This window comes from Bacillus sp. XF8 (assembly GCF_017498755.1).
Classification (GTDB): Bacteria; Bacillota; Bacilli; order Bacillales; family Bacillaceae_G; genus Bacillus_A; species Bacillus_A bingmayongensis.
In genome coordinates this window covers 1-43,659 of record NZ_JAGDQK010000048.1, presented here as the reverse complement: position 1 = coordinate 43,659, position 43,659 = coordinate 1, and the positions used below count along the sequence as shown (strand labels likewise).

At 35.3% G+C, this 43,659-nt stretch carries 36 protein-coding genes and 4 pseudogenes; 25 read left to right on the top strand and 15 right to left on the bottom strand.

Translation table 11 applies throughout. The annotated features are described in order from the left end of the window. Positions 1–92: 92 nt before the first annotated feature. Positions 93–431, bottom strand: a complete 339-nt coding sequence (locus J4P91_RS25055; RefSeq protein ID WP_017152030.1) for a hypothetical protein — start codon at positions 429–431, stop codon at positions 93–95. 205 nt (positions 432–636) lie between these two features. Between J4P91_RS25055 and J4P91_RS25050 the strand changes: the two genes are divergently transcribed. The 5 genes from J4P91_RS25050 (at position 637) to J4P91_RS25030 (ending at position 5,566) form a co-directional block, all read left to right on the top strand. Next, positions 637–1,314 (top strand): class I SAM-dependent methyltransferase, encoded by a 678-nt coding sequence (locus J4P91_RS25050; protein WP_207996239.1) that lies wholly within the window; start codon positions 637–639, stop codon positions 1,312–1,314. Positions 1,315–1,414: 100 nt separating this feature from the next. Further along, positions 1,415–3,103 carry a formate--tetrahydrofolate ligase gene (locus J4P91_RS25045; protein WP_243764005.1) on the top strand — a complete coding sequence of 563 codons (1,689 nt, stop codon included), beginning with the start codon at positions 1,415–1,417 and terminating at the stop codon, positions 3,101–3,103. Positions 3,104–3,193: 90 nt separating this feature from the next. Further along, positions 3,194–3,721 carry a hypothetical protein gene (locus J4P91_RS25040; RefSeq protein WP_207996237.1) on the top strand — a complete coding sequence of 176 codons (528 nt, stop codon included), beginning with the start codon at positions 3,194–3,196 and terminating at the stop codon, positions 3,719–3,721. Positions 3,722–3,740: 19 nt separating this feature from the next. Continuing rightward, positions 3,741–4,910, top strand: a complete 1,170-nt coding sequence (locus J4P91_RS25035; protein ID WP_207996236.1) for a DEAD/DEAH box helicase — start codon at positions 3,741–3,743, stop codon at positions 4,908–4,910. 215 nt (positions 4,911–5,125) lie between these two features. Beyond that, positions 5,126–5,566 (top strand): SRPBCC family protein, encoded by a 441-nt coding sequence (locus tag J4P91_RS25030; protein WP_207996235.1) that lies wholly within the window; start codon positions 5,126–5,128, stop codon positions 5,564–5,566. A gap of 70 nt (positions 5,567–5,636) precedes the next feature. Here the strand turns inward: J4P91_RS25030 and J4P91_RS25025 are convergent, their stop codons facing one another. Continuing rightward, positions 5,637–6,251, bottom strand: coding sequence for a zinc dependent phospholipase C family protein (locus J4P91_RS25025; RefSeq protein WP_207996234.1), 615 nt, complete (start codon positions 6,249–6,251; stop codon positions 5,637–5,639). 11 nt (positions 6,252–6,262) lie between these two features. Next, complete coding sequence (locus tag J4P91_RS25020; RefSeq protein ID WP_207996233.1) at positions 6,263–7,240, bottom strand: quinone oxidoreductase family protein; 978 nt, start codon at positions 7,238–7,240, stop codon at positions 6,263–6,265. A gap of 203 nt (positions 7,241–7,443) precedes the next feature. On the opposite strand from J4P91_RS25020, the gene J4P91_RS25015 reads away from it, so the two are divergent. Continuing rightward, entirely contained in the window at positions 7,444–8,022 is a 579-nt protein-coding gene (locus tag J4P91_RS25015) for a sigma-70 family RNA polymerase sigma factor (RefSeq protein WP_207996232.1), read from the top strand. Beyond that, positions 8,019–8,708: a DUF3600 domain-containing protein gene (locus tag J4P91_RS25010; RefSeq protein WP_207996231.1), complete on the top strand. Its 690-nt coding sequence runs from the start codon at positions 8,019–8,021 to the stop codon at positions 8,706–8,708. Before J4P91_RS25015 ends, J4P91_RS25010 begins: the two co-directional genes overlap by 4 nt. 61 nt (positions 8,709–8,769) lie before the next feature. Here J4P91_RS25010 and J4P91_RS29805 read toward each other — a convergent pair. From J4P91_RS29805 to J4P91_RS24995, 4 genes and pseudogenes are all read right to left on the bottom strand, one after another. Then, positions 8,770–8,832 (bottom strand): annotated as a pseudogene (locus tag J4P91_RS29805) (ABC transporter); the annotation flags it as partial. Positions 8,833–9,211: 379 nt separating this feature from the next. Further along, on the bottom strand, positions 9,212–9,625 hold the full coding sequence (locus J4P91_RS25005) for a hypothetical protein (RefSeq protein WP_207996230.1): 414 nt from the start codon (positions 9,623–9,625) through the stop codon (positions 9,212–9,214). A 101-nt stretch (positions 9,626–9,726) separates the two neighbouring features. After that, complete coding sequence (locus J4P91_RS25000; protein WP_207996229.1) at positions 9,727–10,698, bottom strand: MBL fold metallo-hydrolase; 972 nt, start codon at positions 10,696–10,698, stop codon at positions 9,727–9,729. 89 nt (positions 10,699–10,787) lie between these two features. Then, positions 10,788–10,997: a DUF3925 family protein gene (locus J4P91_RS24995; RefSeq protein WP_017152019.1), complete on the bottom strand. Its 210-nt coding sequence runs from the start codon at positions 10,995–10,997 to the stop codon at positions 10,788–10,790. A 224-nt stretch (positions 10,998–11,221) separates the two neighbouring features. Between J4P91_RS24995 and J4P91_RS24990 the strand changes: the two genes are divergently transcribed. Both J4P91_RS24990 and J4P91_RS24985 read left to right on the top strand, forming a co-directional pair. Then, positions 11,222–11,701: a glutathione peroxidase gene (locus J4P91_RS24990; protein WP_207996228.1), complete on the top strand. Its 480-nt coding sequence runs from the start codon at positions 11,222–11,224 to the stop codon at positions 11,699–11,701. Between the two features lie 835 nt (positions 11,702–12,536). Beyond that, entirely contained in the window at positions 12,537–13,493 is a 957-nt protein-coding gene (locus tag J4P91_RS24985; RefSeq protein ID WP_207996227.1) for an alpha/beta hydrolase, read from the top strand. Positions 13,494–14,541: 1,048 nt separating this feature from the next. Here J4P91_RS24985 and J4P91_RS24980 read toward each other — a convergent pair. Beyond that, a complete protein-coding gene (locus J4P91_RS24980) occupies positions 14,542–15,579 on the bottom strand; it encodes a sunset domain-containing protein (RefSeq protein ID WP_207996226.1) in 1,038 nt (345 codons plus the stop codon). A 213-nt stretch (positions 15,580–15,792) separates the two neighbouring features. Here J4P91_RS24980 and J4P91_RS24975 point away from each other — a divergent pair, with 213 nt between their 5' ends. The 3 genes from J4P91_RS24975 (at position 15,793) to J4P91_RS24965 (ending at position 17,512) form a co-directional block, all read left to right on the top strand. Next, positions 15,793–15,945 carry a hypothetical protein gene (locus J4P91_RS24975; RefSeq protein ID WP_017152015.1) on the top strand — a complete coding sequence of 51 codons (153 nt, stop codon included), beginning with the start codon at positions 15,793–15,795 and terminating at the stop codon, positions 15,943–15,945. Positions 15,946–16,085: 140 nt separating this feature from the next. Next, positions 16,086–17,099, top strand: coding sequence for a CbrC family protein (locus J4P91_RS24970; RefSeq protein ID WP_207996225.1), 1,014 nt, complete (start codon positions 16,086–16,088; stop codon positions 17,097–17,099). Between the two features lie 26 nt (positions 17,100–17,125). Continuing rightward, positions 17,126–17,512: a (deoxy)nucleoside triphosphate pyrophosphohydrolase gene (locus J4P91_RS24965; RefSeq protein ID WP_207996224.1), complete on the top strand. Its 387-nt coding sequence runs from the start codon at positions 17,126–17,128 to the stop codon at positions 17,510–17,512. A gap of 172 nt (positions 17,513–17,684) precedes the next feature. Here the strand turns inward: J4P91_RS24965 and J4P91_RS24960 are convergent. The 3 genes and pseudogenes from J4P91_RS24960 to J4P91_RS24950 form a co-directional block, all read right to left on the bottom strand. Next, positions 17,685–18,151: pseudogene (locus tag J4P91_RS24960) on the bottom strand (site-specific integrase); the annotation flags it as partial. Between the two features lie 234 nt (positions 18,152–18,385). Beyond that, positions 18,386–19,480: a response regulator aspartate phosphatase gene (locus J4P91_RS24955; RefSeq protein ID WP_207996223.1), complete on the bottom strand. Its 1,095-nt coding sequence runs from the start codon at positions 19,478–19,480 to the stop codon at positions 18,386–18,388. A gap of 329 nt (positions 19,481–19,809) precedes the next feature. Beyond that, positions 19,810–20,361, bottom strand: a complete 552-nt coding sequence (locus tag J4P91_RS24950) for a hypothetical protein (RefSeq protein WP_207996222.1) — start codon at positions 20,359–20,361, stop codon at positions 19,810–19,812. Positions 20,362–20,470: 109 nt separating this feature from the next. Between J4P91_RS24950 and J4P91_RS24945 the strand changes: the two genes are divergently transcribed. The 5 genes from J4P91_RS24945 to J4P91_RS24925 all read left to right on the top strand — a co-directional run bounded on the left by J4P91_RS24945 (position 20,471) and on the right by J4P91_RS24925 (position 24,755). Continuing rightward, positions 20,471–21,118 (top strand): HD domain-containing protein, encoded by a 648-nt coding sequence (locus J4P91_RS24945; RefSeq protein WP_017152011.1) that lies wholly within the window; start codon positions 20,471–20,473, stop codon positions 21,116–21,118. Beyond that, positions 21,115–23,007, top strand: a complete 1,893-nt coding sequence (locus J4P91_RS24940; protein ID WP_207996221.1) for an ABC-F family ATP-binding cassette domain-containing protein — start codon at positions 21,115–21,117, stop codon at positions 23,005–23,007. Before J4P91_RS24945 ends, J4P91_RS24940 begins: the two co-directional genes overlap by 4 nt. Positions 23,008–23,082: 75 nt before the next feature. Next, on the top strand, positions 23,083–23,814 hold the full coding sequence (locus J4P91_RS24935; RefSeq protein ID WP_017152009.1) for a Bax inhibitor-1/YccA family protein: 732 nt from the start codon (positions 23,083–23,085) through the stop codon (positions 23,812–23,814). A gap of 160 nt (positions 23,815–23,974) precedes the next feature. Next, positions 23,975–24,229: a DUF4318 domain-containing protein gene (locus tag J4P91_RS24930; protein ID WP_017152008.1), complete on the top strand. Its 255-nt coding sequence runs from the start codon at positions 23,975–23,977 to the stop codon at positions 24,227–24,229. A gap of 187 nt (positions 24,230–24,416) precedes the next feature. Next, positions 24,417–24,755 carry a single-stranded DNA-binding protein gene (locus tag J4P91_RS24925; RefSeq protein WP_207996220.1) on the top strand — a complete coding sequence of 113 codons (339 nt, stop codon included), beginning with the start codon at positions 24,417–24,419 and terminating at the stop codon, positions 24,753–24,755. Positions 24,756–24,888: 133 nt separating this feature from the next. On the opposite strand, the gene J4P91_RS24920 is transcribed toward J4P91_RS24925, so the two are convergent. The 3 genes from J4P91_RS24920 to J4P91_RS24910 form a co-directional block, all read right to left on the bottom strand. Then, positions 24,889–25,479, bottom strand: coding sequence for a TetR/AcrR family transcriptional regulator (locus tag J4P91_RS24920; protein ID WP_207996219.1), 591 nt, complete (start codon positions 25,477–25,479; stop codon positions 24,889–24,891). A 65-nt stretch (positions 25,480–25,544) separates the two neighbouring features. Beyond that, complete coding sequence (locus tag J4P91_RS24915; protein WP_207996218.1) at positions 25,545–25,991, bottom strand: hypothetical protein; 447 nt, start codon at positions 25,989–25,991, stop codon at positions 25,545–25,547. Between the two features lie 22 nt (positions 25,992–26,013). Further along, a complete protein-coding gene (locus J4P91_RS24910) occupies positions 26,014–27,144 on the bottom strand; it encodes an FAD-dependent oxidoreductase (RefSeq protein ID WP_207996217.1) in 1,131 nt (376 codons plus the stop codon). 732 nt (positions 27,145–27,876) lie between these two features. Between J4P91_RS24910 and J4P91_RS24905 the strand changes: the two genes are divergently transcribed. The 4 genes from J4P91_RS24905 to J4P91_RS24890 all read left to right on the top strand — a co-directional run bounded on the left by J4P91_RS24905 (position 27,877) and on the right by J4P91_RS24890 (position 37,674). After that, on the top strand, positions 27,877–28,077 hold the full coding sequence (locus J4P91_RS24905; RefSeq protein ID WP_307802551.1) for a choline-binding protein A: 201 nt from the start codon (positions 27,877–27,879) through the stop codon (positions 28,075–28,077). A gap of 65 nt (positions 28,078–28,142) precedes the next feature. Then, positions 28,143–29,120, top strand: a complete 978-nt coding sequence (locus J4P91_RS24900) for a SagB/ThcOx family dehydrogenase (protein WP_207996216.1) — start codon at positions 28,143–28,145, stop codon at positions 29,118–29,120. Between the two features lie 33 nt (positions 29,121–29,153). Continuing rightward, entirely contained in the window at positions 29,154–36,164 is a 7,011-nt protein-coding gene (locus tag J4P91_RS24895; RefSeq protein ID WP_207996215.1) for a non-ribosomal peptide synthetase, read from the top strand. Positions 36,165–36,219: 55 nt separating this feature from the next. After that, on the top strand, positions 36,220–37,674 hold the full coding sequence (locus tag J4P91_RS24890) for a pyridoxal phosphate-dependent decarboxylase family protein (protein WP_207996214.1): 1,455 nt from the start codon (positions 36,220–36,222) through the stop codon (positions 37,672–37,674). 511 nt (positions 37,675–38,185) lie between these two features. Here J4P91_RS24890 and J4P91_RS29140 read toward each other — a convergent pair. Next, a pseudogene (locus J4P91_RS29140) lies at positions 38,186–38,656 on the bottom strand (hypothetical protein). A gap of 613 nt (positions 38,657–39,269) precedes the next feature. Between J4P91_RS29140 and J4P91_RS24885 the strand changes: the two are divergent. From J4P91_RS24885 to J4P91_RS24870, 4 genes and pseudogenes are all read left to right on the top strand, one after another. Continuing rightward, entirely contained in the window at positions 39,270–39,452 is a 183-nt protein-coding gene (locus J4P91_RS24885) for a YolD-like family protein (protein ID WP_207996213.1), read from the top strand. 628 nt (positions 39,453–40,080) lie between these two features. Beyond that, positions 40,081–41,505 carry an alanine/glycine:cation symporter family protein gene (locus J4P91_RS24880; protein WP_017149845.1) on the top strand — a complete coding sequence of 475 codons (1,425 nt, stop codon included), beginning with the start codon at positions 40,081–40,083 and terminating at the stop codon, positions 41,503–41,505. Between the two features lie 124 nt (positions 41,506–41,629). Further along, on the top strand, positions 41,630–42,610 hold the full coding sequence (locus J4P91_RS24875; protein WP_017149844.1) for a glutaminase: 981 nt from the start codon (positions 41,630–41,632) through the stop codon (positions 42,608–42,610). A 233-nt stretch (positions 42,611–42,843) separates the two neighbouring features. Beyond that, positions 42,844–43,659: pseudogene (locus tag J4P91_RS24870) on the top strand (ATP-binding protein); the annotation flags it as partial.

Sequence of the window (43,659 nt, the reverse complement as noted above, 5' to 3'; positions counted from 1 at the left end):
CTTCTAATGAAAACTTTGCCATAAAAAAACTACACCTCCAATTGTTAATTGTGTCTAACAATTGGGGTGCAGTTCAAATACTTGGTGTGTTTTTATAATGCTGATAAAGCAAGTGGATACAATAATGTAAATAAAACAGAAAAACTACCAAATCCAATGGCTGTATATCCAAGTGTTTTTGCTCCAAAATTAACAGCCAATAAGCCAATTAAAATGGAAAGGGAACCAAGGGTAACTGGATAAAAGGCAATCGAGAATAAAGAAAGAAATAGTGCTACATAACCGATAAGTGTACCAGTGTTTGTGCCTTCTATTTCATGTGCAATTTCTTTACGTCTATGTCTAATTGGAAGATGCCCTGGCGTGATTTCAGCTGCATATTCTTCGTTTTTTTCACCACTTTTAAAATGATGTGTTCGCTTTTTCGGCATGTACATCCCTCTCTTTCAATTGGGTGTATCTTTATTATTTTTCATAAAGAAAAGAACATGAGTATGAGTTATATCCAAGTGAAGCAAAATTTGGAGAATGCATGAGTCTGTTGCTATCTTATCCATCTCTCCATGAGAATAAACAGGAATATAGGAAAATGATGTAGAATGGAATGAATGAAAACAAGTGAAAGTAGGGGGAAACATGACAAAGTTTAATTGGCATAAATCCGCAGAAAAAAAATGGGACAACAATGCAGAATCTTGGAATCAAAATAGCGGGGAAATGTGGGATCATGGAAGTCGTAGTACAATCATCCCATTTTTTGAAAAGTATGTAGAAAATGGTGTGGCAGTTTTAGATGTCGGCTGCGGCGATGGATATGGTACATATAAATTAAGTCTAGCAGGATATAAGGCGTGCGGTGTAGATTTATCCGAGCAAATGATTCAAAAGGGAAAAGAACGCGGAGAAGGGCCTAATTTGTCCTTTGTAAAGGGAGATCTTTCTTCATTGCCTTTTGAAAATGAGCAATTTCCAGCAATATTAGCAGTGAACTCGTTAGAATGGACAGAACAGCCACTACAGGCGTTACATGAGATAAAGCGTGTTTTGAGGCCTGATGGATATGCGTGTATTGCTATTTTAGGGCCAACAGCAAAACCACGTGAAAATAGCTATCCTCGTTTATATGGAAAAGATGTCGTTTGTAATACGATGATGCCTTGGGAATTTGAAAAGCTTGCAGAGGAGCAAGGGTTTCAAATCGTGGATGGTATAGGCGTATATAAACGAGGAGTAAATGAAAAAATGCTTGGACAATTATCGGTAGAACTGCAACAAGCGCTAACATTTTTATGGGTATTTATGTTGAAAAAATAATACCTGAAGAAATGCGCAAAATTTAGGGGGTAAATAAGTGCAGAAAATACAAAAAACTGATACAATATGGGCAGAACCAATTAAAGGGGGACTAGGGTATATGACAACTACTACAACAGTTAAATCCGATATTGAAATTGCACAAGAAGCAAGTATGAAGAAAATTCAAGAGATTGCGGTTGAGTTGAACCTTTTAGAAGAAGAATTAGAGCCATATGGTCATTATAAAGGGAAATTATCTCTTGATATTTTTAAGCGCTTACAAACAAAGAAGGACGGAAAAGTTGTTTTAGTAACAGCGATTAACCCGACTCCAGCAGGAGAAGGTAAATCAACGGTAACAGTTGGTTTAGGTCAAGCTTTTAATAAAATTGGTAAAAAAGCAGTAATTGCACTTCGTGAGCCATCACTTGGACCAACAATGGGACTAAAGGGCGGTGCAGCAGGTGGAGGTTATTCACAAGTTGTGCCAATGGAAGACATCAACCTTCACTTTACGGGTGATATTCATGCCATTACAACTGCAAATAACGCATTAGCAGCGTTTATTGATAATCATATTCAACAAGGAAATACACTTAAAATTGATACACGTAAAATTGTTTGGAAGCGTTGTGTCGATTTAAATGACCGTGCACTGCGTAATGTAGTAATTGGTCTTGGCGGACCAGTTCAAGGTGTACCACGTGAAGACGGTTTTGATATTACAGTAGCATCTGAAATTATGGCTGTATTCTGCCTTGCGACAGATATTCAAGATTTAAAAGCACGTTTATCTCGCATTGTCGTTGCTTATAATATGGACAATGAGCCTGTAACAGTTAAAGATTTAGGTGTAGAAGGAGCGTTAACACTTCTATTAAAAGATGCGTTAAAACCAAACTTAGTACAAACATTAGAAAATACACCAGCAATCATTCATGGCGGACCATTCGCTAATATCGCTCACGGTTGTAACAGTGTTATTGCTACAACAATGGCAGCAAAATTAGGTGATTATGTTATTACGGAAGCTGGTTTCGGTGCGGACTTAGGTGCTGAGAAATTTTTAGATATTAAAGCGCGTGCAGCTGGTATTAAACCAGAAGCAGTCGTTATCGTTGCGACAATTCGTGCGCTTAAAATGCACGGCGGCGTAGCGAAAGATCAGTTAAAAGAAGAAAATGTAGATGCGTTAGCAAAAGGAATGGAAAACTTACAAAAACACGTTGAAACAATTCAAGCGTTCGGTGTTCCATTCGTAATCGCAATTAACAAATTTATTACAGATACAGATGCAGAAGTTGCATACTTACAAGAATGGTGCAACGAGCGTGGCTACGAAGTATCCTTAACAGAAGTTTGGGAAAAAGGTGGTCAAGGCGGTGTGGACCTTGCTGAGAAAGTATTAAAGGTAATTGAAAAAGGTGACAACAAATACGCACCACTTTATGATTTAGAATTGCCATTAGAAGAAAAAATCCGTACAATTGCTCAAAAGGTATACGGTGCAAAAGATATTGAATTTGCTCCGAAAGCACGTAAGCAATTGACTCAATTTGCAGGAGAGGGTTGGAGTAACCTCCCAGTATGTATGGCAAAAACACAATACTCTCTTTCTGATGATGCAACAAAATTAGGTCGACCATCTGACTTTATTGTTACAATCCGTGAACTGAAACCATCTATCGGTGCAGGATTTATTGTAGCGTTAACGGGAACAATGTTAACAATGCCAGGTCTTCCAAAACAACCAGCTGCACTTCAAATGGACGTAAATGAAGATGGGAAAGCAGTAGGTTTATTCTAAAAGGTTGTAATTCATCTCGTTTATCTGTAAACTATATATACATCAAGTGGCGCCTTTCCATCGAAAGGCGCCTGTTTTTTGGAGGAAATTATGTTTGATCCAACTGCTTTTGACAACTTAAAAGTAATCGTTGAAGGGGCTATCTATGATTTTGATTTACATGGCGATATTCTTGTAACGGATCGAAAAGATATGATGGACCTTGCATCGCTAAGTCGTATATACAATATTTCATTTCAATTAAATGAACCGTTTGAAACGCTAGTAGAAGCGACATTTTCATTATCTGTAGATGCGAAGAATTTATCGGGTGAGATTTTAGAAGTACCTCAGTTTATACCGGGGTGTGAAATGAAATTAGGGTTTACATTTCCACTGCAGCACCCAGAAACTGACTGTCAAGAAATTGAAAATTTGTTACAATCTATCTGGGGAAAAGAGCGAATGATTACGCAACAAATTTCATACGAATATAATAAGCAAGCGATTTCATATCATAATAAGGTAGAAGTTCTATTTCAAAAAGCGATTACAGAAGACCATGTTGATGATTTAATAGCTGTTATTTCTCACATGATAGAAACGGTGCGAGCAATACAACATTTTCTTCAAAAATAGAGATAAAGGAGAAAAACAAATGATAAAAGATATGCAACCATTTTTGCAACAAGCTTGGGAGAAGGCTGGTTTTAAAGAGTTTACTGAAATTCAAAAACAAGCAATTCCAACTATTTTAGAAGGACAAGACGTTATAGCTGAATCTCCAACTGGAACAGGGAAAACATTAGCGTACTTATTACCACTTTTACATAAAATTAATCCTGAAGTGAAACAACCACAAGTTGTAATTTTAGCTCCAACACGTGAACTTGTTATGCAAATTCATGAAGAAGTTCAAAAGTTTACAGCAGGAACTGATATTTCAGGTGCATCTTTAATTGGTGGTGCGGATATTAAGCGCCAAGTGGAAAAGTTGAAGAAACATCCGAAGGTAATTGTTGGTTCACCAGGACGTATTTTAGAATTAATTCGCATGAAAAAGTTAAAAATGCATGAAGTAAAGACAATTGTATTTGATGAGTTTGATCAAATTGTAAAACAAAAGATGATGGAATCGGTGTTTGATGTAATCAAATCAACAATGCGCGATCGTCAATTAGTATTCTTCTCTGCAACAATGACAAAAGACGCAGAAGAAGTAGCACGCGATTTTGCGGTCCAGCCACAGTTAGTTCGCATTAAACGTGCGGAAACAAAAAGTTTAGTTGAACATACGTATATCGTTTGTGAGCGTCGTGAAAAAAATGATTACGTTAGAAGAATTATGCATATTGGCAATGTAAAAGCAGTGGCATTCTTAAATGATCCATATCGTTTAGATGAAATTGCTGAAAAGCTAAAATATCGCAAAATGAAAGCAGCAGCACTTCATGCGGAAGCAACCAAACAAGAACGTGAAGCAACGATGCGAGCATTCCGTCAAGGGAAATTAGAAATTCTACTTGCAACTGATATTGCAGCACGCGGACTAGATATTGATGATTTAACACACGTAATTCACTTAGAATTACCAGATACATTAGACCAATATATTCACCGTTCAGGCCGTACAGGACGTATGGGGAAAGAGGGGACAGTTGTTTCCCTTGTTACTCCGCAAGAAGAGCGTAAACTACTTCAATTTGCGAAGAAGTTAGGCATTCAGTTTAAGAAACAAGAGATGTTTAAAGGAACATTTGTAGAATCGAAACCGAAAGCACCAAAGAAAAAGAAACCAGCATTTAATGGGAAAAGAAAGCCTAGATAATGTGAGGTTTCCATTAATAGTGGAATAATAAAAGTGAGAAGACGTGTCTGCATGTATAAAGCAGTTACGTCTTTTTATTATTTTTGTATACGATGCTGAAAGCCAAGATTTTTTAAAAGTAATGTCAAATACCGATGTTGTTATTTGAATGGAAAGAACGTTCGTTCTATAATATGAAAGAGTCATTCAATATATCGAAAGAGGGTTGATTTAGTATGGATACTCAAGTGATTACGAAATTTAAAATGTTCAAGCCGGCCAATGAGGTGTTTGAAGCCATAGTAGATCCTGAAAAAATGTCTAATTATTGGTTTTCATCAGGAACTGGAAGAATGGAACAAGGCAAGACGATAACTTGGAGATATGATGAATACAATGCGGAAGTCGTAATACATGTATTAGAGATTGAGGAAAATAGAAAAATCGTATTCTCATGGGGAGGATATGATGATGAAACGGTTGTTACGATTACACTAAGTGAGTTAGATAATACGAGTACAATGATTGAAGTAAATGAATCAGGTTTGAAAGAAAATGACCCCGAAATCGTAAACAAAATGATGGGACAAAAAGAAGGCTGGGTATATGTGTTAACTTGCTTAAAGGGTTATTTGGAAAATGGAATTAAAAATTTGAGAGCGTCATTGATTCATTAATGAAATAACTTCAGGCCTACAAGAACCTTTTGATTCTTGTAGGCCTGAAGCTGATTATCAACATTATCATTTAATAGTGCTTTTCTAAAAAGAAAACACCTTTTTCAATAGCAGTTTCTACATAACCGATGATTTGATCAAAGGTAAACACTTGTAATTCAGCATGCAGATCTTGGTGTGGATATACCATATCATCAAAAATAAGCTTTTTAAAAATTAGAACATTTTCTTCTGTTACTTCCTCAAGCTTTGGTATGCTTGCTTTTTGATTAAGAATAGAAAGGAATTGCTGCTCTTTATCGTAATGATGTAATAGTTTTGCATTCAATAATTTAAAATCATGATGATACAGGGATAAAATTGTTTGGTCATGCTCGATTCTATTTTTGAGCCAAGGAAGAAAAAAACCGTTTAGCCAGCTATCATCGGCAATAAGGTGTGTGTAATAACCTAAAATAAAAGGGGAATCCATAAATGATTCATATTTATGAAAAAATGAATCATAATCTATCCTTCTTGTATAGTTCTTAGTCGTACCCGCATAAAAATGGGAAGCTTCTTTTTCTTTTTTTGAACGAACTGCATCAGGAGCTACTCCCCCAAGTAAGAAAGATGTTTGATCTTGGATGGACAATTTCTCTGCAATACCATTTGCAATAATCAAATGCATAATTCGTGATCCCATGAATGACACCTCTATTTAATATCCAAAATGATTTTTCCAGTACTTTGTCTACTTTCGACCCATTCATGTGCTTTCCCTGCATGTTGAAGTGTAAAGCGTTGACCAATTGCAATTTGCAAGTTTCCATCACGTAAATACTGAAAAACTTGATTAGCAGTATGATGAAGTAAGTGAGGACGTTTCTTACGAGTTGTTCCAAAACTAAAGCCAAGAATTGAACGGCAACTTGCATGTAAATCTTTTGTTCGGAATGTGCCAATTTCGCCACTGGCATTACCAAAGTGGACAAGACGACCGTAGTAAGCTAAACATTCTAAGCTTTTTTCTGATACTGTACCTGAAATGGAATCCAAAATAACATCGGCGCCATTACTACAAGTAAGTTCATTTACCTTTTTACTAAAGTCCTCATCTTGATAACAAATAACATGATTAGCACCAGCATCTAAAGCAACTTTCTTTTTTGCTTCACTTCCGACTGTTCCAATAATTTTACCAGCGCCTAATATTTTTGCTAATTGAATAGCTGTCGTTCCAATTCCACCAGCTGCTGCATGAATAAGAACGGTTTCACCTTGCTGTAATCTTGCTACATTTTCAAGCAGGTTGTAACTCGTAAAAGATACAACAGGACAAGCGGCTGCGATTGTGAAGTCAACTTCATCAGGTAACACAAACGTAAGGTTTTCATTAGCGACAATATATTCAGCATACGATCCATTCAGAGGAAAGGCGATTACACGCTGTCCAGCGCGAATGTTTTTCACATCAGAACCTACTTGTTCTACAATACCTGCGGCGTCTATTCCAGGAATAAATGGGAGTGTTCCGCTTCCCTTTTTACCATAACGAGATTTAATATCAGCAAAATTGACGCTTGTAGCAATAACGCGAATTAACACCTGCTTTTCATTGAAAGTCGGCATATCTACTTCTGTATACTTCATTGTTTCAGGTCCACCGAATGCAGTTACAACAATAGCTTTCATATCGCTCCTCCTACAATAGATTCTACTTATTATTTTAAACACCCATCATAAAACGGAAAATTATATAATTGTTATGGTGGATTATAAGCTAACGTTATGAAGTAATTGAGTTTACATCAATTTATATAAAAAATATGTTAAAAAATCGAACGAAATGTTTTTTACTTGCCAATATATAGTGTAAGACAAAGGAGGGAAGATAAATGGACGAGGAAACAGACTATCACCATCTCATCGGGCGGACTTTATCAGGAAATCAAGCGTCATACAGTGAACTGTATGATAAAACGATTCAAGATGTTTATAAGACAGCCCACTTTTTGATAGAAGAAAAAACAGATGTAGATGATGTAGTTCAGGAAATATATATACAGCTGTATCAATCACTTGGCAAGTATGATAGGGATCGACCTTTTCGGCCTTGGTTAATGGGACTTGCTATAAGGCAAATTCATTCATATAGGAGAAAAAGGTGGATGCGTCTACGTATAGTAAAGAAAGCGGAAGAACAGAGGAAGCCCATTGAATTCGATTTTTCTGGTGATGTTGTGAATAAGCTTTCGAATCAAAATCTTATTGCTCTCATTTATAAATTACCTTACAAATTGAAGCAAGTCATTATACTACGTTATTTACATGATTATTCTCAAGAAGAAGTAGCGAATATTTTACATATTCCGGTTGGAACGGTTAAATCGAGGATTCATGCGGCATTAAAGAAATTACGTCAAAAAGAGCAAATTGAAGAAATCTTTTTAGGAGAGGTAGGGGATGCAAAGTGAGTTTGGATTATCGAGTAAAAGAGTCTATACAAGAAGAAGTGAAAGAGATTGTACCACCACCTGAACTGAAAGAAAAAGTAATGATGCAAATAGAAATGAAGCGTGGAGGGAAAACGATGAAAAAGCGTCTTATAACAGGGGTACTTGCAGCAGCACTGTTAATTCCAACGACTGGGTTTGCATATCAATCTATTATGGCTGATGGGGTTTATGGATCATTTGATAATGTGAAAAAACATGTAGCTAACGCAACATTAAAAGGATATATGCGGTTAGATGCTAAGCTGTCGCAAGCAAAAGGAGAAATGGGAGAAAAGGAATATAAAAAGTTTACAAAACTTTTAACTGTCATTACAGATGCGAAACTGGAATACGGAGATTCAAATGGTAATATTGACTATGATCAATTATCAGTAGTAAAAAAAGAAGAATTGCAAAAAGGATTGATGGAGATTCAGCCATATTTTGATAAATTAAACGGAGAAAAGTCCAGTAAAGAAATATTAACTTCTGAAGAATATAAGCAGTATATAGATGCTTTAATGACATATGAAAAAATACAAGCAAAAATTAAATCTAGCGGAGCTGTAACAGTAAATGAAGTTCCTGAAGCGTATAAAGCGGAATTTGTACAAGCGGATCAGTTTATGAATTATGTAAGTGAAAAGGTACAACAGATTAATTAAGCCTATGAAAAGAAGAGCCCTTGTTTACAAAAGGGCTCTTTTTTCTAGTGTAAGAAAATAATCATTTGAACTTTCTTACCGCATGAATTGCCACTCTTACGAGGAGAATCGCACTAATAAATAAAGGTAGCTAACTATGCTTAATAATTATATGTACTTTGAATGAGTAATTGATTGCTAGTAGAAAAAATTGAAAAAACATTACATCATTCCTCCGTAAATCATTGGATAACTGTATTATACAGGAAAATCATAATTCTTACGCGTGGAAACGAGTGATGGAGGAGTAAAGGGAGAGGATTACAAAACTCTCCCTTTATTTCTGTATATTTTATTTATCCCGCATTAACGGGCAGTAAGACCCCCACCTCAAGATTCAGAGGGAAACGAGGGAGATAGGTGGGGGAGAAACTGCCCGTAAAAGCCCGATTGGTTCAACTAATAATCAGTGGGGGATGAAGAAAACCCCCACTGATTAAAGTTTCACTTTATGCGAGACCATGTTAATTTTCTTGTCTTATGAAACTATCTAATAATGTGTAACCAGCTATTATATTTATTATTACGGGAAATGTTGTATTTAAAAGAGTGAGGATAGTTAAATAGGGAAAGAATTGTCCGATAGGTGAGAATAATAGAATAGGTGAAAAGCCAATCAATGTTGAAGGTAACGCAATACCTAGAAATTTATCTAGTTGAAATTTCCATACATGTTGTTTTTTGTTGTTACTGATAAGTTGAACGAAACGCAATACGCCACCGACGAAAAAGGGGAAAAACATAAAGAAAAATATTCGAGGGTACATATGAAAGGATAGTTCAGCTTGTTGATCTAGATGAAATTGAATCTTCCCTCCTGTAAATAGCAATATTACAATAAATAAAGTGAAACATAAATATTGAATAACTTTCCTCATTATGTCACCTCTTTTTTTGTCTACTTATTATAAAAAAACATATTCAAAAAAGGAGGATATATGCTTGAAATGTAGCATAGTATCCTCGTATGTTTTTCTATTTAGTTAGTAGTCGTTTTAGCCTTTTCTTGTTTCATAAGATAATCAATAATTCCCATCGCACTTATTTCCATATCCAGTTTTATTACATCGTAAATAGAATGAGTTAATGGTACGTCTTGCTGTGAAAGATGAGAAGATACTTTTTCAAGTAATAAAGCACACAGTTCATGACTTGCTGTTTCAAAATCCTGATTTCTTTCAAATACTTGTTTTCCTGCCTCAACAAAGATAGGGAGCCAATATTCAAGCTGTTTATACACTTCAGAAACATGGGAAGATGCACCGTAATGCCCAAAGTAGATGGAGTCAACTTTCATATTTTGAATACGGTCTTTTGCTGCAATCATCGCATCTGGTTGAAACTGTGATGGAGATGTGGTTGGTAAATATAGTTCAACGCCAAGTTCAGCTAGTTCTCGATAATAAATACCAATCGTGTCACCTGTGAAAATGCCATTTGTTAAAGAGTCATGGATGCTAATATGGTGTTTTGCATGTCCTGGTGTATCGTAAAATGTGAGTGTTCGATTTTCTGAAATTTGCAGTATGTCACCATCTTGTACAATATGGACGCGTTTTTCTGGAATAGGAAGGATTGGATTGAAGAGTTCATCAAAAGCATCACCATATACAGCTTTGGCACCTTGGATTAATTTTGTAGGATCAATCATATGACGAGCGCCACGTGGATGGACGAATAGAGTAGCATTTGGGCATTTTTCCATCATTAAACCGGCGCTACCGGCATGATCAAGATGAACATGTGTAACAATGATATTTTTAACATCTGCTAAGTCTATACGTAATTGTTGTAAGCCGTTTAGAATGTGCGGAAGAGAAGGGGCTGCACACGTTTCGATTAAAGTAATATCATCACCTAGTAAAACGTATGTACCTGTACGCTCATTATGTTGTAAATCGTAATCATCAATGATATATAACTGAGAGGATAATTGTTCTACCTTTTTCATATGAGTCACTCCTTATAGTCTTTATATTCTTTTATTATAAAATAAAAGGCAGAAAACGAAAAATCGTTTTCTGCCTTTATGTAATGTTGTTATTTACTTTGCTCTTTACTAATTGACATAATAAAGAATCCGACAAGACCACCAACTAGTGGAAGAGAAATCATTCCTGCAAGCGTAAAGTATTTGCTTAAAAATAGGCCATTTACATCCATAAACCATCCAGCAACAAATAATAACATCATGTATAGTACGAAATAAAACTCACGATTTGAAATCATTTCACGTTGTGCAGTTTTCATTATCAACACCATCCTTTTTTCATTATAATGGAATTGAAAATGTCACAATTTAGAAAGTAAACTGTCACATTTTGTTCACAATTTAATTGTAAAACTTTCCAAGAGAAATGTCTAGTAGTTTGTGTCGAATTTTTGAACGAAAATAAAGCGCTGTCATTAGACGGGGGAGATAAATACATATATGATGAGAATAAGTATGAAATGATAGAGAGGAGTAGATATATATGACAGTGTATGACTTTTCTGCAAAAACAATTACAGGGGAAGAAAAATCATTGCGAGAGTATGAGGGCAAAGTTCTTCTTATTGTAAATGTCGCAAGTAAATGTGGATTTACACCGCAATATAAAGGATTGCAGTCTATTTATGAAAAGTATAAAGAGCAAGGATTTGAAATAATCGGTTTCCCATGCAACCAATTTGGCGGACAAGAACCGGGGACAGAAGAAGATATTACAAGTTTTTGTGAATTAAACTATGGTGTATCTTTTCCGATGTTCGCTAAAATTGATGTAAAAGGTGATGGTGCACATCCACTATATAAATATATGACGGATCAGGCGCCAGGCATACTTGGCATGAAGGCAGTAAAGTGGAACTTTACGAAGTTTTTAATAGGGCGTGATGGAAAAGTGATAGATCGTTTTGCACCGCAGACGAAGCCGGAAGAGTTAGAGAAGGAGATTGAAAAACTTCTCAGTTAATAATCATGAATCACTATTTTGGTGTCTTCCGCTAAATAGCTCGTTCAACTTTTAGCACCTTTCTGAATACTAATGAAAATTTGTGTCCGAAATAAGAATCATTTTATTTTCGCAAAGATGGATAATTCGGAAGTATTTTTCCAAGGTTTAAGTTGGTATTACGAGAGTTATAGGGAAGAAAAAATATTTTACTGGATTCACAGACTATTATAGTAGTCTAAAAATAGCCGCTCCAATACAAAGGGAGCGTCTATTCTAATATTTTTATATATTCCTTTAAAGATATCTAAGTTACACAGTGTCTATGTGTTTTATCTCAGTAAGGAACATCGACAATAAATCTGAAAAACATGATAGGGAAATTTATAAAAGAAACGGTTCATAAAGTTTCACCAATTACAATCATTAAAGCTAGTTTTGTCCATCTTTGTAATATATACGTAAATCTATATTGCGGTATCTTCAATAGCATAAGTTTCAATGTATATACCTCTATTTCAATATCGAGTATTGGCTGCTATTATACTTTGTGAAATAGGTTATGTACCCCCATTTAAGAACAAGTCAGATTTAAAACTTATTACGAATTTTATTGGCTGTATGCTTCTAAATATTGTTTCTTATATGATTCAAAAACCATATAATTTTATCGTCATTTTTCATATTTCTCATTCCATATTTTTTTATAAAACTAAAGAAGTTTTATTTTTTTGAATATTCTGTTGACGATTATAACATATCCACTTTACAATTTAATTGTGATGATTTTATCACAATTAAACTACTTAGAATACACTTCACTTATTTGAAAACAATTACAAATAGGGGTGTTAAAATGAAGAACCGAGTAAATCAAGAGTTATTACCAGGATTAGAAATGTTTCAAGACCTCGATTTACGCCCAGAGAACTTGCAAGCAATCAGAGAAGGAATATCGCAAATGAGACCACCTACCGTTGTTGATGAATCCCTTTCATTAACAGATGAAGTCATTGTAGGACCTGATGCTAATCCATTACCATTAAGAATTTATCGTCCAAAATCAAATAATGAATCCTTACCTGTCCTGTTATGGATACATGGTGGCGGTTATATCTTAGGGTCTATAGATGATAATGATGATCCTTGTATGAGGTTTGCAAAAGAAGCTAACTGTGTGGTCGTTTCTGTAGACTACCGTTTAGCTCCTGAACATCCTTATCCAGCACCAATTGAGGATTGTTATGCAGCATTAAAATGGATCGCTGATAATGCGGAGCCATTAAACATTGATTCGAATCGAATTGGTGTTGCAGGAGCGAGCGCTGGCGGTGGACTAACAGCAGCATTGACATTATTAGCCCGAGATCGACAATATCCTTCTATTTGTTTCCAAATGCCACTCTATCCAATGATTGATGACCGAAATAATACACCTTCTACGAATGAAATTAAAGAAGGATTTGTTTGGAATCAAAAGACAAATGAAGCTGGCTGGAAAATGTATTTAGGAGAACTATATGGAACGGATAATATTCCTGCCTATGCAGCCCCTGCTCGAGCAGAGGATTATAGTAATTTGCCATACACCTACACATTTGTTGGTCAATTAGATCCATTCCGCAGTGAAACATTAACCTATGTAACCAAACTTGCGCAAGCTGGTGTTGATGTCGAATTTCATTTATATCCTGGGGCCTATCACTGGTTCGAAGGATTAAATCCAAATGCCGACGTATCTATTCACGCTGTGAATGAAATGATACAAGCAGTAAAGACTGGTTTCGAAAGAGTAGCTAAGGTAGAGGCTTAATCTCTTTACAAAAGAAACACTCACAAATAGTACACATTTGTGAGTGTTTTTACCTTTTAAACATGTATCAATTTGTTTTTAAGATACTTCCAGAATTGCTGATGCTATCATTTTTATCTCCTAACTAATATAATAATTCTTATCTCTATAATTAAATTTTGCTTTACAACTCAATATTAATGTAAAAATTATCCACTGTTACGCATTGTTTTATTGTGCTAACCTGCCCCGTTGCTTAAGTACATTTCTTCACAATCTTATTTATTAAAATAAATATCCAAGTTTTATTCAATTAAATGGCCCGATTGTTGAATAACATGACTGGAGTTTTTTAAACAACTTTATTGTTACTTAACATATTCATCATTTTCAATTTCCTTATATTCCTTAATAAGTGTATCTAATTCTGAATAATCAGCATTTACATTAAAGTAACATTCGAGAAAATATCTTAATTTGCTTCATTGTTTTTCATCAATCATTCTAATCGCTCCTTATTTTACGGCAAGGGAAATGATGTTAATACTCTAAACCCTAATTTGTAAGTAAGACAACGTTTTATAAACTTGTAAAAGAATATGAAGGGTCGGTAAAATAATACTGGCTTTTTTACTTAGGGGCGGGGGAGGTTTTTGGAATTTTGGTTTACCAGGCGTCTGAAAAATCCGCGCAAAATTTAAAACTTTGGGTCTAAATTATGAGATAATACGCTAGGCTTTACGACATTTTCATTCTTTTCTAGTTGTTTCATTTGAATTTCACTAAAGATAATTTTACTCATTTTCCGTACCGCACTTTTATCATTGTTTCCATTATAAAGAGGAATGGGTGCAAAAATACGCAAAAACCCCGAATCGTGGACTTTTTTAAGTGTCCACAATTCGGGGTACAGTTCAGTCTTTGTTTCTTGGTTTTTTTATCGATTAGTCAAATGCTCGCATCTAAAGAATTGTTGAACGGTTTTAAAGAAATTGATGTAAACCCCAAAATATACGTCTCAAATCTTGGAAATAGGGCTTACAAAATTTAAGATTCAATAATATATAGTCTACCTTTTAGATTTCACATAACCAGCTGCTTGAGCATCAGCTTCTGAACAGAACCAAACTATATTATCTTTTGTAGAATCATAATATTGACCGCCAGGAACATGGTATTTTTTAGAATTAGCATTTCCTTTAATTTGGCCTTTACAGGAAGTGTTTGTTTCTTTATCATCACTAGGGTCATTCTGGAAAGGGTGACCATTAGAGCCCCCACGATTGCTATTAGATGAGGATGCTACAGTATTTCTCTTTTGTGAAGCTTGCTCAGCAGCTTGACGTTGTTGTTCTTCTTGTTGTTTACGAGCTTGTTCTTCAGCTTGACGCTGTTGCTCTTCCTGCTGTATACGAGCTTGTTCCTCAGCTTGACGTTGTTGCTCTTCCTGTTGCTTACGAGCTTGTTCTTCAGCCTGTCGTTGTTGCTCTTCCTGTTGTTTACGAGCTTGTTCTTCAGCTTGACGTTGTTGTTCTTCTTGTTGTTTACGAGTTTGTTCCTCAACTTGACGCTGTTGCTTTTCCTCTTCCTGTTGTTTACGAACTTGTTCTTCAGCCTGAAGCTGTTGTTCTTCTTGTTGCTTTTGAGCCTGTTCTTCTTCTAGTTTATGAGTTTTTTCGTCTGCTTCTTTCTTTTCTGCATCTTTTTTATCTGTTTTTTCAACTGCAATTTTTTTATCTTTTGCTGTTGCTTTTTCAGTAGAAGGAGTTGCGATACTTACTAATACTCCAAAAGCTACAAATAAAACAGCAGTAATTAAAAATTGTTTCTTCGCCATACCAGTTTTTTTAATAACGGATAAGATTGCTAGAATAAGAAAGAAAATGAACATGATTAAACATACATTAGCGAAAAAGTTAATAATAGGATGATTTGTTTCCGCTGTGCTAGTTGCTGATGTTAAAAATGAAATAATAAAACAAATAACCGCAGGTCTACCATATCTCATTGCTTTACCATTTTTCTTAAAGAATGAAATGATACATAAAATTAGTAGAATAAGAGCTGCTAAAAATAAAATTGCACTAATATTACTCCAAAATGACATTTTGATACCTCCATTTGTAAAATTTTCTCTATTGATTATATAGGAATATATTAGAAATTACATAGATCTGGTTAAAATAAGAAAATTCTATTTCTTAAATTGATAGACCTAAAAACTATTTTTCTTTATATAAAGAAAAAAGGATATAATTCCTATTACATTTCTACAATAAATTCATAGATTACTAATAACTCGTCTGAAAGGAGGGTTCTAATGGACTTACAATTGTTGGTGACGTGTATTTTAGAAGAGAACGGAGCTTTCTTTTTAGTCACAAAAGTAGATGATGTTATCACATTAAAAATACCAATCGCAGCAAATTTAGCAGCTTTATTTTTAGCATTAGGTGTTCCAAGATGCGAGTAGTGTAATGTAGGATGGTAGATAGGTGAAATAACTTCTCACCTATCTACTAAATAAACATAATATTATTATGTAAATAAACAGATTTAAACAATTGAAATATTTTTAACAGATAAATTTTACTATCTAAGGAGGGGGAATATTTGATCCGCCAAGCAAAACAAGAAGAAATTGTAATAGTAAGAGGCTGGTTACAGGAAACAGCAATTTCTCTTAAGCAAAAAGGTATTCAGCAGTGGGGGCAATTTTTACGTTATGAAAATACAAAGATAATAGAGTTTGATTTTGAAAAAGGCTATCTATTTGTTTTTGAGAACGATAAAAATCAAGTTATTGCATCAATTTCTCTATGTGATAAAGAAAAGTGGGATGCAAATTTATGGAACGATGAAGTAGATGCGTATTATTTACATAGAATTGTAGTCTCGAAAGAAGGTAAGGGATTAAACATAGGTAGTCAGTTCATACAATGGGCAAAGAATAGAGCAAGAGATTCAGGAAAGAACTTAAGACTAGACTGCGTTTCTAGTAATGATTTCTTGCAAGAGTTTTATCAAAAGCAAGGGTTATCATTTAGAAGCTTTGTGAATGGATTTTCCTTGTATGAGTGGAGCGAAGTAGAAGAATCGCTTCCTAGTTTTAAATACAATAAAAACCCTTTGGGGTTATTAGTCATAAGAGAAGCGGATGGAATGTGTCCAGTATATCGTAGGAAAACAGGCTATGTGTACGATGGTCCTTTTTACACAACTTTTGATGAGGAAGAAACAGAAAATATATGTCCATGGTGTATAGCTAATGGCTTTGCTGCTCAAAAATTTGATGGAGAGTTTAATTATAGTGGGGAACATATGGATGTTCAAAATAAGGAGTATACAGATGAACTTTTTTATAGGACGCCTAGTTATTTTTCATGGCAAGGGGAGTATTGGCTAAGTCATTGCAATGATTACTGTGCAATTATTGATGAGGTAGGTTGGAAGGAAATCGCACATTTAGAACATGAATTAAACGATGACATTGAGAAAATCATAAATAAAAAAAAGATAACGAGAGAAGATTTTAAAGGAATGTTATATAAAAAGGGGCATTTTACGGGATATTTATTTCAATGTGTTCATTGTAGTAAACACCGATTATATGTTGATATGTCATAACCAATTGAATTAGGAGATGATGAAAGATGAAGAAAAAAATATCGGTTGTTGGCGCGGTTATTTTCAATGAGAATAATCAAATCTTATGTGCATTACGCTCACCTATAATGTCATTACCAAATTATTGGGAGTTTCCAGGCGGGAAGGTAAATGATGGAGAAAATCTACAAGAAGCATTAATTCGTGAGATTAAAGAAGAATTGGATTGTAGTATTACAGTAGGGGAGAAAGTAGAGGAAGTTGAGCATGAATATGAGAAGATTATTGTTCATTTAACTACCTATAAAGCCGTAATTGTATCTGGAATGCCTAGAGCTTTAGAACATGCGGACTTGAAGTGGATGAGTGTAAATAATATTAAAGAGCTTACATGGGCACCAGCAGATGTACCAACTGTAGAGAAATTAGTATAGGGATATTACATATAAGGAAATGAAAAGTACCATCTCTTATTTGATAAGAGGCGGCACTTTTGTATGTTTTAGAATTGCTCATTCTTTTCCCAAGATTCAACGAGATAACTACACAACCCTTATATATCAAGGGTTGTGCGGTGTGAAAATCGTAAATGACCACATTGGGAAATTATGGTTCTTTTTTAATGATATTTTCGAAGGCTTCGGCGGCATGGTGCTGCATATTCTGAGTGATATGACTATATTTGTCTAAAGTCATTTGGATGGAAGAGTGACCTAAACGATCTTGTACAACTTTTGGATGTTCGCCAGCTTCAAGCATTAATGTAGCATGAGTATGTCTTAAATCATGAATACGGATTCGTGGCACATTTGCTTTTTTATAGTGCATTTTAAGGAATTGGTGAGGGGCATCAAGGTGTAATGGAGTACGTGGTGAGCTACCTGAAAAGATAAAGGAAGTTTTTTTAAAGGAAGGCCCCAACGGAAAAATTCTTTCTTTTTATACTTATGGTATGATTTCAGTTCTTGTATAACAAAAGTTGAAATACTTATACTTCTGTTTGAGGATTTGGGTTTAGGCGAGTCACAAGAAAGTCCGGTTTCGGTTTTTATTAGAGCCTTAGTAACCAATAGTAAAAGTAAGACATTTTATATTACAGTAAGTTCAACTTATGTTTCTGTAAAGTAAATAAGAAAACGCTCCTTAAAATTGGAGCGTTTTCTTATTTTGTGGACAAATCAACCTCCACCATCACCATGTTCCATTAGTGTCATTATAGGACTTTGAGTTTTTTCTGTCGGGATATATATTCCTAAAACTAATGTAAACGCTGCTAAAATCCCCATTAATTTAATCGTTGTTTTTCTTCATTTCAATGCCCCCTTATCAAGAGCTTTTTGTCGCGTCTTCGAGCCTGAATAAAAATATTTACTAGCTTTCGAATGCAAGTTCTCTTGATAGAATTTAATTGCTAAAGCTTCTTGATATTCTTGTATATACTCATATAATTCTTCTCTTTCAAAATAGGAAATTCCTTCATGTACAATTTTTTCTAGTTGTTCTGCATTTATATTGTTATTTAATGCTTTTAAGATTGCGAAATGGTGTTGATATGCTTCATTTGATAATTCTGTACAAATTTCAATGCCTTTTTCAATAAGTTCTGCAGCAACGTCTTTTTCGTTTAATTTATAATGTTCTTTTGCTTTAACATAAATAGCTCTATAATGTTTTGGAGATTTTTCAATAACTTCTGAAAGATAACGGAGTGCTAGGTCAGAAAGATTCTGGTTTGCATACATCCAACCTAAGTTATGTCGAACCATAATAATAAATTTTTCTTCCCCGTTTTTTTGGAACTGATCCATAGCTGATGTGAAATGCTCCTCTGCTAATTCCCACTCCCTTAAATTTATGCACGCTAGCCCTAAAATATTATTACAAAAAGCGATATTCATTTCGCAACCCGAATGCTTTTCAAATATCTCTTTTGCTGTAATAATTTGTTTGTAAGAAAGCAAAGCTTGTTGATTTTTATGGTAAGAGTACCCAAGTTGATAATAAAACTCTGCTTTCTCTAATTCATCTGAAGCATAGCTAAGTAATCGCTCAGCTTGTTCATAGTGTTCTTTCGCAAAAATATAGTTTCCGATTGCTTCCAAATGTAGAGCCTTAAAAAAATGATAGTAATAAGTTAAAGGGCTATCCTCTGGTATTTCAAAAGATTCTATTTTATCAAAATCAATCTTTTGGATGCCTAAATTGTTAATTAGGTAATTATATCTAAATTCCAGTAGGTGATAATAGAATGATAGGTCACTATTTTCTTTAATAAGGTTAAGTGAATTTTTAAGTTCTTCTTTTAAACTTTTTGCACTTGAGATATGTCTAGCACGAATTTCTTTATACCAATTTTTTAATAGATTAGAAATTTTCTCGTTTCCTAGTACTGAAACATTCATAAATACTCCCCCCTCATTTTATATAGCTACTTTAATATATAATAACAAAAAATGGATTGAAAAGTTGTTAAAGTTATATTTTTCAATATTTTTAGAAAAATATTAAATTATTTTGTTAGTTACTTCTAAAATAAAACAGAAGTTATCTAATATAGCCCAATGAAAATGCTATTTCTTTTGATCACATTTTATATAAAAAAGGGTGGAAATATATAAACATCCGTACCTTTGTTAAAAGAAATCTAAGTACAAATTAAAAGTGCCAAATGCTTGTATAACAGGCATTTATGGCACTTTTATAGTTTTAATGTGTTATGAAATGAACAGCCTTAAAACTGTTCATTCTTCTCCCAAGACTCTACAATATAATGAGCAATTGTAGGATTAAATCCTTTTCCAACTAAAAACATAATCGCAGCAACCTCTGTCATTGCATGTTTGTGAGAGGTATGTTTTGCTTCATTCATACCGTACTCTACCCATGGTTTTACGAAATCTAATACAGGTTTCTTTAAAGGTAAAAATTGTGTGCCAACAACTTGTTGAATTTGCTCTTGCGTTGGTTCAGTTGGAATTACTGTGGTAGGAGCTGGTGGTAAGATTTGTGGTTGGATTGGATCTAATGTTGGCGCCGGTGGTGAAACACGCGGATGTTGAAACATTTGTGGTTGCTGATATTGAGATTGCTGAGTTAAATACTGATTCTGTTGGTATGGAGTTTCGTGAGTTTGTTGTGATAAGTATGAATTTTGTTGATATTGCAATTTCTGTTGCTGTGGTTCCTGTTTTTGATCTTCAGTCCGCGGCTCTTGATATCGTTGTTCTTCATTTTGAGGATAGTATGGTTGCGCTGGATAAGGCTGTTGATTATTATAGAACATATTTATTTCCTCCTTCATAATCGTACGTACAAAACAGTCTATGGGCAGACAAGAAAATATGTGATGAAAAAATGAGAGCGTGTTACAATAAGGAATTGGGTGAAGATAAATGAAAAAACAAGAACAAATACAAAAAACAGTCGGCTTTGTAAAAAATATTTTAGAAAAAGATGCCAGTGGACATGATTGGTATCACATTGAACGTGTACATAAATTAGCGATTTCTTTGTCTGAAAAAGAAGGTGGGGATCGTTTTGTAATTGAGATGGCAGCTTTACTTCACGATGTAGCGGATGAGAAGTTAAATGAAAGTGAAGAAGCTGGTATGAAAAAAGTTTCTGATTGGTTAGAAGGATTAGATGTTACTGAAGAAGAAAAGGAACATATCCTTCATATTATTGCAAATATGTCTTATAAAGGTGGACATGGTGGTAATGTAGAAACATTGGAAGGGAAAATTGTTCAAGATGCAGATCGTTTAGATGCACTTGGTGCCATTGGTATTGCTCGCACGTTTGCTTACGGCGGTGCAAAAGGGCGTTTAATGTATGACCCGAATATTCCACCGCGTGAAGAAATGACGAAAGAAGAGTATCGAAAAAATAGTGACCCATCGTTAAATCATTTTTATGAAAAACTTTTAAAGTTGAAAGATTTAATGAATACAGATGCTGCGAAGCGAGAGGCTGAAGTTCGTCATCGCTATATGGAAGAGTTTATAGAACAATTTATGAAAGAGTGGAATGCACAAATATGAAAATGTTAACAGTAGAAAACGTATCAAAATCATATGGGGATAAACCGTTATTTGATGGATTATCATTTAGTATTGCAGAGGGACAACGTGCAGGCATTATTGGTGTAAACGGTACAGGGAAATCTACATTATTAAAAATTATTGCCGGGGTAGAGATTCCCGATACAGGTGATATGACACATACGCGTGGCTATACAATTAGCTATTTATCACAGCAACCGGATTTTAATGAAAATCTAACAGTGCTTGAGCAAGTATTCCACGGTGATACGCCGCTAATTCGTCTTCTTCGTGAATACGAACAAGCGTTATTAAACATAGAAAAAGACCCAAGTAATGAAAAAGTACAAGAACAATTATTTGCTGTGCAGCAACGTATGGATGCGATGAATGCATGGGAAGCAAATGCGAATGCGAAGTCGCTCTTAACGAAACTCGGAATTACAGATTTCACAGCAACTGTTGGGAACTTATCTGGTGGACAAAAGAAACGTATTGCAATGGCGCAATGCTTTATTGAAATGCCAGATTTATTAATTTTAGATGAGCCAACGAACCACCTTGACCATGAAACAGTAGAATGGTTGGAGGAGTACTTAGCACGTTATACAGGGGCTGTGTTACTCGTAACGCACGATCGTTACTTCTTAGATCGTGTTACAAATCGTATTTTTGAACTAGATAATGGTAATCTGTATAGCTATGAAGGAAACTATAGTACATTTTTAGAAGCGAAGGCACTTCGTGAGGAACAAGAATTAGCGCAAGAATCAAAGCGCCAAAACTTATATCGCCGTGAACTTGCTTGGATTCGCCGCGGTGCGAAAGCTCGTTCTACGAAACAAAAAGCACGTATTCAGCGTTTTGAAGAGCTGAAAGAACAAGAAGGTCCAGCAGCGAAGCAATCTGTTGATATTTCACTTAGCGGAAGTCGCTTAGGAAAGAAAGTGCTTGAATTAAAAGATGTAACGAAGAAATTCGGTGAAAAAACGGTATTACATAATTTTAATCATATTGTGAAACCAGGCGATCGAATTGGTATTATTGGGGCCAATGGTAGCGGGAAATCTTCGCTATTAAATATGCTTGCAGGCAAACTATTTCCTGACAGTGGTGAAATTGAAATTGGGCAAACTGTGAAAATTGCTTATTATACGCAGGAAAATGAAGAGATGAATTTAAATCAGCGTATGATTGAATACATTAAAGAAATTGCAGAAGTAATTCATACAACAGATGGAAAAGTCATTGGAGTATCCCAAATGCTTGAGCGTTTCTTATTCCCACCGCATTCACATGGAACGCCACTTGGTAAACTATCTGGTGGTGAAAGAAGACGTCTGTATTTATTACGTCTTTTAATGGGAGAGCCAAATGTACTTTTATTAGACGAGCCGACCAACGATTTAGATACACAAACGTTAACAGTACTAGAAGACTATTTAGAAGATTTCCCAGGCGTCGTGCTTACGGTATCGCATGATCGCTATTTCTTAGATAAAGTAGTAGATGAATTATTTATCTTTACTGGTGGCGGAGAAGTTCGTGAATTCTTAGGAAGCTATAGTGATTACCTAGATATACAAAAGGCGCAAGAACTACTAGAAAAAGTAGAAGTACAGAAGGAAAAGAAAGTTGAAGAAGCTCCAAAGCAACAACGTAAACGTAAACTTTCATATCACGAACAGCGTGAATGGGAAACCATTGAAGATACGATTGCAGGGCTTGAAGAGAAGCTTGAAACAATTGGGGAAGAACTTGCAAATGTCGGTTCTGATTTTACAAAAGCTCAAGAACTTTCGGAAGCACAGCAGCAAACGGAAGAAGAGCTAGAAAAAGCGATGGAACGCTGGAGCGAACTATCTGACATCGTTGAAGGTTTAAAATAAAAACAAGCTGCATATATTGAAATGTAAAGAGAAAAACTTTACACTATTAGTAGAATCTATTTTAGGAGGGAAAAAATGAGAACATCTAATCCAATGTTGAACAAAGAGGCATTTCGTAAAGAGGGAGCAAGTGCATCTACGATGACAATTGGCGGAGCAGTAGGCAAAACATTCATTATGCTTATTTTGCTTCTTGCGACGTCTGTCTATTCATACATACAGATGATGCAAGGTACAATGAAAATGCCTGTTTTAATTGGCTCTTTAATTGTCGCTGCAATCATCGCGTTTGCGTCTATGTTCTTTCCACGTATCTCGCCAATTACTGCACCGATTTATGCGGCAGTAGAAGGTGTTGTATTAGGAAGCATCTCAGCGTTTTATACAATGCGTTTTGGTGATTCTATCGTTTTAAATGCTGTATTACTAACAGTTTCAATTTTATTTGCAATGTTAGTTTTATATGCAACTCGCGTAGTAAAAGTAACTGATAAATTCCGCACAGGTGTAATGGCCGCAACGTTTGGAATTATGATTATGTACTTAATCGTATTCCTATTAAACATGTTTGGTGTTACTGTGCCGTATATTCATCAAGGTGGAACAATTGGTATTATCATTAGTGCAGTTGTTATTGTTGTTGCTGCATTAAATTTATTACTAGACTTCGATTTAATCGAAAGCGGTGCACGCAGCGGAGCTCCAAAATACATGGAGTGGTACGGTGCAATGGGTTTAATGTTGACTCTAGTATGGTTATACTTAGAAATTCTTCGTTTCGTTTCTTACTTTACGAAAAATGACTAATTGAAAGAAATCCTGCATGTTTGAAACATGCAGGATTTCTTTGTGTTTTTTAGATTTAAGGTAATTGATGTTTTTAGACCAAGAAGAGTTTATGATTATGGTATAATATGGATGGTTAATGTGGTGATAATTGTTAATTTGTGGTGAAGGGGGAGAGCTTATGATGAAAGAAAAGAAAGGGCTATTAAAAAAACTATTAGGAAAAAGCTTTTTTATTGAATTAGATGAAGCTTTGACTTATCCATCTGTTGAAACCATTTGTGCTGCTATTGAGACATATGCTACTGACTCTAAGGAAAAACTTAAATTTGAAAGTAAAGTAAAGCCGATTACTTTTTATCTAGAAAATACATTGTATCAAGTGGATATACGGATGGCTCGTGGAGGATATTATATATCTTGCAGTGAGGTATAAGTGAAGTAGTGAAGTAGTGAAGTGTAAACATTTTAAGAAATGCTGCATGATTGAATCATGCAGCATTTCTTTTTTTATTTTATTAGATTTAAAGCTATGATTTCTTTTTAGAAATATACCATTTTACGGTTTTTACCTATTTTTTATTTTTCTCTACAATGAAGAAAAAATGTGAGGTGGTATAAATATGATGAATCGAGTTGTATTAATCGGAAGGTTGACAAAAGATCCGGAACTATACTATACAAAGCAAGGAATTGCCTATGCACGTATATGCGTCGCGGTAAATAGAGGATTTCGAAATAGCTTAGGGGAACAGCAAGCTGACTACATTTACTGCGTCGTCTGGAGAAAATCCGCTGAAAATGTGTCAGAGTATTGTCAGAAGGGATCGCTTGTTGGGATTACGGGTCGTATTCATACGAGTAATTACGATAATGAGCAGGGAGAGAGGGTGTATAAAACAGAAGTTGTGATTGAAAGGATTACGTTTTTGGAGCGGAAGAGAGAGGAGGCATCACAGTAAAACAAGAAAATATAAGTAAAAAGAACTGCATATATAATACAGTTCTTTTTACTTATGCTGATCATTTAGAACGTAAATGTAAATTTTGTACCAGAAGAAGGTTTTTCTTGTAGGGTAAAATCCCAGATAACTATTATTCTTTATTAATTCCTTCCCATACGACATCCAATTGCTTGTTAAGCATTTCTTTAATATTAGTTTCATGGGGATGCATTAACGATTGAGACATTAGCGTATAAAAATAGACACTCATAATAGTGGAAGTAATCGTACTTGTGTCCCAGTTACTTTTTAGTTTCTCCGTCCGTTTTGCTTGCTCAATAATGGAATGCAAACTTCCTTGTAGTTTTTGAATACTTTTCAGCTCGTTTTCAACTAAATAATTTGATTTAATAATTTCAAATACTGCATGCTTCATGAGCTCGCCATGTTCAGTAAATCTAGATAATAAATCACCTAACATAAGCTGAATTTGTTCTTTTGGATGCTCGACATTCTGATAAGTTTGTAGGCTTTCATTCCATAATTCAATTTGAGAATCCCCTAAAAATAACAAAATATGTTCTTTTTTCGCAAAGTAGTTAAAAAAAGTTCCTTTTGCAATCCCACATGCAGCAGTGATATCTTGAACAGTTACGTTTTCATATCCACGTTCTTTAAATAATTCTATTGCTTGTAGGAAAATGAGTTCTTTTAATTCTTTTTTTCTAGTTTCTCTTAGCATATAATCTACTCCTAACAAATACAATTATAGCTATTTATTGATTAACCTCAAAATAAATCTTGTTCTTATTGTTTTAAAAAATTTACCACGATCATTGGCGTCTGAAAATCATGTTGTATTTGAACCCCTTGGGTAGTATTTTGATTTGTATCTTTTGCTACTGTAATTGTATCATTATCATTTACCCATATTAATAAAGTTTCTTTTGATTTGTTAGATAAAAGTTCCATTTTAGTATTTACAGAATCTCTAGTTTGTTTATTTAAAGATATCTCTTTAGAAGTACCCTTTTTAATTGACTTAATCATTTGTCCGATAAACACCGTATCATTGATTTCTGTTTTTAGCTTATTATTCTCTTTTACATCAAGCAGTTTGACGGTAGTTATTTCTTCAGTTTTAAACGTAATTAATGGCACTTTTCCTTTTTCTTTAGTGGATGCTGAAGAAGAACACCCTATCATACAGAAAAGTAATAGAGTTGAAAAAAGTAAATATGTATATGTTTTCATTTTCTTCACCACATTTTATTTTTTAAACTTCAAATTTATATAAATCATGTGCTTGTTTTTCAGAAATCCATCTAGGTGTATGTTTCATTACTTGATCTCTTAGCACAGTTAAAGCTTTACTTTCCAGTTGTGCTAGCTTACCAACTGTCCAGGCCTGATTAGAAATCTTCTCAACTCTGTTTCTTCTTTTTTTGTCATACTCCATAAATGCTTGGTGATAGTCGCTATTTTTTTGAATACATTCTGCGAGAATTCTAGCATCTTCAATTGCTTGACAAGCTCCCTGTCCTAAATTAGGAGTAAGTGCATGTGCTGCATCCCCTATAAGCACAACACGTTTGTCAAAAAACTGCTTCATGGGAACAATATCCATGATATCGCGGTGAATCATTTTGTGTTGCTTAGCGTGTTTCAAAATGTTTGGGATAGGATCATGATAATTTTTAAAGTGGTTATACAAATCATCAATTGTGTATGCGGCAAATCTTGCGTCATTAGCTTGTGAGTTTATTAAAGCATACCAATATACTTGATTGTTAGGCAGTGGAACAATACCGAACCGTCCTTTTGTACCCCAAGTTTCAATGAAATCGTTCGCTAAGGAAAGATTTTTAGAGGAGATTACGCCACGCCAACACGTATATCCCGAAAAACGATAATCACTATGCGATAGCTGCTTTCGAATAAGAGAATGAATCCCGTCTGCTGCAATCGCTATGTTGCCTTTAATCTTACTTCCATCACGAAAACGTATTTGTACAGTATCTTCATTATTTTGTTCAACCTGTATACATTCTTTTCCCCATTCAACTGTGTCAGGATGCAGAGAGGATAACAGCAATTGATGTAAATCCTTTCTATGAATGGAATACATTTTTGGATAAGAAGTTGGAATCATTAATTTGTTAAGAGTTTTCCCTTTTTCAGATAATAAATGAAAGCCATCACTTTCGTTTCCAACTCGCTTTATTTGATCAGAAATACCGTATGGTTCCAGTGCTTGTATAGCATTGGGGGCAATAATAATACCTGCGCCAGCAACAGTGGGCTCGTTATTTTTATCAAATACTTTTACATCTAAACCCATTTTTTGAAAGGCAATCGCTGCGGAAAGACCAGCAATGCCACCACCAATAATGATAATGTTATGCATTCATTTTCCCCTCCATTAATTCTTTTAATGATTAAGTAATTCATAAAGAGAGAAGCAATAAAGTATTAAGAACTTGGATCAAAACGTAAAATTTCAAAACTGCTTGAGTGGACATCTTCTCGTAGACTTATTTTTTTAGTCACTGTGTTGCTTGTAAAAGAATGTCCTTTTCAATTCTTTTTGCATCATTCTCTTAATGTATTATCATTTAATGACCTTGTTCATTTTATGACTATGGTCATTAAATGATAAATCAATGTTAATATTTTAAAAATTTCTTGTCAATCAATCTTTTTTTATTGATAGGGATTCACCACACATGCCCATCAAGCTAAGTTTGTGTTTTCTATGAATTATGGATATAAATTTATCTTAGGTTGATAGTGATGTATGGTGACCTCTTATAGAGGATGTGAAATTACAAACGAATATTCTGACATTTTATTCTCAACATATTCTCACTTTTTCTCACTGACATTTGGGGATTTATATATTATTCTTATTATTGCGAGTTTTCGAAAAATAAATATGAGAAGGGGAATGGTTTATTGTATGAGATGTTCTTTATCTGTATTATGTACGTCAACTATTTTGTTGACGTCTATCAATGGAATAGCTGTAGCTGAAACTACAACAAATTTTAGTAAACTTGTAAAGCAATCAGTTTAAGCTGCTCCAACAGATGGGTGGTATCAAGATAATGGAAAGTGGTATTACTATAGGAATGGACTTGTGCAAAAAGATTGGCAATCTATTAATAATGCTTGTTACTATTTTGATTCATCAAGCATTATGCTAGTTGGTTGGCAATCCATTAAAGGGACTTGGTATTATTTCACACCTACAGCTGGTAGTGAACAAGGCCGAATGGTAACAGGATGGAAACTTATTAATGATAAATGGTATGAATTTCAACAATTATGTACTATATAAAGGTTGTTTTTTGTGGATTGGAAGATTGTATTTTTAAAATAAATTAACCTTTTATGGAGGGGAATATGAGCGAGCAAATTTATTATTGGTCTCCTATTAAGCATTGGGAGAAGTTGCATAATGAAGTTTTGATAGGGGGAACGAGATATACAGGAGTTATGTCTGAGTGGTTTCCTGAGTTTTATTTTCTTGCCCAAAAGGGGGTGACGATCAGTCAGCTATTAGAGCGCTTTTCGTTAGGGAATGAAGGAGAGGCACAAAAAATAGTAGAACTTATGATAAAGAATCGGGTGTTAGTAAGTAACATATTACATCCAAGAGAAGTATTCTCCACACAAGAAAAAATTTTTCCGAATCCATATAGCGATCAGATTCGCTTCTCTAAAGATGATCTAGATAAGTATATCAGTGAACAATTAAATCGAATGCATCCTGCTGCGCGGTCAACCGGAATTCAACTTGAAACAAAAGATGAGCTTCCCGCCATGATCAGGGAGCGTAGATCTTGCCGCCAATTTGATATGAAAAATCCCGTACCTTTTTCAGAATTCGCGCAACTGTTTTCTACTTTCAAACAGAGGAAAGAAGAAAAAATCTACTACCATTACGCCAGTGCGGGTGGAGTTTATCCCATTGATATTTTCGTCTATATAAAACCGAAACGTGTAGAAGGTATGAAAGCTGGTTTTTATTATTATAGCCCATCAGAGAATAGTCTTTTGCTTGTAAACAACATTGACCAAGTAATCAAGAGTGATCATGAGATGATTAACCAGGAATTATTTACCCAGTCTGCCTTTTCGATTTATCTAGTCTATAATGCGCGCGCTTCCATGCCTAAATATGGTTCAGATGGATATTTATTTGCTTGCATTGAATCAGGCATCATCACTGCTACGTTAAATATGGTGGCTGAGACATTAAACTTGGGAGTTTGTTCCGTTGGGCATATGAAATTTGAGGATATTCATCGCTTTTTAAGTTTGGATAACCATCAAGTATTTCTCCACGGGATTGAAGTTGGGTTAAAAATCAGTGAATAGATGGAAATTAATGTTAGGGGGCTAAAGATAAAAATGCACATCAAAGATCGGAGTTCGATTCATGAGTATAAAGTGGCAGAATCGTTTTGGAAGGAGCAATTATCTTACGATGTACCTGATTTTTCGTTATTTAATAGCGGTTATCAAATGAATAAAGACAATCCATGCGACCATGTTCAAGTCATAATGGATGCAGAGCTTAGTCAAAGTTTACAAAAAGTAAGTAAGTCACAGGATGTATTTTTATTTAGCTGGTTACAGGCTGCTTTAAGGGTTTGCTTGTTGCATTATACAGACCAAGAAAGGATCACAATCGGGGTTCCTGTAATCGGAAAAGATCACGAACAAAGGGAGAATTTGAATGATTTGCTTCCTATAGGAACTGAAATCCATCTCCATTACTCCTTTAAGCAAGTAGTGGAGCAGGTCCAACAAACGACTTTACTTGGTTATGAAAATCAGCGTTATCCACTCTCTGAATTATTAGCGAAGCTCTATTCAAATCCATTTCAAATCATTTTGGGGATGGAAGGATTACATAATAAGAGTTCAATAGAAGAATGCTCAGAGAATGAATTAGCCATCTGGATACAAAGAAAATGGAATGAAAAGCATAATGAATTTGAATTTCAAATTGCTTGCAAGTCTCATTCTCTTTTTCCTTTACAACAGTTTGTCAAATCTTATCTTTATGTTTTAAAGCAAGTGTTGAGAAATCCTGATCTGGCTGTGAAAGATATCAGTATCATTTCGGAAGAAGAAAAAGAGTTGCTAGAAGGATTTAATCAAGTTCAGATGGGCATAGACTTGTCTCAAACATTTCAGGATTTGTTTGAGGAGCAAGTGTTGAAAACCCCAGATCAAATTGCTGTTATTTGTAATAATCAATCTTTGACATATAGAGAATTGAATAAGAAAGCAAATCAATTGGCTTCTGTTCTTCAAAGTAAGGGTGTGTCCAAAGAAAGTATTATTGGGGTTATGGTAGATCGATCATTGGAAATGATCATTGGCATGTTGGGGATTTTAAAAGCTGGTGGGGCTTATCTACCAATCGATCCTCACTATCCCAGTGAACGAATTGAATATATGTTACAAGATAGTCAAGCAAAATGGTTACTGAGCAAGCGAACAGAGAAAGAATTGCCGCAATTTGCCGGTGAGGTGTTGTATCTTGATGAGGAACATCTCTTCCAAGGTGAAGAAAGCAATCTAGATCGAGAAAGTGAACCTAATGATTTGGCTTATGTTATTTACACATCAGGATCAACAGGAAATCCAAAAGGCGTAATGGTGGAACAGAGATCCCTCGTCCATTTCTTAAGCATTATGAGAGAAAAGCTAAAAGATAATCAGTCGTTCTTGTTTCTTGCTAGTGTTTCTTTTGATATATCTCTGTTAGAAATATGTATCCCTTTAACTCAAGGCTCGAAGGTAGTCATTGCTACAGAGGGACAGTTTGCAACAAAAGAATTGGCTCATTTGGTCAAAGAACATAAGGTGGATTTATGGGAATCGACCCCATCGCGAATGGAATTGATTCTGAGTGATCCAGAAGGGGCAGAGTTTCTAAGAGATTTAAAGGCCATTTTGTTAGCAGGAGAAGCATTTTCGATTGATTTGATTGAAAAAATTCGAAGCATCAGCGAAGCGCAAATTTTAAATATCTATGGTCCGACAGAAACAACCATTTGTGCAGCAGTAAAAGATTTGAGTACTGCCAAAGAAGTGACGATCGGGAAACCTAATCCCAATTATCGTTCTTATGTATTGAATAAATATAGTCAAATGAAACCTTGGGGAATGCCGGGAGAGCTCTGTATTGCCGGAGTGGCGGTAGCTCGGGGTTATCTTGGTAAATCTAAATTGACAGATGAAAAATTTGTCCCGAATCATTTTGTGACGGGAGAAATGATGTATCGTACTGGTGATCTCGTCCGATGGTTACCTAATGGAGAACTTGAATATCTCGGTCGAATGGATCATCAGGTGAAAATACGGGGATATCGGATTGAAATAGGGGAAATCGAGGCTCAGCTAAAGAGACATCCAGAGATAAGCCGAGCTATTGTTGTTGATCAGGTAGATGGAAATAGAAATTTGTTAGCTGCTTACTATCAATCGGATAAGAAGATCCCTTTTGAAAAGCTCAGAAAATATCTAAGCAATAAATTGCCTGAGTTTATGATTCCCGAAAAAATGATTCAGGTAAAAGAGATTCCACTGAATCCAAATGGAAAAGTGGATCGAAAAAGGTTGTTGGATTTAACTCAAACAGATCAAATATCCATCCCATATGTCGCCCCACGAAATCAAATCGAACAGAAATTGGTGCAAGCATGGGAAAAAGTGATGGAGATTGAGCGGATCGGTATTCATGATAACTTTTTTGTCTTAGGAGGAGAGTCGATTAAGACACTACAGATTATCAATTTATTAGGAAAAGACCATCTGAAAGTAAGTACAAGGGATATTTTTAACCATCCCACGATTGCTCAACTTAGTTCTTGTGTAGAAGTGGAGCAGAAAGAAGAAAGCCTAGATAAAACACCAACCCGTGTTAAAGATTTGTCCAAGCCATTTTCCTTAACAGAAGTTCAAACAGCTTACATGTTAGGGCGTAATCCGCAGTTTGAATTAAGCGGCATTTCACCTCAAACGTATTTTGAATATGAAACAAAATTGGATATCAATCGGCTTTCGCAAAGTTTCCAAAAGGTAATTCAGCGCCATCCTATGTTACGAGCTGTGATCTTGCCAGAGGGAAAACAGCAAATCTTACAAGACGTTCCTGATTATCAGATTGAAATAGAAAATCTCATTGGTTTAGATGATGGGAAACAAAATGTTCGATTGCAAGAAGAACGTTCTCGAATGACCAACCATGTATTTCCTTTGGGGCAATGGCCTTTGTTTGAATTAAAAGCCTTTCTTTTAAAAAAAGACACTTATTTGTTATGTTTTCGATATGATGCTTTATTGATGGACGGGGCAAGCATGAACATCGTTGGACATGATTTGTTGCATTATTATCACAAACCAGATCAAAGATTGGAATCTCTTTCTTTTGATTTTCAAGATTACATGTTCATCTATGATGAAATGGAACAAAGCAAAGAATATAAAAAAGCAAAAGATTATTGGACAAGTAAGCTGCCTGACTTTCCATTTGCGCCTTCTCTGCTGTTAAAAAAGGATCCAGCAGAGATTGCTACCCCTAACTTTCAATCACTTACTAAGATCTTGGACAAAGACAAATGGACGAAGTTACGGAAGCTAGCACAAGAGAAAGAAGTAACTCCTTCCGCACTTCTTTGTACGATATATGGAGAAGTGTTGGCATATTGGAGTAATCAACATCGATTGGCAATGAATCTGACTGTATTTAACCGTTATCCTGTTCATGAAGAAGTAGAGCAGATTGTGGGAGATTTCACTTCACTCATCTTGTTGGACGTGAATGTGAATCCAGAAGAATCTTTCTTTACCAGAGTGGAGCAAACTCAATCGACTTTATTAGATGGACTTGAACATCGTCATTATGATGGAGTTAACTTTATTCGAGATTTTACTCGATATCACCAAATGAGACCAAAAGCAGTCATGCCAATTGTTTTCACCTCGATGCTAGCAGGCGCGGGTGCTTTTGCTTGGGAGCAGCTTGGCTCTCTCCACCATATTCACGCTCGGACTCCACAAGTGTATTTGGATAATGTGGTAATTGAAAAAAATGGAGAGTTATTGATTAGCTGGAACTATGTAGAAGAATTGTTTGATGTTGATGTGATGGAAGCAATGTTTTCTCAATTTGTCGATCTGTTGGAACAATTGGTGAAACAAAGAGACGTAACCTCTTTGCAAGTGAAAAAATCGGATCAGACTTTAATTGAGCAGTATAATCAGACAACAGAAAAAATACCTTCGACTACCCTGTATCAATTGTTTGCAGACCAAGTACAACGTATACCAGATCAAGTGGCAGTGGTCTTTGAACAAGAGTGGTTAACTTACTTGGACCTTCATCAACGCTCCAATCAAGTTGCTCACTATTTGCAAGAACAAGGGATTGGTCTAGGTGACAAAGTTGGTATTTTGGCACAGAGACGGGTTGATACGATTGTTAATATGATGGGGATATTAAAAGCGGGTGCTGCTTATGTACCTATCGATCCCGATCATCCACCAGATCGACAAACATATATCTTAGAAAATAGCTCATGCAAACTTTTGTTGGAACCTGGTCTTTATGAAGAGAAACATCTGTCATTATATGCAACCGAAGATCTGCCTACCATTGCTGGTCCGGAAGATCTTGCCTATATTATCTATACTTCAGGAAGTACCGGAAAACCAAAAGGAGTGATCATTACTCACCAAGCGGTTGCAAATACCATTCAAGATATCAATCAAAAATATCAGGTGAATGAAGACGATCGCATTATTGGTATCTCCTCCATGTGTTTTGACCTGTCTGTATACGATATTTTTGGAGCGTTAAGTACAGGTGCAATGTTGGTAATGATTCGTGATCCGAGAGACATGCAAGAGCTGATCCGTACGGTCGAACGCAGAGGAATTACGATCTGGAATACAGTACCTGCAATCATGGATTTGGCATTGGATCAGGTAGGTTCTCATTTTGAAAATTCTTCCTTGCGTTTGGTCTTACATAGTGGGGATTGGATTCCACTCCCTTTACCAGAAAAAATAAAACGACATTTCCCGATCGCGGAAGTAATTTCACTGGGAGGGGCAACAGAAGCATCAATTTGGTCGATTTATTATCCAGTCAAACAGGTGGAAGCACACTGGAACAGCATTCCATATGGGATGCCTTTGGCAAACCAAACGTATTATGTGTTGAACTACGATAAGAAAATGTGCCCAGTTGGTGTGATCGGTGATTTATATATTGGGGGAGTGGGTCTTGCTCAAGGATATTTGAATGATGAACAGAAAACGAACGAAGTGTTTGTGTCACATCCAGACCTTGGTCTTATTTACAAGACAGGGGATTGTGGCAGGATGCATCCCGAGGGATATATTGAATTTTTAGGACGCCAAGATTACCAAGTCAAAATTCAAGGATATCGAGTGGAGTTAGAAGAGATCGCCCATTGCCTTCTCACTTACAACCAAGTAGACCAAGCTGTAGTGATTGACCAGACAGATGAGAATGGGATAAAATTTTTAGTCGCATATGTGGTAACTGAGCAAGATATCAGTACAAAAGAACTACGAAAACATTTGCGAGACCACTTGCCAGAGTACATGATCCCTTCTTATTTTGTTTATTTGGAGCGACTACCCTTGACCCCTAATGGAAAATTAGATCGAAAGGCGCTTCCTGCTCCAGAGAAACAAAAAAATGATGTGTATATTGCTCCAAAAACTGAAATGGAAAAAATATTGACCAGTGTATGGCAAGAAGTGCTCAAAGTAGACCAAATCGGAGTAAATGATCATTTCTTTGCTTTGGGTGGCGATTCGATTAAGGCCATTCAAGTTTCTGTAAGACTTTATAGACAAGGATTTCAGTTAGAGCCAAAAAATCTATTTGCCTTCCCTATATTAGGTGACATGGTTCATTTTGTTAAGAGGCTAGACCATCCTTTACACTCACAAACAGACGATATAAACAAAAAGAAAGAAAATAAAGTTACATCACTGAATGTTAGAGATAAACAGCTTAATCAACATACGCTTAACAGAATACAAGAAAAAATGCCGGATATAAAAATAGAACGAATCTATCCATTGGCACCCTTCCAACAAGTTATTTATGAACATGCTGTAGCTGAACCTGATACCAATGCTTATTTTGAACAAACGATTTGGACACTTGAGGGGCAACTGGATGTAGATCTCTTTATTCAGTGTTTTCAACAATTAGTTAATCGTCATGATTCTCTAAGAACGATCATTGTGCAAGGTGAACAAGAACAACCTTGGCAAGCTGTGTTACATGATGTTCAAATGATTTCAGAGGTACAAAGCTTGATTGAGATGACGAGACAAGAGCAGCAGGAATGCTTGGACCAGTGGATGAGTGAAAATTTAGATCGAGGATTCAAAAATGATGAACTCATGACCCGTCTTTGTGTATTTCAACTAGGCAATGCCGAGTATAAGGTAGTTTGGAGTGCCCATCATCTATTGTGTGATGGTTGGAGTGTCAGTATTTTGTTAGACGAATTATTCCAACTTTATGAAGCGGAAAATGCGGGAACTACAGTGGAATTACCTCCAGCAAAGCCTTTTCAAGCATTCATTGACTGGACTTTAGCGCAAGACCATGAGAAAGCACGCCATTTTTGGCGCCATTATTTATCAGGGTATAATCGGAAAATCAGCATTCCCAAAAAGAAAGTACCAACTCATAGTAAAGGGTTAAGCTTCACATTTATGGATTTAACGTTAGATGAGGATCTGACCAATCAGTTACAGACATTTGTAACCAAACACCATGTAACCATGAATTCGGCTTTACTAGCTGTATGGGGTATATTGCTTGGCAAATACAATGGAACGAAAGAAGTAGTATTACCCAATCTGGTATCGGTCAGACCTCCCAAAGTGGAAGGGATTGAAAATATGTTTGGTCTGTTCACAAATGTTTTGCCTATCCGAGTAGCCTGGGAAGAAACGCAATCTTTTGTGGATCTCCTGCAAAAAGTTCAACAAGAAACATTGAAATGTAATGAGTATGCTTACTATTCATTTGTTGAGATTCAAAAACAAAGTGAGTTGAACGATCAGTTGACCGACCATCTTTGGGTGTTTGAAAACTATCCAACTAACCCATCCATTTTCTCTTCAAATGAGAACAGAAATTTTGCCATCACAGATTACCAAGTCGTTGATGAGCCGCATGTGAAGTACGGAATTATGTGCTTCCCTGAAGAGAAACTTACAATGAAGTTTGGATATGATCAAAATAGCTATGAAGCGGAGCAAGTACAGGGAATATTGAATCACCTCCATACGTTAATTAAAACGATTGTTCATAATCCAACACAGACGATCGGCGATTACAAATTATAAAAAATGAAAAGGCGAGCAACAACTCGCCTTTTAAAATAGAATAGGAGTGAAACAAGTGACGGAAAACCTGCAGTTATCAGCCGAAGAGATGCGTCAGTTAGGATATCAAGCGGTTGATATGATCATTGATCATATGAATCATTTGAAAAGCAAACCAGTATCTGAAACGATTGATAGTGATATTCTCAGAAACAAGCTGACTGAATCAATCCCAGAAAACGGATCCGATCCGAAAGAGCTCCTTCATTTTCTTAATAGGAACGTGTTTAATCAGATTACCCATGTGGATCATCCTCATTTTATGGCTTTTGTGCCGGGTCCCAATAATTATGTTGGGGTAGTAGCAGATTTTTTAGCAAGTGGATTTAATGTATTTCCAACAGCTTGGATAGTAGGCGCAGGTGCTGAGCAAATCGAATTAACGACAATCAATTGGTTAAAATCGATGTTAGGATTCCCTGATTCGGCTGAAGGGCTATTTGTAAGCGGAGGTTCCATGGCTAATTTAACCGCGCTTAATGTAGCTAGACAGGTCAAGCTTAATAATGACATAGATAATGCGGTTGTTTATTTTTCCGACCAGACTCATTTTTCTGTGGATCGGGCACTAAAAGTATTGGGTTTCAAACACCATCAAATTTGCCGAATCGAAACGGATGAACATTTACGAATTTCAGTCAGTGCTTTGAAAAAGCAAATAAAAGAAGATCGAACAAAAGGGAAAAACCCATTCTGTGTCATTGCTAATGCTGGAACAACTAATTGCGGAGCGGTTGATTCCCTCAATGAGTTGGCTGATCTTTGTAATGACGAAGATGTATGGCTACATGCGGATGGAGCCTATGGTGCCCCGGCAATTCTCAGTGAAAAAGGAAGTGCTTTGCTTCAAGGAATTCATCGTGTCGATTCCTTGACGTTGGACCCTCATAAATGGCTTTTTCAGCCTTATGATGTAGGCTGTGTACTCATTAGAAACAGCCAATACTTAAGCAAAACATTTCGTATGATCCCAGAGTATATCAAGGATACGGAAACCTATATAGAAGAAGAAATCAATTTTGGAGAATGTGGAATTGAACTTTCGCGCAGATTTAGGGCGTTAAAGGTGTGGCTGTCTTTTAAAGTGTTTGGAGTCGCAGCTTTTCGCCAAGCAATTGATCATGGCATCATGTTGGCTGAACAAGTTGAAGCGTTCTTAGGGAAAGCGAAAGATTGGGAGGTGGTAACACCTGCCCAGTTAGGAATTGTTACTTTTCGTTATATCCCTTGTGAATTAGCATCAACAGATACAATCAATGAAATAAACAAAAAACTGGTGGAAGAAATTACTCACAGAGGATTTGCCATGTTAAGTACGACCGAATTGAAAGAGAAAGTGGTTATTCGACTTTGTTCTATCAACCCAAGGACGACAACAGAAGAAATGCTTCAAATCATGATGAAAATCAAAGCATTGGCAGAGGAAGTAAGCACATCTTACAAACATCTTATCTCAGTTCCGCAACTTTGATATGCTGGGAAATAAGTGGTTTTTAACGATGAAACATAAGATTGAGGAGTCACGCATCATTTGGGGGAATTGTTTGTTTATCCTTGTTTGATTTGTTTTTTCATATGAATGCAAAAGGGTTCGCTAGGGAAAACGCCCCACGAACCCTGTTTTTTTATATTAATCTTGGTGCCTAACATAGCTTTTAGAAATTCACCTAAATGTTGATGGATGTGTGGCGAGACCCCTAAAACTACGGGTAGCGTTAGTACAACAACATTACAATTAGTTGTTGCAGTAAATGGGGTCATTTGTAGTACAAAAAAAGGATAGATAGAGCATATTTTATTCTGCTCTTCTATCCTTTTTAATTTACCCCTTATAATGTCTGACATTAAATGAAAACTTAGTGTTATTAGGGGGTTAAAGAAATATATTGACTTTTAATAAAATTATATTTCCACTGCTTTTTTATAATTTGTAATGCCACATATCGCATTTCTGTTACGTCAATTACAGGAACCAAAAGTAATTACTTATTTTTCATTTTCACTAAAATTTTTGATATTGCTATCCATAAATTTATAAACATTAAAGTTCCGAAAATATCAGCAACAACTACATAATGTCCTATAAATAGGTTTTCAAAGTGAAATAATGGAGTGTTATAAATGGCTATTAATAAAGATATAATCATCGAAAATAGAAAAATTTTTTTCTTAGTTATCATATAACTGCAAAACAAGAACGTATAATAAGCCCAAAATTGTGCATCATACCAGGCATGAGATAGTCGAATACCTGCTTTTGTATGCAGAGTTGTTAAAACCAGTACGAATAATACAAGTAATGCAATTAATGGAGCAAATTTAACGAATTGTAAAAGGTTTAAAATGCGCTTGTTTGAATTTGGATGGTTTACTCCATATTCAAATATCTATTTCGTTATATTATGAATAAAACATATAAAAGCCACATTAATAATTGACATAAAAAACATCATTATTATCCCTTCTTTTCCAATGTATTAATCAACTAAAAAGTTAATTGATAGTTTATTTAAACTTATTTTTATTAAACTCTTTTTTTGTAATTTTCAAGTTTGCTCAAGTGGAATGGTTCATTTTTTTCGAGTATTTCGGGGAGTGACCATTGTCATCAACCTAAGAAAACAGGTCACCCCAAAAACGATAAATACGCTTTTTCGTTACAAGAAAGCCTAAAAATTTCGTTCTGGGGGTGTAATAAAACCTTAGCTTGATAGCGATGGGGTGGTACCCCTAATGAGGTAAAATTCGGCTTTTTTCTTATCCGTATTTGCTTAGTGTATAACGGTTAATAATTGTTTCTTCATTATGTCCAAGATTTAGAAATTCACGACGATTATCTTGAAGTTTTTTCACCAAAATGAATTTTTAAATATTTTAAAAAATATTTTATAAAAAACTGTACTTTTTGGTAAGATTCTGTACTTTTGGTTATAAATTAAAAATACGTTTCTATTAGTTTAGGGTTGAAAGCGCTTCAAAGTATGGTTTTTGAATTTTTTACTTAGCCTAGATTCTTTTACTTACAGGCTATTTATATAGATTAGTAGTGAGAAAGGAGATAAATTCATGTTCTTAAGAAAATTAGCAAAAAATCACTTAATCACTATTGATTACTATCAGAGTGGATTTTTGAAAACATGTAAGGGGCGAGTTTGCAACCTTGATTTACACCAACAAACACTTCTTTTAATAAATGAACAGCAAAAGATCTTCTCTATATGTTTATCTGATATTAAGGAAATCTATTAATGATTTTCTTTATCTATAGAGGAAAATAGAATTAAAGATTCCTGAAATACTGTAAAATTGGCAATATAATATTATATAAACAAAGTATTTAAATGAAGGTTTTGTAGCAAAAATTTGCAGACAAGTGAGGGGCAGTACATCTACTGATATCATGTGTTGATTTAGAAGGGAATACCAGGGCAGACAAGTGCTTTTCTAAGAAGTGTTAATTATAAACTAAAGAGACTATGTTCTAAAACAAATATTAAAGTGCTTATAATCGTTTTGTTTTTTGATAATTCGGTTTATATCCCTGTGCAAATAATAAAAAGAGACAAAAAGGATTTATATAAGTCCAATTTAAAAATCCAGTATACGGAACAAGTATGATGGTGCAGCCACATTTCTGGATAAAAACTATTTTTTTGCGGGAGGAGCTAGAGCATCCAAGTATACAAGCATCAGATCCTTCAAGATGTCAGCTGTACAGTTACATATTATGAATATTCGTATAAACGAGGAAATACCATTTTCATAGAAAATTTTTGTCTTTGTTGCATGTGTATATGAAACGAGGTTAGTTATGTCAGAAAATAAAGGTGATTTTATATAGATTAGGGGATATGAAATTTTGATATGAGGTGATGATATGGAACAATTCTTGTTGGATTTAGTCGGATCAACGAATGCTTTTTTATGGTCTAAATTGCTAATTATTATGCTTGTTTTTTGCGGAATTTATTTCACATTTAAATCGAAATTTGTACAGTTTCGAATGCTAAAAGAAATGGTCCGTGTGTTAATGGAAGGGAAGAATAGTTCTAAAGACCAAATTTCTCCGTTTCAAGCGTTCTGTATTGGTATGGCCGCACGCGTTGGAACAGGAAATATCACAGGAATTGCGATTGCAATTGCACTAGGCGGTCCTGGAGCGGTATTTTGGATGTGGATTATTTCTATTATTAGCTCAGCATCCAGCTTTGTTGAAAGTACATTAGCACAAATATATAAAGTAAAAGATAAAGATGGTTTCCGCGGTGGTCCATCCTATTATATGGAAAAAGGGCTAAACAAACGTTGGATGGGAGTAATATTCTCTATTTTAATTACGATTACTTTCGGTCTTGTATTCAATTCTGTACAATCAAATACCGTTACAATTGCTTTTGAGAACTCTTTCGGTACAGATCGTTTAACTGTAGGGATTATCATGGCAATTGCTTTCGCAGTGATTATCTTTGGCGGTGTGCAGCGTATTGCAAAAATGGCTGAATACAAGGTGATGTTTCTAGCAGTCTTATACATTGGAGTTGCATTATTTGTTGTAGTTACGAACATAACAAAAATGCCGGAAGTTCTTTCTCTTATTGTTCAAAACGCATTTGGCTTTAAACAAATAGCAGGCGGTTCAATTGGCGCAGCACTCATGAATGGAGTTAAACGTGGTTTATTCTCAAATGAGGCTGGTATGGGAAGTGCGCCAAACGTTGCTGCAACGGCAACAACAAGCCATCCGGTGAAACAAGGACTTATACAAGCATTTGGTGTATTAACGGATACACTGATTATTTGTACAAGCACAGCATTTATTATTTTACTTTCTGATGCATACAAACAACCAGAGCTAAATGGAATTGCACTTACACAAGCAGCATTAAGTGAACATATCGGCTCTTGGGCATCGGGCTGTCTTGCTATCTTTGTTTTCCTATTTGGATTCGGTGCGTTAATTGGGAACTATTATTACGGAGAAACAAATATTCGATTCTTACATAAAAGTAAAGTATGGTTGATGGTATACCGAATAAGTGTGTTAGCCATGATCGTATTCGGTTCGGTTGCAAAGATCCAACTTGTATGGGATTTAGCGGATTTATTTATGGGCTTTATGGTTATTATAAATTTAATTGCTATTACATTACTATCAAAAATAGCCTTTGCTGCGTTGCAGGATTACATGAAACAGAAAAAAGCTGGTAAAGATCCTATTTTTTATAAAGAAAGCATTAAAGGGCTTGAAAACATTGAATGTTGGGAGCATTATCAGGACACTTCAAAAAAGAAAAGTATGTAACAAGAAAGATATTCAGACTGTAATATGTCTGAATATCTTTCTTGGTTCTAGTGCAAATATTATTGATTATAATAAAGAAAAAATAATTCTATACAAAGTTAATAGTACGGAGGAATATGGTTAAATGATAAAGGAGTCTAGCGTTCAAGTTGAGAGTCAAGAAAAAGCTTACTTAGATCAATGGGTAGCTCATTATCGATCCTATGCTGCTAAGGGACAAAGCGCCAGTTATATTCCCGCTTTGGGGAAGATAAATTTATCGCAATTAGGTATTTGTATAGTAGAGCCAGATGGAACAATGATAAAGTCAGGGGATTGGGAGGTACCTTTTACCTTACAAAGTATATCAAAAGTAATCGGCTTTATAGCCGCTTGTTTAAGCCGCGGTATTTCTTATGTATTAGAGCGAGTTGATGTAGAACCAACTGGAGATGCCTTCAATTCGATTATTCGTTTAGAGATGCATAAACCAGGAAAACCTTTTAATCCTATGATTAATGCTGGAGCGATTACGGTAGCTTCGCTTCTGCCAGGAACATCGGTGCAAGAAAAATTAGAATCTCTATACGCATTAATCGAAAAAATGATAGAGAAGCGTCCCGCCATTAATGAAAAAGTGTTTCAATCAGAATGGCAAACAGCTCATCGCAATAGAGCTTTAGCATACTATTTAAAGGAGAATGGTTTTTTAGAATCAGATGTGGAGGAGGCACTAGAAGTTTACTTAAAACAATGTTCGATAGAAATAAATACAGAGGATATTGCCTTAATAGGGCTTATACTAGCACATGATGGATATCATCCTATTCGTAAAGAACAAGTTCTCCCTAAAGAGGTCGCTAGATTAACAAAAGCCTTAATGCTTACTTGTGGAATGTACAATGCTTCTGGCAAATTTGCTGCTTTCATTGGGTTGCCAGCTAAAAGTGGGGTGTCCGGAGGGATTATGGCACTTGTCCCCTCAAAATCCAGGGGGGATCTACCGTTTCAAGATGGATGTGGTATTGGTATTTATGGACCAGCCATTGATGAATATGGGAATAGTTTACCAGGGGTTATGTTATTAGAACATATTGCAAAAGAATGGGATTTAAGTATATTCTAAAAAGGATCATAGATGTTTTTGTGTCAGAGCGAATACAAAAATGTTCAGACCGTATAATGTGTCTGAACATTTTTGGGTTACAAAGTATCTTCCTAAAGTAGAAGAATGTAAAGAATACTCACAATGTTTAATGCTTTCGTTTATATCTTATTTATCGTTTTTTGTAAAAAATAGAGTAAGTGTTGTATTAATGTTAATAGATTTGTATACTGACTGTTAGGCGAAAGTGAGAAGTGATTATTTTGAATCTTAGTAATTTAGTAAGAAAAGACATCTATATTCTGGTTTTGATGATATTTACAGTACCCTTAGTAGGTGAAATAAAGTCATTTCCCTTAAATGAAACATTTAGAATGAGCTTTGGTGCACCAACATTTTTCTTTTTTTTGTTATTATTTCGACGAATACCAGCATTTTTGCCGGGTTTTTTAACAGCAATAGTGGTTGTAGCATTTCGTATCTTAATGGACGTCATCACAAATGAAAATATGGATTGGATAGCTGCTTTCCATATCCACTATCCTAGTTTTTTCTTTTATTTTACTTATTCTTGTCTGTTTTACTTAGCGAAAGTCGAACGTTTTCATCATCAACCACTGATGATTGGGTTTGTCGGTTGCATTATTGAAATATTATCAGACTGTGTGGAATTAATGATTCAATATTTCGTATTAAAAACAACTATCACACCAGAGGCAATAAATGAGATAATCGTTATCGCATTTTCCCATAGTTTTATCGTTCTAAGTTTTTTCAATATGATGAAACTGTATGAAGCGCAGTCAAGGGAGAGACACATAAAAAAACAAAATGAACACATGCTTATGCTTATCTCTAATTTATATGAAGATGCTGTTCATTTAAAAAAAACGTTGCAAGATGCTGAAAATATAACAAAAAAATCCTATGATTTATATAAAACCTTAGACTCTTTAGAGCATAAACAGATGAGCTTTCAGTTTGAGGGTTTAAGGCAGCAGGCATTAAAAATTGCTGGTGAGGTCCATGACGTTAAAAAGGATAACCAACGTATTTTTGCTGGACTTTCA

Excerpts from the sequence above, each read along its gene's own strand:
- J4P91_RS25055 (WP_017152030.1), bottom strand. The coding sequence starts at position 431 with ATGCCGAAAAAGCGAACACATCATTTTAAAAGTGGTGAAAAAAACGAA.
- J4P91_RS25050 (WP_207996239.1), top strand. The coding sequence starts at position 637 with ATGACAAAGTTTAATTGGCATAAATCCGCAGAAAAAAAATGGGACAAC.
- J4P91_RS25045 (WP_243764005.1), top strand. The coding sequence starts at position 1,415 with ATGACAACTACTACAACAGTTAAATCCGATATTGAAATTGCACAAGAA.
- J4P91_RS25040 (WP_207996237.1), top strand. The coding sequence starts at position 3,194 with ATGTTTGATCCAACTGCTTTTGACAACTTAAAAGTAATCGTTGAAGGG.
- J4P91_RS25035 (WP_207996236.1), top strand. The coding sequence starts at position 3,741 with ATGATAAAAGATATGCAACCATTTTTGCAACAAGCTTGGGAGAAGGCT.
- J4P91_RS25030 (WP_207996235.1), top strand. The coding sequence starts at position 5,126 with ATGGATACTCAAGTGATTACGAAATTTAAAATGTTCAAGCCGGCCAAT.
- J4P91_RS25025 (WP_207996234.1), bottom strand. The coding sequence starts at position 6,251 with ATGGGATCACGAATTATGCATTTGATTATTGCAAATGGTATTGCAGAG.
- J4P91_RS25020 (WP_207996233.1), bottom strand. The coding sequence starts at position 7,240 with ATGAAAGCTATTGTTGTAACTGCATTCGGTGGACCTGAAACAATGAAG.
- J4P91_RS25015 (WP_207996232.1), top strand. The coding sequence starts at position 7,444 with ATGGACGAGGAAACAGACTATCACCATCTCATCGGGCGGACTTTATCA.
- J4P91_RS25005 (WP_207996230.1), bottom strand. The coding sequence starts at position 9,625 with ATGAGGAAAGTTATTCAATATTTATGTTTCACTTTATTTATTGTAATA.
- J4P91_RS25000 (WP_207996229.1), bottom strand. The coding sequence starts at position 10,698 with ATGAAAAAGGTAGAACAATTATCCTCTCAGTTATATATCATTGATGAT.
- J4P91_RS24995 (WP_017152019.1), bottom strand. The coding sequence starts at position 10,997 with ATGAAAACTGCACAACGTGAAATGATTTCAAATCGTGAGTTTTATTTC.
- J4P91_RS24990 (WP_207996228.1), top strand. The coding sequence starts at position 11,222 with ATGACAGTGTATGACTTTTCTGCAAAAACAATTACAGGGGAAGAAAAA.
- J4P91_RS24985 (WP_207996227.1), top strand. The coding sequence starts at position 12,537 with ATGAAGAACCGAGTAAATCAAGAGTTATTACCAGGATTAGAAATGTTT.
- J4P91_RS24980 (WP_207996226.1), bottom strand. The coding sequence starts at position 15,579 with ATGTCATTTTGGAGTAATATTAGTGCAATTTTATTTTTAGCAGCTCTT.
- J4P91_RS24975 (WP_017152015.1), top strand. The coding sequence starts at position 15,793 with ATGGACTTACAATTGTTGGTGACGTGTATTTTAGAAGAGAACGGAGCT.
- J4P91_RS24965 (WP_207996224.1), top strand. The coding sequence starts at position 17,126 with ATGAAGAAAAAAATATCGGTTGTTGGCGCGGTTATTTTCAATGAGAAT.
- J4P91_RS24955 (WP_207996223.1), bottom strand. The coding sequence starts at position 19,480 with ATGAATGTTTCAGTACTAGGAAACGAGAAAATTTCTAATCTATTAAAA.
- J4P91_RS24950 (WP_207996222.1), bottom strand. The coding sequence starts at position 20,361 with ATGTTCTATAATAATCAACAGCCTTATCCAGCGCAACCATACTATCCT.
- J4P91_RS24945 (WP_017152011.1), top strand. The coding sequence starts at position 20,471 with ATGAAAAAACAAGAACAAATACAAAAAACAGTCGGCTTTGTAAAAAAT.
- J4P91_RS24940 (WP_207996221.1), top strand. The coding sequence starts at position 21,115 with ATGAAAATGTTAACAGTAGAAAACGTATCAAAATCATATGGGGATAAA.
- J4P91_RS24935 (WP_017152009.1), top strand. The coding sequence starts at position 23,083 with ATGAGAACATCTAATCCAATGTTGAACAAAGAGGCATTTCGTAAAGAG.
- J4P91_RS24930 (WP_017152008.1), top strand. The coding sequence starts at position 23,975 with ATGATGAAAGAAAAGAAAGGGCTATTAAAAAAACTATTAGGAAAAAGC.
- J4P91_RS24925 (WP_207996220.1), top strand. The coding sequence starts at position 24,417 with ATGATGAATCGAGTTGTATTAATCGGAAGGTTGACAAAAGATCCGGAA.
- J4P91_RS24920 (WP_207996219.1), bottom strand. The coding sequence starts at position 25,479 with ATGCTAAGAGAAACTAGAAAAAAAGAATTAAAAGAACTCATTTTCCTA.
- J4P91_RS24915 (WP_207996218.1), bottom strand. The coding sequence starts at position 25,991 with ATGAAAACATATACATATTTACTTTTTTCAACTCTATTACTTTTCTGT.
- J4P91_RS24910 (WP_207996217.1), bottom strand. The coding sequence starts at position 27,144 with ATGCATAACATTATCATTATTGGTGGTGGCATTGCTGGTCTTTCCGCA.
- J4P91_RS24900 (WP_207996216.1), top strand. The coding sequence starts at position 28,143 with ATGAGCGAGCAAATTTATTATTGGTCTCCTATTAAGCATTGGGAGAAG.
- J4P91_RS24895 (WP_207996215.1), top strand. The coding sequence starts at position 29,154 with ATGCACATCAAAGATCGGAGTTCGATTCATGAGTATAAAGTGGCAGAA.
- J4P91_RS24885 (WP_207996213.1), top strand. The coding sequence starts at position 39,270 with ATGTTCTTAAGAAAATTAGCAAAAAATCACTTAATCACTATTGATTAC.
- J4P91_RS24880 (WP_017149845.1), top strand. The coding sequence starts at position 40,081 with ATGGAACAATTCTTGTTGGATTTAGTCGGATCAACGAATGCTTTTTTA.
- J4P91_RS24875 (WP_017149844.1), top strand. The coding sequence starts at position 41,630 with ATGATAAAGGAGTCTAGCGTTCAAGTTGAGAGTCAAGAAAAAGCTTAC.